The sequence below is a fragment of the Rhodococcus koreensis genome (assembly GCF_900105905.1).
In the GTDB taxonomy this organism is placed as follows: Bacteria; Actinomycetota; Actinomycetes; order Mycobacteriales; family Mycobacteriaceae; genus Rhodococcus_F; species Rhodococcus_F koreensis.
Genome location: NZ_FNSV01000005.1, coordinates 1940781 through 1998451, shown reverse-complemented (window position 1 = coordinate 1998451; position 57671 = coordinate 1940781). Strand labels below are relative to the sequence as shown.

Genomic DNA, 57671 nt, shown 5'->3' with positions numbered 1-57671 from the left:
CGCCCTATCCGACTGGATGGTTTTCGACGACTTCTCAACTTTCGTACCCTCCCGAGCTGTCATTCTGCACTCGATGCCATTACAGTGGTGAGGCGAGTCACAGGAATGGTCACCTATGACGGGGAACATCCCTCCGGCTCGCGCCGTATCACCGAACAGTAGGAGGAAATCATGTCGGATCGCGACAACAACGTGCTGGAAAACGACTTGGTCGAGGAATCCCTGGTGGAAGAGGTCTCGATCGATGGCATGTGCGGCGTGTACTGATCATGTCCGCTCCAGCATCTGCTTCAGTGACCGGCAACGCCGGTATCGATCTCGATGTGGGCTGGAAGCTTCATCCGCAGGTGGCGCTGCGTCCCGAACCTTTCGGGGCGCTGCTCTACCACTTCGGGACGCGCAAACTGTCGTTCCTGAAGAACCGCACGATCGTCGCGGTGGTCGAATCGCTTCCCTCACACGCCGACGCCCGGTCCGCACTGCGGGCGCAGGGTATCGGGGACGACGCGGCCGCGCAGTACGCGCGAGCGCTCGGCACGTTGGCCGAGTCGCACATGATCGTCCCCGCCTGACCAGCTCTCTTCACCCCGTACCAGAGGACACAGCCCATGACCTCCATGCTCGAAAGGCCTTCCGCGGTGACAGCCCCCGTCGCTCCGGTCGGCCGCCTCGTCGACCAGTTCGAACTCGGTCTCGACGCCCCGATCTGCCTGACCTGGGAGTTGACCTACGCGTGCAACCTGTCGTGCGTGCACTGTCTGTCCTCGTCGGGCCGGCGTGACCCGCGGGAGCTGAGCACCGAGCAGTGCAAGTCGATCATCGACGAACTGCAGCGCATGCAGGTGTTCTACGTGAACATCGGTGGCGGTGAGCCGACGGTTCGTTCGGACTTCTGGGAGCTGGTCGACTACGCGACCGCCCACCAGGTCGGGGTGAAGTTCTCCACGAACGGGGTGAAGATCGACAAGAAGGTCGCCGCCCGGCTCGCCGCCAGCGACTACGTCGACGTGCAGATCTCCCTCGACGGTGCGACGGCCGAGGTCAACGACGCCGTCCGTGGTCCGGGTTCGTTCGCGATGGCGGTGCGGGCGCTCGAGAATCTCTCCGAGGCCGGGTTCAAGGACGCCAAGATCTCCGTGGTGGTCACCCGGCACAACGTGTCCCAGCTCGACGACTTCAAGGCGCTGGCCGACAAGTACGGCGCCACCCTGCGCATCACCCGGCTGCGACCGTCGGGGCGCGGCGCGGACGTGTGGGACGAACTGCATCCGACGCAGGCGCAGCAGCGCGAGCTGTACAACTGGCTGGTCGCCAACGGCGAGGGCGTGCTCACCGGTGACTCCTTCTTCCACCTGTCCGCCTACGGCGACGCGTTGCCCGGCCTGAACTTGTGTGGTGCCGGCCGGGTGGTGTGCCTGATCGACCCGATCGGCGACGTCTACGCGTGCCCGTTCGCGATCCACGACCAGTTCCTCGCCGGAAACATCGTGGCGGACGGCGGTTTCCAGCAGGTGTGGCAGACGTCGGAGCTGTTCCAGGAGCTGCGGTCCCCGCAGACCGGCGGCGCGTGCAGTAAGTGCAACCACTACGACTCCTGCCGCGGCGGATGCATGGCCGCGAAATTCTTCACCGGGCTGCCGATGGACGGCCCGGACCCCGAATGTGTGATCGGCAACGGCGAACTGGCGTTGGCTGCCGCGGGGGAGATCCCGAAATCCAGTGTCGACCACTCCCGCACCGGCCAGCGCCGGACTCCGCGGGCGCCGGTTCCGTTGACGCTGATGGTGCGTCCGCCGGCCAAGATTTGTGACGAGAACCCGCTTGCGGGCATGGACCAGACGTAAGTCGTCTGCCAGGTACGAGAGGTATTGCCATGGGTAAGAATCCGTTCTTCGAAACGGTGGCCGAGGCTCAGCGTCGCGCGAAGAAGCGCCTGCCGAAGTCGGTGTACGCGGCGCTGATCGCCGGTTCCGAGCGGGGCGTGACGGTCGACGACAACATCGCGGCGTTCGGTGAACTGGGGTTTGCTCCGCACGTCGTGGGGCTGTCCGACAAGCGTGAGCTGTCCACGACCGTGATGGGGCAGTCGATTTCGCTGCCCGTCATCATCTCCCCGACCGGTGTGCAGGCGGTGCATCCCGACGGCGAGGTCGCTGTCGCGCGTGCGGCGGCGGCACGCGGCACGGCGATCGGTCTGAGTTCGTTCGCGAGCAAGTCGGTCGAGGAAGTCACGGCCGCCAACCCTCAGACGTTCTTCCAGATGTACTGGGTCGGCAGCCGGGAGGTGCTGATCCAGCGGATGGAACGCGCCCGCGCCGCCGGGGCGACCGGACTGATCATCACCACCGACTGGTCGTTCTCGTACGGTCGTGACTGGGGTAGCCCGGCCATCCCCGAGAAGATGGACCTGAAGGCGATGCTGCAGTTCGCGCCGGAGGGAATCACCCGGCCGAAGTGGTTGTACGAGTTCGCGAAGACCCGCAAGATCCCGGATCTGACCACCCCGAACCTGGCGCAGCCCGGTCAGGAACCGCCGACGTTCTTCGGCGCCTACGGCGAGTGGATGCAGACGCCGCTGCCGACGTGGGACGACATCGCATGGCTGCGTGAGCAGTGGGGCGGGCCGTTCATGCTCAAGGGCGTCATGCGGGTCGACGACGCCAAGCGGGCCGTCGATGCCGGCGTCACCGCGATCTCCGTGTCGAATCACGGTGGCAACAACCTCGACGGCACCCCGGCGCCGATCCGCGCGCTGCCCGCCATCGCGGAGGCCGTGGGCGATCAGGTCGAGGTGCTCCTCGACGGCGGTATCCGCCGCGGTAGCGACGTCGTGAAGGCCGTCGCGCTCGGCGCGCGGGCGGTGATGATCGGCCGCGCGTACCTGTGGGGTCTCTCGGCGAACGGTCAGGCCGGCGTCGAAAACGTCCTCGACGTCCTGCGCGGCGGTATCGATTCGGCGCTGCTCGGGCTGGGCCACTCGAACATCCACGACCTCACCCCGTCCGACATCGTGATCCCGCCCGGATTCGCTCGCGTACTCGGCGCCGAATCCTGAACCACGAACGGCGTAGATGTCTGCGCAACTGACAGACCCGATCACCCTGGCCGGACGCCACGCCCGGTCCAGGGTGCTTCTGGGTCCGCACCCCACCAATCTCGGTGCGGGAAGGACGCTGTCGCCGCGTCATGTCGCGTACTACGAGCGCCGGGCGCGGGGCGGTGCGGGGATCGTCGTCACCGAGGTGGCGTCGGTCCATGCCTCCGACTGGCCGTACGAACGGGCTCCGCTGGCGTCCGACTGCGTCGCCGGGTGGCGGGACATTGTCGCGGCCTGCCGCCCGCACGGCACACTGGTGCTGGCCGGGTTGGGGCACGCCGGACTGCAGGGGTCGAGCGCCTACTCGCAGTCGGTGCTGTGGGGACCGTCGGGGGTCGCCGACGTGATCTCCCGCGAGATGCCGATGCAGATGGAGCAGGCGGAGATCGACAGCCTCGTCGAGGGCTTCCGGGCCGGGGCCGCCGCGGCAGTCGCGGCGGACGCGGACGGCGTCGAGCTCGACGCCGGGCCGAGAGCGCTCCTGCGGCAGTTCCTTTCGAACCTCACCAACGTACGCGAAGACGAGTACGGCACCGACCCGCTGCGGCTCGTCCGCGAGGTCCTCGCCGCCGTCCGCAAAGAGCTGGGCCCCGGCCGGATATTGTCCCTGCGCCTGAGCTGCGACGAGGAGACGTCCTGGGCGGGGATCACACCGTCGATCGCCGCCGGACACGGACGGGCCCTGGCCGACGCACTCGATCTGCTCGTGGTGGTCCGGGGCGGGCCGCTGTCGCCGAACGCCTACCGCCCCGACTTCCACCGGCCACCCGCGTTCAACACCGAACTCTGCCGCGGCATCCGCACGGCGGTCGCCGGCGCGGTCCCGGTCGTTCTCCAGGGCAGCGTCGTCGATCCGGCCGATGCCCGGTGGGCGCTCGACGACGGAGTCGCCGACGTCGTCGAGATGACGCGTGCCCAGATCGCCGATCCCGATCTCGTCGTCAAGATCCGGCGCGGTGCGGTGCCGCGGCCGTGCGTCCTGTGCAACCAGACGTGCCAGGTGCTCGACCCCCGCAACCCGGTCGTCACATGCGTCGGCAATCCCACTGCCGGGCACGAGACCGTCGATCCCACCGAGGACGCCGCTGTGGTCGCAGGCACGGCACTGGTGGTCGGTGGTGGCCCGGCCGGTCTCGAGGCGGCGCGGGTGCTTGCGCTGCGGGGTCACCGGGTCGCCGTGGCGGAGGCATCGGCTCGGCTCGGCGGGATGGTGCGGGCCGCGGCCGGGGCGCCGCACCTCAGGGCGCTGACCGACTGGCTGGAGAACGAATGCCGCTGTCTCGGAGTCGAATTCCGTCTCGGCGCCACGGTCTCCGAAGCCGAACTCGACGCCGCGGAACGAGACGGTGTGACGGTGATCCTCGCGACCGGCAGCACGCCCCGGCCGCTTCCGTTCCCCGTCGGGGGAAGTGTCCGGTGTCTCGGCGCCGCGGATCTGCGGGACGGTGACGTGCCTGCGGAGGGGCCCCACATCGTCTTCGACCCGGTCGGCGGACCGGTCGGCGTGGCGGTCGCCGAATGGCTCGCGGCGCGGGGCCGCGACGTGAGCATCGTGACCCAGGACTCCGTGGCCGGCTCGCGACTCGGCATGACCGGCGACCTCGCCGACGCCAACACCCGCCTGCAACGGGCCGGGGTGACGCGTCACCTCGACAGCCGCATCGTGTCGATCGACGGCGACGGAATGCGGTTGCGCAACCGGTACACCGCCGAAGAGTCGGTGGTGCCGTGCACCGTGTTGATCGACTGCTCGCATCGTCTCCCCGAGGACACGCTCGGCTCGACCCGCCCGGACACGGTGCGGGCCGGCGACTGCGTGGCCCCCCGCACACTGCTCGAGGCGGTCCGCGAGGGCCGCACCGAGGCGCTGACCGCGACCGCCCACCGGCGGTCCGAGTTCGATCACCATCCGTTCACCCTCGTCACCGAGAGATAGGACATTTCATGGGACAGTTCGACGACAAGGTCGCGTTCATCACCGGGGCTGCCCGTGGGCAGGGGCGAACGCATGCGGTGCGGTTGGCGCGCGAAGGTGCGGCGATCATCGCCGTCGACATCTGCGGGCCGGTGTCGGAGTACAACAGCTACGAACCGGCGACGGCGGACGACCTCGCCGAGACGGTGCGGCTCGTGGAATCCCAGGGCGGCAAGATCCTCGCCGAACAGGCGGACGTGCGGGACAGCGCGCAACTGAAGGCTGTCGTGGACCGGGGAGTCGAACAGTTCGGCCGTCTCGACATCGTGATCGCGAACGCCGGGATCTGCAACTGGAACCGCTTCTGGGAGATGCCCGACGAGCAGTGGGAGACTCTGATCGACGTCAATCTCACCGGCGCCTGGAAGACGCTGAAGGCTGCGGTCCCGGCACTGATCGAGGGTGGCCGCGGGGGATCGATCATCGTGATCAGCTCCGTCGCCGGGATCAAGCCGCTCCCGGGGCAGGCCAATTACGCCGCCTCCAAGTTCGGGCTCGTGGGACTCACCCAGACCGCGGCCAAGGAACTGGGCGAGTACGACATCCGGGTCAATTCGATCCACCCCTACGGAGTGAAGACCCCGATGGGCACCGACCCGGGCAGCCTCGTGATTCTCGAGAAGCACCCGCACTACCTGTCGAGCTTCGGCACCATCCTCACCGAACACCCGCTGGCCGACACCGACGACATCACCGACGCCGTGCTGTGGCTGGCCGGTGACGGTTCGCGGCGGGTCACGGGCAGTCAGGTCGCCGTCGACATGGGCAACACCAAGGTGTGAGCACCTCCGCGTACCGCCACCTGTTCACCCCGTTGCGCCTGGGACCGCTGACGCTGCGCAATCGGGTGGTCTTCTCGGCGCACCTCACGGGGTACGCCGTCGACGGTCTCCCCACCGCCCAGCACGCCGCCTACTATGCGGCGCGCGCGAAGGGCGGTGCGGGCCTGATCATCTCCGAAGAGCACGCCACCCATCCGGGTGACTGGCCGTACGAGAAGGTGATCGCCGGCTACCGGCCGGAGGTCGTCCCGGGATACCGGCGGATCACCGACGCGGTCCACGCACACGGAGTTCCGATCCTCGCTCAGGTCAACCACAACGGCGGCCAGGGATCGAGCATGTATTCGCGGCGGCCACTGTGGGCGCCGAGCGCCGTCCCCGACCCACTGTTCCGCGAAGTTCCCAAGGCGGTCGATCAGCGCGAGATCCGGGCCCTCGTCGACGGTTACGCGCGCGTCGCCGAGCACTGTGTCCGAGGCGGATTCGACGGCATCGAACTGCAGTGCTCGCACTCGTCGCTGGTGCGCAGTTTCCTCGCCCCCGCCACGAACCAGCGCACGGACCGGTACGGAGGGTCGTTGGAGAACCGTGCCCGGTTCCTCCTCGAGGTCGTCGAAGCCGTGCGAACGGCGATCGGCCCGGACCGCGCACTCGGGGTGAGGCTCGCGGGGGAGGACCTGTTCGACGGTGGCGTACACCTCGACGAGGCGGTGGAGGTGGCCGCCCTGCTGGAGGCGGACGGGCGGGTCGACTACCTCAACACGTCCATCGGGATGGCCACCGAGACGCTGCACATGATCGAGGCGTCCATGGCCGTCCCCCGCGGGTATGCGCTGTTCGTCCCCAATGCGATCCGGCGGCGGGTCGGACTTCCGGTGGTCGGTGTCGGCCGGTTCTCGGATCCGCATCAGGCCGACCGGGCTCTCGACGAGGGGCACTGCGACCTGATCGGGGTGGTGCGCGGCCAGATCGCGGACCCGGACTTCGCGGCCAAGGCACTCGCCGGTGAAGAGGACGCCATCCGATCGTGCCTGGCGTGCAATCAGGAATGCATCGGACGCATGGGGCTGGGCCGGTGGCTCGGCTGCGTCGTGAACCCGCGCGCGGGCAGGGAATCGATTCTGCTGCCCGAACCCACCGTCCGCGGCAGGCGGGTCGTGGTGGTCGGCGGCGGACCTGCCGGGCTGAAGGCCGCCGCCACCGCCGCGCAGCGGGGGCACCACGTGACGCTCTTCGAACGCAACACCGTCCTCGGTGGTCAGGTCCGGACGGCCGCCGTCGTCCCTGGGCGCCGCGAGGTCCTCGGCCTCGTCGTCGACCTGGAAGCGGAATGCGTTCGGCGCGGCGTGGACGTGCGGACCGGCACCGAGGCGACCGCCGAGGCGCTCGCGCAGGGACGTCCCGACGTGGTCGTGCTCGCCACCGGAGCGCGTCCGAGCCGTCCGCGCTGGGCGGGTGCGTCGGATCGGGTGGTGGATGTGCGGGACGTGCTGGAGGGCCGCGCGGATCCGTCCGGGACGGTGCTGGTGGTCGACGAACTGGGATTCCATCAGGGCACGTCCGTCGCCGAATTCGTCGCCGACGCCGGGTGTGCCGTCACGATCTGCACGCCGGGGATGATCGTCGGCCAGGATCTCGGGATCACACTGGACCTCGAGGGATGGAATCGGCGGGCGCACGGCAAGGGCATCACCCAGGTGACGGACGTGGTGCCGACCGGGTGCGACGACGCCGGCGGGGGCCGGATCGCGGTCACGCTCCTGCACCACCCGACCGGCGCGTCCCGCCGGCTCACCGTCGACTGGGTGGTGTCGTCCGCGCACCAGCAACCGGAGGACGAGCTCTGGAAACTACTGGCCGACAGCGGCATCGAGGTCCATCGCATCGGCGACGCCCTGGCCCCGCGCCGCGCGCATTCCGCCGTCATCGAGGGGGAGCGGATCGCGCTCGCGCTCTGACGCAGGCAGTCACGGCCCGGGTCGAATCCGCGGTCGCCTAGCATCGGAGGATGCCCCATTCCGGACACCTCGACGACGCGGTGTGGCCCGACCTCGTGTCCCACGTGTCGACGGTCGTGGTCCCGGTCGGCTCCCTCGAGCAGCACGGACCGCATCTGCCGCTCGACACCGACACCACCATCGCCGACGCCGTGTCCCGCGCGCTGCCGCACGTGCTCGTCGCACCCCCGATCGCGTACGGCGCGAGCGGTGAGCACGAGGGGTTTCCCGGGACCGTCTCGCTGGGGGCGGAGGCCCTCGAGACCGTGCTGGTCGAATACGGCAGGTCCGCGTGCCGGTGGGCGGACCGCGTGCTGTTCGTCAACGGGCACGGAGGAAACGGACCCGCATTGGTCAAGGCTGTCGCCTTGCTTCGATACGAGGCCCGTGACGTGGCCTGGGTGCCGTGCGCGGTCCCCGGTGCCGACGCCCATGCCGGACGTACGGAAACGTCCTTGTTGCTACACCTTTCACCTGGTCGAGTGAGGTTGTCCAGGGCCGAGCCCGGTAATACGGAACCTATCGCGAGGTTGATGCCAAGACTGCGAGAAGGCGGTATGGTCGCCGTGTCGGCCAATGGGGTGCTCGGTGACCCGACGGGCGCAACGGCCGCGGAGGGGGCGCAGATCTTCGGCGTGCTCGTCCACACAGTCACCAAGGCACTGGCCCGGTGGAAACCGGGCCCCGATGGACGGCTCCGGTGCGAACCGGGCGCCGATGGGAGGCTCCAATGACCCGCACGGGCGCCCTCGAGTTGCCGAGGGCGGATTTTCGGCACATCCTTGCGGCTGATTTCCGGCATGCCCTGCCGGCGCTGTCCGATCCGCATACGATCGACTGATGCGCCAAGCTCGACTTCCCGATGGATTCGGGATCCGAATCGACCCCAAGGTTCGCGCATATTCCGGAGGCCGAGTGCTCATCGGCGGTTCGCCGACCCGGATGCTGAAGCTGGCGCCCACCGCGGCGGCCATGATCGGAGACGGCTACCTCGAGGTCGTCGATCCGCAGTCCGCCGTCGTCGCACGCCGCCTCCTCGACTCGGGGGTCGCCAACCCGCGCCCCATGAGCACACCGTCCCCGCAGGACGTCACCGTCGTCATTCCGGTGAAGAACAACGCGCCCGGGCTGCACCGCGTGCTGGCCGCGCTCCGCGGACTCGAGGTGGTCGTCGTCGACGACGGCTCCGACGTCCCGATCGTCGCCCCCGCGCTGCAGAACGGGTGCGGCGGCCGCGTCACCGTGCTGCGCCACGAGACGGCAAAGGGGCCCGCCGCGGCCCGCAACACCGGTCTGCGTTACGCCGCAACTCCGTTCGTGGCGTTCCTCGACTCCGACGTCCTGCCGCGCACCGGGTGGATCGAGGTCATGCTCGGCCACTTCAGCGACCCCGCGGTCGCGCTGGTCGCCCCGAGGATCGTCGCGCTCGAACCCGAGGCGAGCACGCTCGCGCGGTACGAGCACGCCCGATCCTCCCTCGACCTCGGACGGAAGGAATCCGCGGTCCAGTCCGGCGGCCCGGTGTCGTACGTCCCGAGCGCCGCGATGATCGCCCGGCGTGAGGTGCTCGACGAGTTCGGCGGCTTCGACGAGTCCATGCACGTGGCGGAGGACGTCGACCTGTGCTGGCGACTCCAGGAGTCCGGCTGGCGACTGCGGTACGAGCCCGTGGCCCACGTCGCGCACGACCATCGCGTGACGTTCGGAAAGTGGTTCGACCGCAAGCTGTTCTACGGCACCGGTGCGGCGCCCCTGGCGGCGAGGCATTCGGGCATGGTCCCACCGCTGTCGATGTCGCCGTGGACGTTCTTCGCGTGCATCGCCGCGGCCACCTGCACCCGGCTGGGTCTGCTCGGCGCCGTCGCCACGCTCGCGATGATGCTGGTGCGCCTGCGCCGCATGTTCACGGGACTCGATCAGCCGACCCGCATCGCCGCCATCCTCGCCGCCCAGGGCTTCGCCGGTGGCGCCTGGCAGCTGGCGTCCGCGATGTGCCGCCACTATTGGCCCGTCACGCTGCTGGCGGTAGTGCTCTCGAAACGGATTCGCCGGATCGCGCTCGCGATCGCCGTCGCCGAGGGGGTCGCCGACTGGGTCACCCACCGGGAGCCCGGAGGGCTGGGACCGGTGCGGCACACGGTGTTCAAGCGGCTCGACGACATCGCGTACGGTGCCGGGCTCTGGAAGGGCGCCGTCGCCGCTCGCGACTTCGACGCATTGAAGCCCCGGTTGAAGTCGTAGTGACCGATCCGATTCGCGCCGCCGACGTCGTGGTCGTCGGCGGCGGTTCGAGTGGATGCGTGGTGGCCACGCGGCTCAGCGAGGATCCGGGACGATCGGTCCTCCTCCTCGAGTCCGGACCCGGTTACCGGTCGGCCCTCGACTGTCCCGTCCTCGATTACCGGACGCTGCCGGTCGGCCCGGGCAGCGCATACGCGCAGACGTACGGCGTGGAGTTGGCGCCGAGCGTGCCCTCGGCCATGGTGCGCGGCCGCGTTCTCGGCGGGTCGGGCGCCGTCAACGGCGCCTACTTCGTCCGCGGGACGGAAGCGGACTTTCGGCACTGGCCCGCGTCGTGGTCGTACGAGAACGTGCTGCCCGCCTTCCGGGCACTCGAGCGTGACGCCGACTTCGACGACTCCCGGCACGGCACCGCCGGCCCGATGCCCGTGCGCAGGCAGCCCGCGGAACAGCTGAGCGAGATCAGCGCGGCGTTCCGCGCCGCGGCCCTCGGCGCGGGACATTCCGAGGAACCCGACAAGAACGGAGCAGGCGGTGGCGGGATCGGCCCGGTGCCGCTCAACGTCGACGGTGGCCGCCGGGTCAGCACCGCCGTCGCGTATCTGCTGCCGGCGTCGGAGCGGCCCAACCTGACGGTCGAGGCGAACTCCGACGTCGTGCGAATTCTGTTCTCCGGTAACGAGACGGTGGGGGTCGAGGTCGAGTCGGGCGGCACCCGCCGCACGGTCCACGCCGGCCGGGTCGTACTGGCGGCGGGACCCGTCGAAACCCCGGTGCTGCTGATGCTTTCGGGAATCGGACCGGCAGAACATCTGAGGGGCAACGACATCGACGTCGTCCTCGACGTGCCCGGTGTCGGTACCGATTTCAGTGATCACCCCGAAGTGGCTCTGCCGTACCGTGTCCGGGACACACTCCGCCGCAGTGACACGAGTCCGGTCGTCGAAACGGTACTGAACGTCGACGACCTCGAGATCCGTCCGTACACGGCGCCGTTCGACGTGCTCGTCCCCGGATCCGGGCAACCCGACCCGGTCCTCGGAATCGGGCTCATGGTGGCGGAGAGCCGGGGCGACATCCGGCTCACGTCGGGACACCGCAGGGACCGTCCCCGGATCGAGTACCGGTACGCGCAATCGGCCGCCGACCGCCGGGCGCTGCGCGAGGGACAGGCCATCGCGCTGGACCTGCTGCGCTCGCCGGAGCTTGGCCCGTTGGTCCGGCCGCTGTCCGAGGAGGTGTCCGACCGCTCGGTGCTCGCGCACCTGGGGACGTCTCTGCACCTGTGCGGCAGTTGCCGGATGGGCGGACACACAGACGTGGGTGCGGTGGTGGACGAGCGGTGCAACGTCCGCGGAATACAGGGTCTGACCATAGCGGACACCTCGGTGTTCCCGGTGGTCCCGAGCCGTGGGCCGCACGCCACCGCGGTCATGGTCGCCGAGCGGGTCAGTACCTTCCTGAGGGAGTGACGGAGGGCGGAACCCGGCCCCGTGTGACCCGGGTTACAGTAGGCAGAGACGCCGTGGAGGAGTTCGATGCAAAGTCAACCGCCCACAGGGGGCAATCCGTGGGTCGCCGTGCGCCCGGGAGACGACGTCGCGATGCTGGCGCGCAGGGTGTCGTCGGCGCATCAGTTGTTCGTCGAGCGTCACGCCCCCGCAGGCCGAGACCAGGCAGGCGACGGAAATTCGGTGCGGTCCGTCATCCTCGATTCGTGGATGCGCAGCACGAGCAAGGGCGTGAGCCCGGACGGGTCCGCCCGCGCGGTCGATCTGGCGGCCGCGGATCTCGCCGCGTACCGGGCGTCGCACCCGATGTCGATCATCCGGCCCGTGGTCCGCAAACTCCTCGTCGAGGATGCCGCCGACACCGGACTGCTCGTGGCCATCACGGACGAGAAGGGCCAGTTGCTGTGGGTCGAGGGCGATTCGTCCGCCAAGGACCGCGCACTGGAGATGAACTTCGTCGAGGGCGCCGACTGGAGCGAGGACACCGTCGGCACCAACGCCCCGGGCACCGCGCTGGCGCTCGACCACTGCGTGCAGATCTTCGGAGCGGAGCACTTCAGCAGGTCGGTGCACGACTGGAGTTGTTCGGCGGCGCCCGTCCACGACCCGGCGACGGGGCTGATCGTCGGCGCCATCGACATCACCGGTGGCCCACGGGTCGCGGTACCCGAGGTGCTGTCGCTGATCCGGGCCACCGTCGCGGCCGCCGAGGCGGAACTGCGCCTGCACCTGCTGCGCTCGCCGCAGCCGCTGGTCGAGACGGTGCTGCGGTTGGAGGTGCTGGGGTCGGGACGACCGACTCTGGTGCGCGGGGCCGAACGCATCCCGCTCTCGCAGCGACACGCGGAAATCCTGCTGCTCCTGGCGGAGCATCCGGAGGGCCTGAGCTCCGACCGGCTCGCGGTGCTACTCGACGAGAACGAACTCGACGCCGTCACCATTCGTGCCGAGATGTCGCGCCTGCGCAAGGTTTTCGGTCCCGCGAACCTCGGTTCGCGGCCGTACCGGCTGCTCACCGAATTGACGTCGGACGTCCGGCAGGTGCGTGGGGCCCTGGACCGCGGAGAGCTGGCCGCCGCCCTCGACGTCTACTCGGGTCCGGTGCTACCCGGGTCGGAGGCGCCCGGCGTCGAGGACCTGCGCGGCGAACTGCGTGCCCGCGTCCAGGCGGCATTGCTGCGGGAGGGCGATCAGCGGTTGCTCGCCAAGTGGACCACGTCCGTCCACGGCCGTGAGGACGTCGCCGCGTGGGAGGCGTACCTCGCGGGCCTCGATCCGCGTTCCCCGTTGTATTCCCAGGTCAAGTCGAGGATCGATCTGTTCGATCAGCAGTACGCAACGTAGTTGCAACGGTACGGTCCCTAGTGTTGTGAGTCACACCGAGAAAGTTCCACCGAGTTTCACGACACCAGGGAGTTATCGATGACCGTGTATGCCCGCCCGGGTTCGCCCGACGCCGTCATGTCCTTCCAATCGCGTTACGACAACTGGATCGGCGGCCAGTGGGTTGCGCCCGTCAAGGGCCAGTACTTCGAGAATCCGACCCCCGTCACCGGGCAGCCGTTCTGTGAGGTCGCGCGGTCGACGTCCGAGGACATCGAACTCGCCCTCGACGCCGCACACGCCGCGGCTCCGGCCTGGGGCAAGACGTCGGTGGCCGAGCGCGCCATCATCCTGAACAAGATCGCGGATCGCATCGAGGAGAACCTCGAGTCCATCGCGCTCGCCGAGTCCTGGGACAACGGCAAGCCGATCCGTGAGACCCTGAACGCCGACATTCCGTTGGCCATCGACCACTTCCGTTACTTCGCCGGTGCGATCCGCGCGCAGGAAGGCGCCTTGTCGGAGATCGACTCCGACACCGTCGCCTACCACTTCCACGAGCCGCTCGGCGTCGTCGGCCAGATCATCCCGTGGAACTTCCCGATCCTCATGGCCGTGTGGAAGCTTGCTCCCGCACTCGCCGCGGGAAACGCGGTCGTCCTCAAGCCCGCCGAGCAGACTCCGGCGTCGATCCTGCACCTGATCTCCGTCATCGGCGACCTGCTGCCCGCCGGTGTGATCAACATCGTCAACGGCTTCGGTGTCGAGGCGGGCAAGCCGCTCGCCTCGAGCCCGCGGATCCGGAAGATCGCGTTCACCGGTGAGACCACCACCGGCCGGCTCATCATGCAGTACGCGTCCCAGAACCTGATCCCCGTCACCCTCGAACTCGGCGGCAAGAGCCCCAACATCTTCTTCTCCGACGTGCTGTCGTCCAACGACGACTACCAGGACAAGGCGCTCGAGGGCTTCACGATGTTCGCCCTCAACCAGGGTGAGGTGTGCACCTGCCCGTCGCGGTCGCTGATCCAGGAGGACATCTTCGACGAGTTCCTCGCGATGGCGGCCATCCGCACCAAGGCCGTCCGCCAGGGCGACCCGCTCGACACCGACACGATGATCGGCGCGCAGGCCTCCAACGATCAGCTCGAGAAGATCCTGTCGTACATCGAGATCGGCAAGGGCGAGGGTGCGAAGGTGATCACCGGTGGTGAGCGCGCCGAACTCGGCGGCGACCTGTCCGGCGGCTACTACGTGCAGCCGACCATCTTCACCGGTCAGAACAAGATGCGGATCTTCCAGGAGGAGATCTTCGGTCCCGTCGTGTCGGTCACGTCATTCAAGGATTACGACCAGGCCATCGAGATCGCGAACGACACGCTGTACGGCCTCGGCGCCGGCGTGTGGTCCCGCGACGGCGGCGTCGCCTACCGGGCGGGCCGCGACATCCAGGCCGGCCGCGTGTGGACCAACACGTACCACCAGTACCCGGCGCACGCCGCGTTCGGTGGCTACAAGCAGTCCGGCATCGGCCGCGAGAACCACCTGATGATGCTCGAGCACTACCAGCAGACGAAGAACCTGCTGGTCAGCTACGCCCAGAAGGCTCAGGGCTTCTTCTGATGGACGCAGCCCGGGCGCCTCAGCGCCTGAAGGCAACCGCCGGGGCGGTGGAGCTTCTCCGCCGCCTCGGCGGTACCCACGGGGCGCTGATGATGCATCAATCCGGCGGATGCTGCGACGGGTCCGCGCCGATGTGTTACCCCGACGGCGAATTCATCGTCGGCGACCGCGACGTGCTGCTCGGTGTCCTCGACCTGCGTCTCGGGGTGGGGGAGACCCCGTCCACCCGGCCCGAGGGTGCCGATGCCCTGCCCGTGTGGATCTCCGGTTCGCAGTTCGAGGCGTGGAAGCACACCCAGCTGGTGCTCGACGTGGTGCCCGGTCGCGGTTCGGGCTTCAGCCTCGAAAGCCCGGAAGGCATGCGCTTCCTCAGCCGTGCGCGTGCCTTCACCCCGGAGGAGAACACCAGCCTCGCCGCGGAGGACGTCATCGTGGGCGAGCGGTGGGAGCAGGGCTGGAGACCCGCACCCTCACCCGAACCGCAAGTGGTCGCCGAAGCCGTCGACGCATGTCCCGTGCCCGCTCGCCGCCCGGGCCCCTAGCGCCCGAAGTTCACTGCGACCGCGGTTTTTACGTCGTGGTCACGTTTTGCTGACACGACGTGTACACAGCTCATTCACCATTGGCCTCGGCCGTTCGGCACCGCTCTCGCGCGGCGCCGGCGAGGCAACATTCGGATCGACGTAGGGGACGGAATGTCACTCGTAGAACCATCCAAGAATTCCGGAACCGGTAAACACCACGATGCTGCCGACTTCCACTCCGAAGACAACAGCTATCTGGAAAAACGCACGCTCCGAAAGGGTTCGGCGGGCTGGGTGCTGCTCGCAGGCCTCGGCGTCAGCTACGTGATCTCCGGCGACTACGCCGGATGGAACAACGGGCTGGCCGAGGGCGGATTCGGCGGACTGCTGATCGCCGGCGTCGTCATCGCGGGCATGTACCTGGCCATGGTGCTGGGGATGGCCGAGATGTCCTCCGCCCTGCCCGCCGCGGGCGGCGGTTACACGTTCGCCCGCCGGGCGCTCGGACCGTGGGGCGGATTCGCCACCGGCACCGCCATTCTCATCGAATACGCGATCGCGCCCGCCGCCATCGCGACGTTCATCGGCAGCTACGTCGAATCACTGAACCTGTTCGGCATCACCGACGGGTGGTGGGTGTACCTGGCGGTCTACGCGATCTTCATCGGAATCCACCTGACCGGCGCCGGCGAGGCGCTCAAAGCCATGTTCGTCATCACGGCGATCGCACTCGTCGGGCTCGTGATCTTCGCGGTCTCCGCGATCGGGCTGTTCGACGCGGGCAACCTCACCGACATCGCCCCGACCGATGCAGCGGGGGCATCGAGTTTCCTGCCGTTCGGCGCTTTCGGCATCTGGGCGGCCGTCCCGTTCGCCATCTGGTTCTTCCTCGCCGTCGAAGGCGTGCCGCTGGCCGCCGAAGAGGCACGCGAGCCGGAGAAGAACGTACCGCGCGGAATCATCATCAGCATGCTCATCCTCATCGTCACGGGGGCCACGGTCCTGTTCCTCGCGACGGGAGCACTGGGTGCCGAGAGCCTGTCGACGTCCGGGAATCCGCTGGTCGAGGCGCTCGGTGACGGAACCGCGGCGAAGGTCGTCAACTACATCGGCCTGGCCGGCCTCGTCGCCAGCTTCTTCTCGATCATGTACGCCTACTCGCGGCAGACGTTCGCGCTGTCCCGCGCCGGTTACCTGCCGACGAACCTGTCGGTCACCAACTCGCGGAAAGCGCCCACGCTCGCACTCATCGTCCCGGGTGTCATCGGGTTCGCACTCTCGCTCACCGGTGAAGGCGCGATGCTGCTGAACATGGCCGTGTTCGGCGCGGCCGTCAGCTACGTGCTGATGATGGTCAGCCACATCGTCCTCCGCAGGCGCGAGCCGGAGATGAAGCGGCCGTACCGCACACCCGGCGGCATCGTCACCACATCGTTCGCGCTGGTCATCGCGGCCGCCGCGGTGATCGCCACGTTCCTCGTCGATCCGGTCGCCGCACTGTGGACGCTGATCGCGTTCGCGGCCTTCATGGCGTACTTCGGCCTGTACAGCCGCCATCACCTCGTTGCCAATTCGCCCGACGAGGAGTTTGCTGTTCTTGCAAAGGCGGAGGAAGAACTCGAATGACCACCTACAGTCACGGAGTCGCAGGAACCGGGTACACGTTCGACGGTCTCGTCGACCTCATGGCCAAGGCGACACCGCTGCGCAGCGGGGACGAACTCGCCGGGTGCGCGGCGTCGTCCGACGCCGAACGCGCCGCCGCGCAGTGGGCGCTGGCCGATGTCCCGCTCGGCACGTTCCTGAACGAACTCGTGGTGCCTTACGAGGACGACGAGGTCACGAGGCTCATCATCGACTCGCACGACCGGGTCGCGTTCGGCGAGATCTCCCACCTCACCGTCGGCGGCCTGCGCGACTGGTTGCTGGACGTCGCGGCGCGGGACGGCGCGGCCGAGACGTTCCGCCGCGTCGCCCCGGGGCTGACACCGGAGATGGTCGCGGCAGTCAGCAAGATCATGCGCAACCAGGACCTCATCGCGGTCGCACGGGCCGTCACCGTCACCGCGGGGTTCCGCACGACGCTCGGCGTACCCGGGCACCTGGGAACCCGGTTGCAGCCCAACCATCCCACCGACGACCCCCGCGGGATCGCGGCCGCCACGCTCGACGGGCTGCTGCTCGGCTGCGGTGACGCCGTCATCGGCATCAACCCGGCCACCGATTCGCCGCACGCCACCGCGGAACTGCTGCACCTGCTCGACGACATCCGTCAGCGCTTCGACATTCCGGCGCAGTCGTGCGTGCTGTCGCATGTGACCACCACGATGGGCCTGATCGAGGACGGCGTACCCGTCGACCTGGTGTTCCAGTCGATCGCCGGAACACAGGGCGCCAATTCCAGTTTCGGCGTCGACATCTCGCTGCTGCGGCAGGCGAACGAGGCAGGCCGGTCGCTGAAACGCGGCACCGTCGGCGACAACGTGATGTATCTGGAAACGGGGCAGGGGTCGGCCCTGAGCGCCGGGGCGCACCTCGGCACGGGTGGCAGGCCCGTCGACCAGCAGACCCTGGAGACCAGGGCGTATGCGGTGGCCCGCGACCTCGAACCGCTGCTGATCAACACGGTGGTCGGGTTCATCGGACCCGAGTACCTGTACGACGGCAAGCAGATCATCAGGGCCGGACTCGAGGACCATTTCTGCGGGAAACTACTGGGCCTGCCGATGGGTGTCGACGTCTGTTACACCAATCACGCCGAGGCCGACCAGGACGACATGGACACGCTGCTCACCCTGCTCGGTGTGGCGGGCGCGGCCTTCGTCATCGCGGTGCCGGGCGCGGACGACGTCATGCTCGGCTATCAGAGTCTGTCGTTCCACGACGCGCTGTACGCGCGCCAAGTGCTCGGACTCAGGCCCGCACCGGAATTCGAGGACTGGATGCGCCGTCTCGGCATGGTCGACGACGCCGGTCGCGTGCTGCCGGTCGACGCCGCGGCGTCGCCGCTTCGAGCACTGACGGGGGCACGATGACCGATCCTGTCGCACAAGACTTCTGGGCGGAACTGCGAGCCACGACGCAGGCGCGTATCGGCCTCGGCCGCACCGGAGACGCGCTGCCGACGCAGCGCGTCCTCGAGTTCCGGTCGGCGCACGCCGCGGCCCGCGACGCCGTCCACCAGCCGCTCGACGCGCAGGCGCTGGCCGAACAGGTCGAGGCCGTGGGCCTGGGCAGACCGGTGGTCGTCACGAGCAAAGCGTCGGACCGGAGCGAATACCTGCGCCGGCCCGACCTGGGTCGCACGCCGGCAGATCTGTCCGGTGTGCCCGCGGGGAACGCCGAGGTGGGATTCGTCCTCGCCGACGGGTTGTCGCCCCGCGCGCTCACCGATCACGGGGTGTCCCTGCTGTCCGCGCTGGTCGACGAGTTCGGCGGCACGTACTCGCTGGCGCCGCCGGTGATCGCGACCCAGGCCCGGGTGGCGCTCGGCGACCACATCGCGCAGGCCCTGGGTGTGCAGACGCTCGTCCTGCTGATCGGTGAGCGGCCGGGACTGTCGGTGGCCGACAGCGTCGGCGTCTACCTCACGCACCTCCCGCGCCCCGGACGCACCGACGCCGACCGGAACTGCGTGTCCAACATCCACCCACCCGAGGGGCTCGGCTACGAACTCGCCGCCCGCGTCGTGGCGGGCCTGGTGTCCGGCGCCCGGAAACTGGGCCGGTCCGGAGTGGAGCTGAAGGACACTTCCCGCGCGGATGCGCTGGCAGCCCCCTCGGAGATCCTCGAACTGTAGTCGTGTTATCTAAAGGGCGGCAGGTCCGACCGGGCCTGCGGAGAACCGCCCTGGACGGGGTGTGACGAGGAGAGATCTATGGCCTTCGCTGGCAATGTGGACGAATTGGCCCTGCTGCAGGCGGTCCGGTTGAAAGAGCAGGTCAGCGCGGCGGTACTCGCCGAACATCTCGGTGTGAGCGCCGCGTCCGCGCAGGCCGCGTACGACGCGCTGCTGACCCAGGGCAAGGCGCAGGAGGCCTCGGACGGCCGGATCGCGCTCACCGGCGCCGGGCTGTCGGAGCTCGAGGACCAGCTCGACGCCGAGCGGGTGTCCATCGACGAGGATTCCATCGCCGAGGTGTACGAGAGCTTCGTGCCGTTCCACGAGGAGTTCGTCGGACTCATCGACACGGCCGACGCCGATCAGCTGGCGGACCTGGACCGTCGCGCGTCGGTCGTGTTCGACGACCTGTCGGCGTTCGTGCCCCGGTTGTCCCGCTACCAGGACCTGTTCGCCGATGCTCTCGCGAAAGTTGCTGCGGGGGAGACGAAGTGGATCTCGGAGCCCGTGATCGACTCCTACGCCACCGTGTGGACCGAGCTGCGCAGGGAGCTGATCGGCGCGTCCGGCGCCACCGAGTGACGTGAGCCGCGTCACCACCCCCCCATTCGGGGGTGGTGACGCAGTGAGCCGGATCACTACTTTTCCTCTCATCCGGGATACGCCCACCAGGGTGTTCCCCACGGACCACGGAGGAATCGAGTGACCACAGTCTCCAACTCGGGTGCGGGCGCCCCCCACGCCCCCACGCCGGTGCGACAGGGCGGTACCAGCGTCCGCAAGGTGGCCATTGCCAGTGGCATCGGCACGACCATCGAGTTCTACGACTTCTTCATCTACGGCACCGCCGCAGCACTGGTGTTCCCCACGGTGTTCTTTCCCGCACTCGGCTCCACCGCAGGCACCGTCGCCTCCTTCGCGACCTTCGCCGTGGCCTTCGTCGCCAGGCCGGTGGGTGCGATGCTGTTCGGCCATTACGGTGACCGGATCGGGCGGAAGAAGACCCTGATCTCCACGCTCATCCTGATGGGCGTCTCGACCTTCCTCATCGGCCTGCTGCCCGGCGCCGCGACGATCGGCGTCGCGGCCCCGATTCTGTTGGTGCTGCTGCGTTTCGGGCAGGGATTCGCCGTCGGCGGCGAGTGGGCGGGCGCCACGCTGCTGACGGCGGAGTACGCACCGCCGGGCAAACGCGGCCTCTACGCGATGTTCCCGCAACTCGGGCCCGCGGTGGCCTTCATCCTCTCCAGCGCCACGTTCCTCGTCACCGGCAGCCTGCTGGGCGACACCAACGAGGTCTTCCTCGACTACGGGTGGCGGATTCCGTTCCTGTTCAGTGCCGTCCTGGTCGGCATCGGTCTCTACATGCGCCTGGCGATCGAGGAGACGCCGGTGTTCCGCGCCGCTCAGCAGGCAGACCGTGCGGATGCGGCCCCGCGGACCCTCCCGCTGATGGACGCCTGGCGGTTCCAGACCAAGGAGATCCTCCTCTCGGCCGGCGCGCTGGCCACCCTGTTCGCGTTCTTCTACATGGGGACGGCGTTTCTCACCAGCTACGGCACCAAGACCCTCGGGTTCAGCCGCCCGTTCGTGCTGACGGTCGGGATCGCCTCGGCGGTGGTCTTCGGATTCACCATCGTCGTCTCGGCGCTGTACTCGGACCGGATCGGACGTCGACGGGTCATCATGATCTCCTGCGGCCTGGCCGTCGTGTGGGCGCTCGCGCTGTTCTCGCTGCTGGACACCGGTTCGCCCGTCGCGTTCACGATCGGCGTGATGGTCACGCTCGCCATCTTCGGGATCGCCTACGGTCCCTGCGGCGCCCTGCTTCCGGAAATGTTCCAGACGCGGTACCGCTACACCGGCGCGGGCCTCGGCTACAACCTCGCCGGCGTGCTCGGCGGCGCGGTGCCGCCGCTGATCGCCGCGCCCCTGGCGTCCGCGTACGGCAGTGCCGCGATCGGCGTGTTGCTCGCCGTCCTCGGTGTGGTGAGCCTGCTGTGCACGAAGGCCCTGGTGGAAACGAAAGACGACGCGCTCTGACCCCGCAGGCGAGGGGTGTCCGGACTTCGCACAGTTACCGGCACCCCTCGCCGTGCAGTATGCCCTGGATCACAACAACCAAGAGTAAGTTCGACCGCGGAAGGGCCTTCCGGTCTGCCCGTCCCGTAGGCGCCCGAACGGGTTCCTGGAGAGGAAGAGTGATGACAACCCCGCTTCCCAGCTACACCCACGGCGTGTGGGACGCCCCGATGCTCGGCGACACCATCGGAGACAACTTCGACCGGACCGTGGCGGCCCACGCCGATCGTGACGCCCTGGTCGACCGGCCGTCGGGGCGGCGGTGGACGTACGCCGAACTGAAGCGGGACGTCGACGCCGTGGCGGCGGGGTTGCTGAAGCGGGGCATCGCGAAGGGCGACCGGGTCGGGATCTGGGCGCCGAACTGCCCGGAATGGACGCTGATCCAGTACGCGACCGCGAAGATCGGCGCGATCCTCGTCAACATCAACCCCGCCTACCGGGCGCACGAATTGAAGTACGTGCTCGACCAGGCTGGTGTCCGGCTGCTCGTGTCGGCTCCGCAGTTCAAGTCATCGGACTACGCGGCGATGATCGAGGAGGTCCGGCCCGAGTGCGGCGATCTCGAGGTGGTCGTGCTGCTCGGGAGTGCCGAGTGGAGCAGGCTGGCGTCGGACGGCATGGCCGCGCATGCCGCGGATCCGGCCCGGCTGCGCGCGGCGCAGGCCGCGCTGTCACCCGACGACCCGATCAACATCCAATACACCTCGGGGACAACCGGGTTCCCGAAGGGGGCGACGCTCAGCCACCACAACATCCTCAACAACGGGTACTTCGTCGGCGAGCTGTGCCACTACACCGAGAACGACCGCGTCTGCATCCCGGTGCCGTTCTACCACTGCTTCGGCATGGTCATGGGCAACCTCGCGTGCACGAGTCACGGCGCGACCATGGTGATTCCGGGTCCCTCGTTCGATCCGAAGGCGACGCTGCAGGCCGTCGAGGCGGAGAAGTGCACGTCGCTGTACGGGGTGCCGACGATGTTCATCGCCGAACTCGCCGAGCACGACTTCGAGTCCTTCGACCTGTCCAGTCTGCGGACCGGAATCATGGCCGGATCGCCCTGCCCGGTCGAGGTGATGAAGCACGTCATCGAACTGATGGGGATGGCCGAGGTCTCCATCTGCTACGGGATGACCGAGACGTCGCCGGTGTCGCTGCAGACGCGGTCGGACGACACCATCGACCAGAAGGTCTCCACCGTCGGCCGGGTCGGCCCACATCTCGAGGTCAAGATCGTCGATCCGGCAACAGGATTGACCGTTCCGCGGGGCGAGCCGGGGGAGCTGTGCACTCGCGGGTACTCGGTGATGCTCGGGTACTGGAACAACCCGGAGAAGACTGCGGAAGCGATCGACGCCGGACGGTGGATGCACACCGGCGACATCGGTGTGATGGACTCCGACGGGTACGTCGCGATCACCGGGCGGATCAAGGACATGGTGATCCGCGGCGGCGAGAACGTCTACCCCCGGGAGATCGAGGAGTTCCTGTACACCCACCCCGACATCCTCGACGCGCAGGTGATCGGCGTGCCGGACGCCAAGTACGGCGAGGAACTGATGGTGTGGGTGCGGATGAAGGAAGACACCGAACCTCTGGACGCGGCGAAGGTGCGCGAATTCTGCACCGGCAAGCTTGCCCACTACAAGATCCCGAAGTACGTGCACGTCGTCGACGAGTTTCCGATGACCGTGACGGGCAAGGTGCGCAAGGTCGAGATGCGTGAGCAGTCCCTCGACCTGATCGGGCACACCTGACCCGCCCCCGGTCACCCGGTCCGCAGCAGCGCCGCGACGGCATCCTGCCCGCGTCGCTCCGCGTGCTGCAGTGCCGTCCGGCCGTCGGCATCCTCGATGGCCGGATCGGCGCCCGCGTCGAGGAGCAGTCGGACGACGTCCTGGTAGCGGGCGGAGCCGTCGCCGTAGACCACGGCCTCGAGCAGTGCCGTCCAGCCCGGATCGTTGACATGGTTCACCGGAACACCCGCGTCGATCAGCATCCGCACGGTCTCGACGTGGCCGTGCTCGGCCGCCGGGATCAGCGCGGTTCCGCCGAACCGGTTAATGCTGGTCACGTCGGCGCCGTGGTCGAGGGTGAGCGCGAGAATCTCGTTCAGCCCCTCCGCGCCCGCGTACAGGAACGCCGAGTCCTCGCGGGTGTTCTTCGCGTTCACGTCGGCTCCGGCGTCGAGCAGTGCTCGCACCGCCGACGCGTCGTCACGGGCGACGGCGTCGAACAGTGCACGCTCGAGTTCGGGAGTCGACACGGGAGCGGCTCTTCAACCCAGGGCGCCGGCGATCGCGTCGAGACCGGCGGCCGCGCAGGCCTGATCCTGCATTCCGTCGGGGGCGCCGCCGACGCCGATACCCGCGATCGACCCGCTCGCCGATTTCACACTCACGCCGCCCGCCAGGAACAACGTGCCGGGAAGGTCGGCGACCGTCGCGCCGTCGCCCTTGGCCCGTTCGCTCAGGTCGCTGGTGTTCGCGCCGAACGCGGCGGCGGTGTACGCCTTCTGCCGGGCCGCCTCCACGGTGTGCTGCGCGGCGTTGTCCCCCCGCAGCATGGCCTGCACGTTGCCGTTGCGGTCGACCACCGACACGGTGACGAAGCCCAGTCCGTCGGCCTGGCACTTCGCGAGCGCCGCCTGCGCAGCGGTCTGCGCCGCCCCGACACCGAGACGGTTCTGGCTGACCAGGCCGTCCGCGCCGTCGACCGGGGCGGGTGCGGCGGCCGTCGCGACCGGAGTGGACGCCGCCGTCGCCTCGTCCGTCGTGGAAGCGCCGCACGCGGCGGTCGCGACGATCGCGGCCAGCGGGACGGTGATCGCCAGAATGCGGGGCAGTCGGTGGAAGGTGCGCATCGGAAGGCCTTTCAAGGGAGTGACGAGCTGACGTGACCAGCCTGGCCCGCAAGCGCCGGTGACCGCATCGGGCCGACGGCGCTCCCGGGCTCATCCGTCCGGCGAGGGTAGATCATCCGAACGGTGGATCCGCGACCTGCCGCACGTCCGTAGGATCCACAGACGTGACTGGACCCGTGGACGGAGTGGACAGGTCGGCCGGCGAGAGTCTGCGCGGCCCGCTCGGTACGGCCATCCATGTCTCCTTCTACGTTCTCCTCGCGACGTCGACGGCGCGGTACCTCACGTACCACGGTGTCAGCGGGCAGTTCGTCGTCGTGGTCGCGTTGATCGCGGCGCTCGCCGCGTTGTACACGTCGACCGTGGTGGTGGCGCGGCGGGGCGGCGCGTGGGAACCGTGGGTGTGGCCGGTGCTGACGACGTGGGCGGTACTCGTCTGGCTCGCGCCGAGTTTCGCGTGGTGCGCGTTTCCCATGTTCTTCCTCTGCACGAGGGCCTACCCGAGCCGTATCGCGTATCCCGTCGTCGGTGTTCTCGCCGTCCTCACGTCGCTGGCGTTCTTCGCGTTCTCCGGGCGCACCGAGTGGGCGGTGCTGGTGGGACCGCTGTGCACCGGCGCGCTGATCGTCATGGCGTACAGCCAGATCGAGCGGGACGGCCGGGAACGGGTGCGGCTGCTCCGTCAGGTCGCGGAGACGCGGTCCCGGCTCGCGGAGACCGAGCGGGAGGCGGGGGTCCTCGCCGAACGCGAACGACTGGCCCGCGAGATCCACGACACCGTGACGCAGGGACTGACGAGCAGTCTCCTCCGGCTCGAGGCCGCCGAGCAGATCTGGGCGCAGGCAGATCCGCGGGCGGAGGCGCGGGCCCGCGAGGACGTCCGTGTGGCGACCGGAACGCTGCGCGAGAACCTGGCGGAAACCCGCAGTCTCGTGCACCATCTCGCGGCGCCCAACCTGGAATCCCAGCCGCTCGACGCGGCGCTGCTCGCCGCCGCGCGTGCGCACCACCCGCGGGCGGAACTCCGGATCGTGGGCACTCCGATCGCGATTCCTGCGGAGGTGGCGCACGCGCTGCTGCGGATCACCCAGAGCGCCGTCTCCAACATCACCCGGCACGCACGGGCCGACACCGTCGGTGTCACCCTGACGTATCTTCCGGACGCCGTCGCACTCGACATCTACGACGACGGCGCCGGTTTCGACCCCGCACCCAGCGGATCTCCCTCGGACCGCGGCGGATACGGCCTGCGTGCGATGCGCAGCCGCGTCGAGCAACTGGGCGGCACGTTCACCGTCGAGAGCGCACCGGGCGAGGGCACCGTGGTGGCCGCACAGATACCGTGCGCGAGAGGAACCTCGGCATGACGACCGTGACCGTGCTGCTGGTCGATGATCACGCGGTCGTGCGCGCCGGACTGCGGGCGCTGCTCGACTCCCAGCCCGACATCGAGGTGATCGCCGAGGCGGGCACGGGCGAGGAGGCGGTCGACGCCGTGACCACCCGCCGGCCGCGGCTCGTGACGATGGATCTGGCCCTCGGATCCGGCATCGACGGGGTGGAGGCCATCCGCCGGATCCGGCAGGTCGACCGGGACCTGCCGGTGCTGGTGTTCACGACGTACGACACGGACGCCGACGTCGTCCGCGCCATCGACGCCGGTGCCATCGGGTACCTCCTGAAGGATTCGACGCCCCAGGAGATCTTCGCCGCCGTCCGCGGCGCGGCGGCCGGCCAGAGTGTGCTGTCGCCGCCCGTCGCGTCGCGCCTGCTGCAGCAGATGCAGCGCCCCGAGGAGGCTCTCACGCCGCGGGAGGCCGAATTGCTGACCCTGCTGGCCAAGGGGATGACCAACAAGGAACTCGGCAAAGCCCTGTTCATCAGCGAGGCGACGGTCAAGACGCACCTCGCGCACATCTACTCGAAGCTCGGTGTCGACACCCGGGCCGCGGCCGTGTCCGTGGCGCTGCGACGGCAGGGCATCCGCTGAACCGGGGGATTCGCGGTGGTACACCGCGTGAACCTTTTGGCAACGATTTGCCGAAGCCCTGTCGAACAGCTGTCCAGGTGGTTATGTTCGAAATGAGCGGTGACCTTCCGCTCGCACCATGAATTGCGTGTTGAGAGGACAAGGGCCATGGTCGGCAACATCATCGGCACCATCATCTTCGGTGCGGTCATCGGCGTTCTGGCGCGTCTCGTGATTCCGGGAAAGCAGGCGATGGGGTGGGTCATCACCGTCGTCCTCGGCATCATCGGTGCGCTGATCGGGTACTGGGTGTGGGAGGGGCTCCTCGGCAAGGGGAACACCGGAGGGATCGACTGGATCCGGTGGATCATCAGCATTGCCGCAGCGGCCGTGCTGTCGCTCGGATACACCGCGATGACGAGCAAGAACAGGGTGTAACCACCCGACAGTGCCTTGCGGCCCGTGAGTACTGCTCAACCGCCCGCGGTTAAGAAGTACTCACGGGCCGCAGGCATGAGAACGTCATGTCGCGCAGCACTTTCCGGGTGCGCGACGGTGTGGCGGGGTCGGCGCTGTGTGGGGTCGAGTTGATGAGCCCGAACGTGGCGTGCGCCTTGGTGCGGGCATCTGTCTCGTCCAGCGACGAATCCACCTGCAGAAGCACCTTCACCCAGATCTCCACGTAACGCCGCTGCGTCAGCCGGACCTCCCGGCGCGCGTCGGCGGGCAGGCTCTCCAGGTCTCGGTCCTGGATGCGAATGAGGTCGGGTTCCCCGAGTGCGAAGTCGAGATGGAAATCGATCAGACCTTCCAGCGCCGCGTCCGGGGATGTTGCCTCCGCGGCGACGAGCGACCCGCCTTCGAACAGCCGGGTGCTGATCCCGACGAGCAGTTCGACGAGGACGGCGTCCTTGTTGGGGAAGTGCCGGTACACGGCGGGGCCGCTGATTCCCGCCGCGGAGCCGAGGTCCTCGAGGCGGACTCCGAGGAAGCCCCGTTCGGCGATGAGGCGGGCGGCGGCGTCGAGCAGCTGGCGGCGGCGATCCGCCTTCATCTGCTCGCGGCGCGTGATCGGGGCACCGTCGATGGTCGGGGTCGTCGCTTCGGTGTCGTCGACGTCTGCAGTCATCGCCTTGCTCTTTCCGGGGTGCGGTCTGGACAACTCAGTTAATCACAGTTATCTTAGTTTCAGTTATCGATCATTAACTCACTCGGCACGGGCGTCAAGAAAAGAAGGCGGCAGGATGGCACTGGGCGGAATCACTGCACGGGAGGGCTACCGGGCAGAGCACACGAAATTGGTCGACGAGCTGAAGTCGCGGCTGGCCGTGGCCGCGCTCGGCGGCAGCGAGAAGTCGCGCGAGCGGCACGTGAGCCGAGGCAAGCTGCTGCCCCGCGATCGGGTGGACACGCTGCTCGATCCCGGCAGCCCGTTCCTGGAGATCTCGCCGCTGGCGGCGAACGGCCTGTACGACGACGAGTGCCCCGGTGCGGGCGTCATCGCCGGCATCGGCCGGGTGTCCGGCCGGGAATGCGTGATCGTCGCCAACGACGCGACCGTCAAGGGCGGCACCTACTACCCGATGACGGTGAAGAAGCACCTGCGGGCGCAGGAGATCGCGCTGCAGAACCAGCTTCCCTGCATCTACCTCGTCGACTCCGGCGGCGCGTTCCTGCCCAGGCAGGACGAGGTGTTCCCCGACCGCGAGCACTTCGGGCGCATCTTCTACAACCAGGCCACGATGAGCGCGCAGGGTATCCCGCAGATCGCGGCGGTCCTCGGCTCCTGCACCGCGGGCGGCGCCTACGTGCCAGCGATGAGCGACGAGGCGGTCATCGTCCGCAACCAGGGCACCATCTTCCTGGGCGGCCCGCCGCTGGTGAAGGCGGCGACCGGTGAGGTCGTGACGGCCGAGGAACTCGGCGGCGGCGACCTGCACTCGAAGGTTTCCGGTGTCACCGACCACCTCGCGGAGGACGACCAGGACGCGTTGCGGATCGTGCGGAACATCGTCGCGACCCTCGGCCCGCGCGCCGAGCGTCCGTGGGACGTGATCAGCGCCGTCCCCGCGACGGCGCCGCAGACCGACCTGTACGACGTGGTCCCCACCGACCCGCGCACCCCCTACGACGTCCACGAGGTCATCGACCGCATCGTCGACGGCAGTGAATTCCAGGAGTTCAAGGCCGAGTACGGCAAGACCCTGGTCACCGGTTTCGCGCACATCGAGGGCCACCCGGTCGGCATTATCGCCAACAACGGTGTGCTGTTCGCCGAGTCCGCGATGAAGGGTGCGCATTTCATCGAGCTGTGCGACAAGCGCAAGATTCCGCTGCTGTTCCTGCAGAACATTGCCGGTTTCATGGTCGGTCGCGACTACGAGGCCGGCGGCATCGCCAAGCACGGCGCGAAGATGGTGACCGCGGTGGCGTGTGCGCGGGTGCCGAAACTGACCGTCGTGATCGGCGGCTCCTACGGGGCGGGCAACTACTCGATGTGCGGGCGGGCGTACTCGCCGCGGTTCCTGTGGATGTGGCCGAACGCCCGGATCTCCGTGATGGGCGGGGAGCAGGCGGCGTCGGTGCTCTCGACGGTGCGCAGCGAACAACTCGACAGCGCGGGCAACCCCTGGCCGGCCGAGGACGAGGAGGCGTTCAAGGCGCCGATCCGCGAGCAGTACGAGGCGCAGGGCAACCCGTACTACTCGACCGCGCGGCTGTGGGACGACGGCATCATCGACCCCGCCGATACCAGAACTGTTCTCGGACTGGCGCTTTCGGTGTGTGCGAACGCACCGGTCGAGCCGGTCTCCTACGGCGTTTTCCGGATGTGAGTGGAATGACTGAAATGACTCGGATCGATACCGTCCTGGTGGCCAACCGCGGCGAGATCGCGGTGCGCGTGATCCGCACGCTGCGGGCCATGGGCATCCGTTCCGTCGCCGTCTTCAGCGAGGCGGACCGGGACGCGCGGCACGTCCGCGAGGCCGACACCGCGGTGTTGCTCGGCCCGGCCGCGGCGCGGGAGAGTTACCTCGTCATCGAGAAGGTGATCGAGGCGGCCCGCGCCACCGGCGCGCAGGGCATCCATCCCGGGTACGGGTTCCTGTCGGAGAACTCCAAGTTCGCCGGGGCGTGCGCGGATGCGGGGATCGCGTTCCTCGGCCCGTCCGCTCACGCCATCGAGGTGATGGGCGACAAGATCACCGCCAAGAACGCGGTGGCGAAGTTCGACGTTCCGGTCGTCCCCGGCATCGCCCGGCCCGGCCTGTCCGACGACGAACTGATCGCGGCCGCAGGCGACATCGGATACCCGGTGCTCGTCAAGCCCTCGGCGGGCGGCGGCGGCAAGGGCATGCGCCTGGTGGAGGAGCCGGGCGCGCTGGCCGAGGCGCTGCGCAGCGCGCGGCGTGAGGCGGCGTCGGCGTTCGGCGACGACACCCTCTTCCTCGAGCGATTCGTGCTGCGCCCCCGGCACATCGAGGTGCAGATCCTCGCGGACGGGCACGGCAACGTCGTCCACCTCGGGGAGCGCGAATGCAGTCTGCAGCGCAGGCACCAGAAGGTCATCGAGGAGGCGCCGTCGCCGCTGCTGGACGAGGCGACCCGCGCCCGGATCGGCGAGGCCGCCTGCAACACCGCGCGCAGCGTCGACTACTCCGGTGCGGGAACGGTCGAGTTCATCGTCTCCGCCGACAAGCCCGACGAGTTCTTCTTCATGGAGATGAATACCCGGTTGCAGGTCGAGCACCCGGTCACCGAACTCGTGACGGGCCTCGACCTCGTCGAGTGGCAGGTGCGGGTCGCCGCCGGTGAGCCGCTCGGGTTCACCCAGGACGACGTCACCCTCACCGGTCACGCCATCGAGGCCCGCGTCTACGCCGAGGACCCGAGCCGCGGCTTCCTGCCCACCGGTGGACTCGTCGCCGACGTGGTCGAACCCGCAGGCCCCGGTGTCCGCGTCGATTCCGGGTTGCAGCCGGGCACGGTGGTGGGCAGCGATTACGACCCGATGCTGGCGAAGGTCATCGCCCATGCCGACGACCGCGCCGCCGCGCTGCGGAAACTGGACCGCGCGCTGGCCGGCACGGGTGTGCTGGGAGTGGTCACCAACATCGAGTTCGCGCGCTTCCTGCTCGCCGACCCGGACGTGGTGGCGGGCGATCTCGACACCGGTCTGCTCGATCGGCGGCTCGAGGACTTCGTCGCCGCGGAGGCCACCGACGGCGCCCTGATCGCCGCCGCGGCGTTCCGGTGGTTGCAGCGCTGGCCCGTGGGGGCGCAGGCCGACCCGTGGGACGTTCCGAGCGGCTGGCGGGTCGGGACGCCCGCACCCACCAGCATCCGGTTGTCCTCGCCCACCCGCACCGACCACGTGCGAATCACGGGCAGCCCGTCCGAGGCCACCGCACAGGTCGAGGACGGCGACACCCTGTCGCTGACCGCGGCGCTCGACGGGTCCACGCTCTCGGTGGTGATCGACGGCAGGCGCGAGACCTACCGGGTCGCCCAGACCGACGGGCACATCTGGCTCGCCGGGTCGGACGGCACGACGATGCTGCGTGAGGTCCGCGAACTCAGTGTCCGCACCGGCGACGTCCACGCAGGCGAGGCGGAGATCACCAGCCCCATGCCCGGATCCGTCATCGCCGTCGGCGCCGAGGCCGGCGCCCACGTCACCGCCGGCCAGAGCCTCGTCGTGGTCGAGGCGATGAAGATGGAACATTCGCTCACCGCGCCCGTCGACGGCGTCGTCGACATCCTCGTCGTGCCCGGTGACCAGGTGATGGTCGACCAACTGCTCGCCCGAGTCACCCCGCACACCGACCCCACCGACACGAAAGAAGACGCGTCATGACCGAATTCCTTGCCACCGGCCAGCTTCCGGACGAGTACCAGCAGTTGGCGAAGACCGTCGCAGACTTCGCCAAGAACGTGGTGGCACCGGTCGCGGCGGAACACGACGCCAACCACACCTTCCCGTACGAGGTGGTGTCGGGGATGGCCGACATGGGCCTGTTCGGCCTGCCGTTCCCCGAGGAGTACGGCGGAATGGGCGGCGACTACTTCGCCCTGTGCCTGGCGCTCGAAGAACTCGGCAAGGTCGACCAGAGTGTCGCGATCACCCTGGAAGCCGGCGTGTCGCTGGGTGCGATGCCGATCTACCGGTTCGGCAACGAGGAGCAGAAGCAGGAGTGGCTGCCGCAGCTGACGAGCGGCAAGAGCCTGGCCGCGTTCGGGCTTACCGAGCCGGGTGCCGGAAGCGACGCGGGCGGCACGAAGACCACCGCGAAGTTCGACAGCGGTGAATGGATCATCAACGGCAACAAGCAGTTCATCACCAACTCCGGAACCGACATCACCAAGCTCGTCACCGTCACCGCGGTGACCGGGACGAAGGACGGCAAGAAGGAGATCTCCACCATCCTCGTGCCGACGTCGACACCCGGCTTCACCGCCGAACCGGCGTACAACAAGGTCGGCTGGAACGCCTCCGACACCCACCCGCTCACGTTCGCGGACGTGCGCGTCCCGGAGGAGAACCTGCTCGGCGAGCGTGGCCGCGGGTACGCGAACTTCCTGCGGATCCTCGACGAGGGGCGCATCGCCATCGCCGCGCTCAGCGTCGGCGCCGCCCAGGGATGCGTCGACGAGTCGGTCAAGTACGCCAAGGAACGGGAGGCGTTCGGGCGGCCGATCGGGCACAACCAGGCCATCGCCTTCAAGATCGCCCGCATGGAGGCGCGCGCCCACACCGCGCGCACGGCGTACTACGACGCCGCCGCCCGGATGCTGTCCGGCAAGCCGTTCAAGAAGCAGGCCGCCATCGCCAAGCTCGTCGCCTCCGAGGCGGCGATGGACAACGCCCGCGACGCCACCCAGATCCACGGCGGCTACGGGTTCATGAACGAGTACACCGTGGCGCGGCACTACCGGGACAGCAAGATCCTGGAGATCGGCGAGGGCACCACCGAGGTGCAGTTGATGCTGATCGCGCGGGAGGCGGGACTGTGACCTCCGCGGAGAGCACCACGGATACCGAACCGAGGCGAATCGTCCAGCGTGGCCTGTGGTTCGAGGAGTTCGAGCTGGGCGCGGTGTACGAGCACCGCCCCGGCCGGACCGTCACCGAGGCCGACAACGTCCTGTTCACGACGCAGACGATGAACACCCAGGCCCTGCACCTGGACGCGGCGTACAGCGAGGGCACCCAGTTCGGCGAGCGCCTCGTCAACTCGATGTTCACCCTCTCCACACTGGTCGGACTGTCGGTGGCGCAGCTGACGCAGGGGACCATCGTCGCGAACCTGGGGTTCTCGGAGATCAGTTTCCCGAAGCCGTTGTTCCACGGGGACACGCTGTACGCGGAGACGAAGATCGCGGACAAGCGCGAATCGAAGAGCCGTCCCGGCGAGGGCATCGTCACGCTCGAGCACACCGGCCGCAACCAGAACGGCGACGTGGTGGCGATCGCGGTCCGCAAGACCCTCGTCCAGAAGAAGCCGTCGTGAGCTGGGAACTGCCCGGTCCCGCCTGGTTGTTCTGCCCGGCGGACCGGCCCGAACGGTACGCGAAGGCGGCCGCGGCGGCCGACGTCGTGATCCTCGACCTCGAGGACGGGGTGGCGGCCGGCGACAAGGAAGCGGCCCGGGTCGCCCTCATCGACACCCCGCTCGATCCCGATCGCACCGTCGTGCGGGTCAACCCGGTCGGCACCGAAGACCACGAACGCGACCTGCTGGCGCTCGACGGCACCCGCTACACCCGGCTCATGCTCGCCAAGTGCGAGTCGGCCGACCAGGTGCTGTCGCTGGCTCCGCGCGAGGTGATCGCCCTGGTCGAGTCGCCGCTCGGTGCGCTCGCGGTCACCGAGATCGCGTTGGCGGCCAGCACCATCGGTGTGATGTGGGGGGCCGAAGACCTCGTCGCCGCGATGGGCGGCAACTCCAGCCGCCGCGACGACGGCAGCTACCGCGACGTCGCCACCCAGGTGCGGTCGTCGACGCTGCTGGCTGCCAAGGGTTATCACCGGCTCGCGCTGGACTCCGTCTATCTCGACATCAAGGACCTGGGTGGGCTCCGCGCCGAAGCACTCGATGCCGTCGCCGTCGGATTCGACGTCAAGGTCGCCATCCACCCGAGTCAGGTCGCGGTGATCCGCGAGGCGTATGCGCCGTCCGAAGAGGACGTCGACTGGGCGACGCGGGTTCTCGCCGCCGTCGCCGATCAGCGCGGGGTGTTCGCGTTCGAGGGAAAGATGGTGGACGCGCCGGTCCTGCGTCACGCCGAGGCGATCCTGCGCCGCTCACAGGTCGGTTCGGCGCGGGACACGCCGGCCTGAGGTCGGCGGTAGGCGGCGAAAGAGCGCGGAACGGCCGCGCTCTCGGGGAAGATGGTGCCCATGGCTGCCGATCCGCAATGGGTTCCCACCGAAGCCGACGTGCGCGACGCGGTGATCACCGATTTCGCCGCGTTCGTCGCGCGGCGCCACAGTGTCACGGTCGACGACTACCGGTCGCTGTGGCGCTGGTCGGTGGCGGCGCCGGGGGAGTTCTGGCAGGGCGTGTGGGACTACTTCGAGTTCCGGTCCGCCACCGACCCCGGGCCCGCCCTCGCCGACGCCGCGATGCCGGGCGCCGTCTGGTTTCCGGGGGCCACGCTCAACTATGTCGACCACGTCTTCCGGAATGCCCGCCCCGGCTGTCCGGCGATCCTGTACGCGGGTGAGGGCTGCGCCGACGTCTCGATCGGGTGGGACGAGTTGCGGTCCGCGGTGGCGGGACTCGCCGCGACGCTTCGCGAGCACGGGGTCGGGGTCGGGGATCGCGTGGTCGGCTACCTTCCGAACATCCCCGAGGCCGTGGTCGCATTCCTCGCCACGGCGTCGCTCGGCGCCGTGTGGGCGGCGTGCGGGCAGGACTACTCCGCGCCGGCCGCGCTCGATCGGCTGGGTCAACTGGAGCCGGCAGCGCTGATCACCGCGGACGGGTACCGGTTCGGGGGCAAGGAGCACGACCGTCTGGGGGCGGTGGCCGAGCTGCGCGCCGGGTTGTCGCCGGCCCTCACCGTGGTGGTGCCCCACCTCGATGCGGACGCCGCCGTCGACGGCGGCGTCACCTGGGCGGAGGCCACCGCCGGGGGCCGCGCACTCGAGCCCGTTCCCGTCCCGTTCGACCACCCGTTGTGGGTGGTGTTCTCCTCGGGGACCACCGGCCTGCCGAAGGGCATCGTGCACGGTCACGGAGGTGTTCTCCTCGAACACGTGAAGTCGCTGGCGCTCCAGCTCGACATCGGCCGCGAGGACAAATTTTTCTGGTACACCAGTCCCAGTTGGATGATGTGGAACTTCCAGACGGCGGGCCTGCTGGTGGGAGCCACGATCGTCTGTTACGACGGAAGCCCGTCGCATCCGACTCCGGATGCGTTGTGGGCCTTGGTGTCACGACTGGGTGTCACGGTGGCCGGCACCAGTCCCGGCTACGTTCTCGCGTGCGACAAGGCGGGGGTGATCCCCGTCCGCGACCACGATCTGAGCGCGCTGCGCACGGTGGGAGTCACCGGATCGACGCTGCCTGCGGCGTCGTCGCTGTGGCTGTCGGAGAACGTCGGTCGCCGCGTTCCCGTCGTGTCGATCACCGGTGGGACCGACGTGGTGTCGGCGTTCATCGGGGGAGCGCGCACCGTCCCGGTCTGGCCTGGCGAGCTGTCCGCCCCCTGCCTCGGGGTCGCCGTCGAGGCGTTCGACGAGTCGGGCCGGCCGGTGCGAGACGAGGTGGGCGAACTCGTCGTCACCGCGCCGATGCCGTCCATGCCGGTGTCGTTCTGGAACGATCCGGACGGAAAGCGTTACCGCGAAGCTTATTTCGAAGTGTTCCCCGGAGTGTGGCGGCACGGTGACTGGATCACGATCACCGATCGCGGGACCGTCCTCATGCACGGAAGGTCCGATTCCACGTTGAACCGCAATGGAATCCGGATGGGTAGCGCCGACATCTACCAGGTGGTGGAGAAGCTCCCGGAGGTTGCCGAGGCGCTCGTCGTCGGGGTCGACCAGGCGGACGGCGGATACTGGATGCCGCTGTTCGTGGTCCTCTCGGAGGGTGCGGAACTCGACGACGCGCTGAAGCAGCGGATCCGCGGAGCTATCCGGGAGCAGGCATCGCCGCGGCACGTGCCCGACGACATCATCGAGGCGCCGGGCATCCCGCACACCCGCACCGGCAAGAAACTCGAGGTGCCGCTCAAGCGAATCTTCCAGGGTGCGGACGCGGGGCGGACGGTGGACCGCAGTGCCGTCGACGACCCCGGCCTGCTCGACTGGTTCGCGCGGCACGGACGCTGAGCAGCGACTCCGCCGATCTCAGTGTCGTTGGGCGCCAACAATTAGGTTAGGTTTACCTTTGTTACTGGCTGAGAGAGATCGACCTGCCGACGGCCGGGTATCCGCGAATGTGAGATATCTCCCGCCCGCCTCCGATTGGTCGCGCCGCAGCAAATGCGACTAATCGGACACCCGGGGTGCAGCGTTTCGGGAGCGCGTTCCAGATGCTGGGATGCGGCCGCGATCTCGCTGGTTCGCCCGTCCTCGCCGCGGTAGTGCCTGCGCTTCTCCGTGGCAGGTCAGCGGGCGATCTGCCCCGACCTGGATGCGCACAGCGCAGTGGTCGGGCGTCCAGTAGTCCGCTCGATATGGACGGGCGACGGACCTGGTCGGTTATTCCCCGCGCGCAACCTCGGGTGCTCGTCGTTTTGAGACCTGCTCGGGGCTTTGGTAGACACGGTGGTTGGCAAAAACTGCGGTCGCGGGGGGCAGTGGGTGTTCAACGCCGCGGTCGATCACCTGATCGGCTGCACCGTGCATGGAGGACAGTCGGGAGGCGGAACATGAAACTGGATACGACAGTTGTACACCTAGCGAAATTCCGACTCTCGGTACGGTATCCGCGTTCCGGTTGGACACGGCGCCCGGAATGTGGTTCTGCCTGTTGAATATGAGCGCGTCGAAGATCGAATTCAGGCCTGGTTCTGGAAGTATCGAGGGTTGGGTACGTCACAGCAGCGCCGGTAACGGTACTGGATCTGACACCGATGTAATTCCCGGCGTTGCCGCGGAACCGTACGAACCGAAAATGTCACCACCGAGCGAGAGGAGGCCGGAGCGATGATCGCGACGATGTTTCGTTCCTTCACCAGGGCCGTAGACTCGGCTCTCGACTCGGAGGATGACGAGCACCGATTGGGTGGCCGCTTGTTGGATCGATGAGAGAACGGAGCCACGTATGAACCCGCTCACCGCAAGTAGGTCGGGATGTAAGGGCCTTGGAGTGTTCGGCGTCGCAGGCAATCGGGTTTCGGACGATCGTCTGACATCGACTCCGAGTGTGGTGGAACTCTTCGATCAGTGCAGGTCCTCCCGCGCTCGGCACGTCCCTGTTCCGCGAGATGCTTCGAACCGGCAAGGCCCGTTCATGTGATGGCGTTCATCGGAAGACCGGCCCACGGCGCAGTCCGTGGGACCGAGAGCTACGAATCACCAAAGACACAGGCGGCAGTCGCCACGCGTTCGAGAACGGAGTAACCCTTGGGGTCGGGACATGCAGCGGGTAGTAGCGGTGCTCCGGAAGGAGCGTTTCCGCTGTCGGCCGCGCAGCGTGGCATCTGGTTCGCGCAACACGCGATGGGCGACGTTCCCCTCACTATCGCCCAGTACATCGAGCTTCGCGGCGACATCGACCTCGACCTCCTGACCGAGGCCAGCAAGCGCACCGGCCGGGAGTTCGGCTCCGGCTTCCTCCGCCTCGTCGAGATCGACGGCGTTCCGTACCAGTACGTCGACAAGGCGCTCGACGACGCCATCACTTATGTCGACCTGCGGGGCGAGGACGATTCCGTCGACGCCGCCGAGAAGTGGATGCGGGCCAACTACAGCGCCCCCGTCGACCTTCTCGAGGACCGCCTCGTCGTGGTCTACCTGCTCCACGTCGGCGAGAACCACTACTTCTGGTTCTGCCGCATTCACCACATCGCGCTCGACGGCTTCGGCGCGATGGCGCTGATCGCGCGCATCGCCGAGATCTACACCGCACTGGTCGAGGGCGCCGAGCCGCCGGCCTGCCGCGCCGAGGACCTGGTCCGGATCGTCGAGGACGAGCAGCGGTACCGCAATTCCGACCGCTTCGCGAAGGATCGCGAATACTGGGCCGAACGCACCGCGCACCTGCCCGAGGCCCCGAGCCTGGCCGGTCGTGCCGCGATGGTCGGCAAGTTCGCGCGACTCTCCTCCGAAGCACTGCCCGAGTCCACCGCCACCCTTCTCGACGAGGCGCTGGGCGGCAGTAACGCCAGTTCCGCGCCCATCGTGGTGGCCGCGTTCGCCGCGTACCTGGCCCACATGACCGACCGGACGGACGTCGTCCTCAGCCTGCCGGTGTCGGCCCGCACCACCGCCACGTTGCGCCGCTCCGGTGGAATGGTGTCCAACATCGTTCCGCTCCGCCTCCAGATCACCCCGGAGATGACCGTCCCCGAGCTGGTCAAGAGCGTGCAGATCGAACTCACCGGGGCCCTGCGCCGCCAGCGCTACCGGCACGAGGACATCCGCCGCGACGCCGGCGCGCCCCAGGGGCAGCGCGGCTTCTTCGGGCCCTCGATCAACATCATGATGTTCCACAGCGAGATCAAGCTGGGAACGGTCACCGGGCACCAGAACGTCCTCACCACCGGACCGGTCGAGGACCTCTCGCTCAACATCTACCAGGGTGTGGCAGGCAGCAAGATCCACATCGACTTCGAGGCCAACCCCAACCTGTACTCGGCGGACGAGCTGGACCGTCACCACAGCCGATTCTTCGACTTCTTCGAGCGCTTCCTCGGCGCCGGCGACGACGCCTCGGTGTCCGACCTGGCCACGATGAGCGGTGAGGAGTACGAGCAGGTCGTGACGCGGTGGAACGGCGACGTCGTGGCCCCGCCTGCGGGCACCGTCGTCGACCTGTTCGACGCCCAGGTCGCGCGCACGCCCGACGCGACGGCACTCGTCTTCGAGAGCGAGGAACTCACCTACGCCGAGTTCGACGCGCGGGTGAACCGCCTCGCCCGGACGCTGATCGGCCGTGGCGTGGGTCCGGAGACCAAGGTCGCCCTCGCGATCCGCCGCTCACTCGACTCCATGGTCGCGATGTACGCCGTCGTCAAGGCAGGCGCCGCATACGTGCCCCTCGACCCCGACCACCCCGCCGAGCGCACCGCGTACGTGCTCGACAGCGCCCGCCCGCTGTGCATCCTCACGGTCGCGCGGGACGGTCTCGTCTTCCCCGCCGATCACGACGTCGTGGAGATCGACGCCGTGGATCCGAGCGGCGTCCCGGCGGGCCCGATCCGCGACGAGGAGCGGACTGCGGGCCTGCAGGCCGCCAACCCGGCGTACGTCATCTACACGTCCGGGTCCACCGGGCGTCCGAAGGGTGTGGCGGTGAGCCACGCTGCCGTCCTGAACCAGGTCACATGGATCGCGTCGCGCTACGGCCTCGACGCGCACGACGTCGTGCTGCAGAAGACGCCGACGACGTTCGACGTGTCGGTGTGGGAACTGTTCGCCGCACTCGCCTCCGGGTCGCGCGTGGTGATCGCCGCACCCGAGGGGCATCGCGACCCCGCCTATCTCGCCGACGTGATCGCGCGCGAGAACGTCACGGCGACGTCGTTTGTCCCGTCGATGCTGTCGGTGTTCGTCTCCGAGGCCGACCGCGAACAACTCGTCAGCCTGCGCGTCGTTCTCGTTGCGGGAGAAGCATTTCCGCCTGCCGTCGCAGCAGCGTTCCGGGCGAAGTCCGGCGCCGAGTTGCACAACCTGTACGGCCCCACCGAGTTCACCGTGCACGCCACCGCCGGCGAGGTGGATCGGGAGTCGGTCCACACGATCCCCATCGGCACCCCGGTGTGGAACACCGAGGCGTACGTGCTCGACGGCCACCTCCGGCCCGCGCCCATCGGATCCGCGGGAGAGCTCTATCTCGCGGGCGCCCAGGTGGCCCGCGGCTACGAGGGCAGGCCGGAACTCACCGCAGAACGCTTCGTGGCCAATCCTTTCGACGCCACGGGTACCCGCCTGTACCGCACCGGCGACCTCGTCAAGTGGCGCGTCGACGGCAGCATCGAGTACCTCGGCCGCACCGACTTCCAGGTGAAGGTGCGCGGACTGCGGATCGAGCTGGGCGAGATCGAGTCCGCGATGTCCTCGTATCCTCATGTGGCGCAGTCGGTTGTGGTCGTGCACGACAGTTCCCTCGGGCAGCGGCTCGTCGGTTACGTCGTTCCCGAGGCCGGTTCCGCGGTGGACGTCGACGATCTGACGGTCCACGTCGGCCGCGCGGTGCCCTCGTACATGGTTCCCGACGCCGTCATGGTGCTCGCCGAGATGCCGGTCGGCGCGAGCGGCAAGCTCGACCGGAAGGCGCTGCCCGAACCCACGTTCGCGGCGGAGTCCAGCGAGTACGTGGCTCCCCGCAGCACCATGGAGGAGTCGATCGCCGGCCTGTTCGCCGAGGTCCTCGGTCTGCCGCGCGTCAGTGTCGGCGACTCGTTCTTCGCGCTCGGCGGCGACAGCATCGTCTCGATCCAGCTGGTGTCCCGCGCGAAGGAAGCCGGCGTCCTGTTCACAGCCCGGGACGTCTTCGAGCGCAAGACCGTTGCCTCGCTCGCCGAGGTCGCGAAGTCCGCATCCGAGTCGGCGACGGTGCACGTCCTCGAGGAGTTGCCGGGCGCCGGTATCGGCACCATGCCGCTGACCCCGGTCGTGCACTGGATGACGGAGCTGGGTGGCGACTTCCACCGGTACTCCCAGTCCATTCTCCTCGCGCTGCCGCCGAAGGTGGAGCGCGAGCGCCTGGTGCGCACGCTGGCGGCCGTCGTCGATCGCCACGACGCCCTGCGTTCGTCGTTGCGGCGCAACGACTCTCCGTCCGGGTGGTCGCTGGAGGTCGCTCCGATCGGCTCGGTCGACGTCGACCGCCTCGTCGATCGCGTCGAATTCACCGAGGGTCCCGGCACCGGCACGTTCGAGTCGCTGGCAGCGCACGCCCTCGAGCGCACCGTGGACAGGCTGGACCCGGCGACCGGCGGTGTGGTGCGTTTCGTCTGGTTCGCGCCCGCCGAGGACTCCGCCGAACCCGCACCTCGGGACGCCGCGGACGGCGACACCGCGGAGGCGGAGAGCGCCCCGCGAACGGGACGCCTGCTCGTGGTGATCCACCACCTCGCGGTGGACGGCGTGTCCTGGCGAGTGCTGGTGCCCGACTTCGCGTCCGCCTGGGGGCAGATCGCCGCCGGGGCCGACCCGCTGCTCCCGGCCGTCGGGACCTCGGTCCGCCGCTGGGCGCACGGCCTCGCCGACAACGCGCGCAGTGCCCGGCGCGTGGGCGAACTGGACTACTGGCGCACCACGCTGGACGGTGCGGACCCGCTGATCGGTTCGCGCGCCCTCGACGGCCGCGACACGGTCTCGACCACCGGGCGGGTCCGCCTGGAGGTCCCGGCGGACGTCACCGACGGTCTGCTGACCGACGTGCCGCGCGCCTTCCACGGTGGCGTGAACGACGGTCTTCTCACCGCCCTCGCGCTTGCCGTCGCGGCGTGGCGCGCGGAACGCGGGATCACCGAGTCCACCGAGTCCTCCACGCTCGTGCACCTCGAAGGCCACGGCCGCGAGGAGACGGTGCTCCCCGGCGCCGACCTGTCCCGCACGGTGGGCTGGTTCACCAGCATGTTCCCGGTCCGGTTGTCGGCGCCCGGAGTCGACGTCCGTGACGCCCTCGCCGGCGGTGCGGCCGCAGGTCAGGCCGTCAAGTCGGTGAAGGAACAACTCGCGCGCGTACCCGAGCACGGCATCGGTTACGGAATGCTGCGGTTCCTCAACGCCGAGACCCGCGCGGTTCTCGCGGCGCTGCCGAGCCCCCAGATCAGCTTCAACTATCTGGGCCGCGTGTCGGTCGGCGAGATTCCCGCCGCGTTCCGGGCTGCAGGCTGGGTCCCCGACACCGACACGATGGAGCTGACCGGCACCCGCAACAGCGAGATGCCGGTGCACTTCGCCCTCGACATCAACGCGATGATCGTGGACGTCGAAGGCGAACAACGACTTTCGGCCACCGTCGACTTCCCGCAGGGTGTCCTCACGGACGCCGAGGTGGGGGAGCTCACCGGCCTGTGGACGCGCGCGCTCGAAGGGCTCGTCGAGCACACGAAGCGGCCGGGAGCCGGCGGCCGAACGCCGTCGGACCTCGACCTCGTTCCGCTGAGCCAGAGCCGGATCGACACCCTCGAGAGCGACTACCCCGCGCTCGCCGACGTCTGGTCGCTGGCCCCGCTGCAGGTGGGCCTGCTGTTCCACGCGTCGCTGGCCGGTGCCACCACCGACGTGTACACCACCCAGCTGGTCATGGACCTGGGCGGATCCGTCGACACCGGCCGACTCCGCCGCGCCGCGGAATCGCTCGTCGCCCGGCACCCCAACCTGCGCACCGCTTTCGTCGCGGGCGACGACGGCACCGGCATGCAGGTGGTCGTCGACCGGGTGGACGTGCCGTGGACGCACGTCGACCTGTCGGCCTCGTCCGAGCACGACCGGGACGCCGAACTCGATGCGCTGATGCTCGCGAACCGGACGGACCGGTTCGACATGACGGCCCCGCCTCTGGTGCGATTCCTGCTGGTCGAGACGGGTGCGGACCGCTACCGGTTCGCCGTCACCAACCACCACATCCTGCTGGACGGCTGGTCGCTGCCGATCCTCATCCAGGATCTGCTGACCCTGTACGCGGTGGACGGCGACGCGCTGGCGCTGCCGCAGCCGCGTCCGTACCGCAGCTACCTCGAGTGGCTGGCGGCACAGGATCCGCAGGTGTCGGTGGACGCGTGGGCGAAGGCCCTCGACGGTGTCGAGGAGCCCACCCTCCTCGCGCCTGCACACACGGAGACGGCCCCGGCGCTCACCCCCGGTGAGCTCGTCATCGATCTGCCGGACGACCTGCTCGCCGACATGACCGCGCGCTCGCGCGAACTCGGCGTCACCATGAACACACTGGTCCAGGCCGCGTGGGGAATCGTGCTGGGCAGGCTGACCGGACGGGACGACGTGGTGTTCGGCACCACCGTCTCGGGCCGTCCGCCGCAGGTGCCCGGCATCGAGTCGATGCTCGGGCTCTTCATCAACACCCTGCCGGTCCGGGTCCGCGTGCAGGCAGGCGACGCCGTGCGCACCCTGCTCGACCGCATCCAGCACGAGCAGACCGAGTTGCTCGACCACCATCACGTCGGGCTCACCGACATCCAGCAGGGGCTCGGACTCGGAGCGCTGTTCGACACCCTGATGGTCTACGAGTCCTACCCGCTCGACCGTGAAGCCCTCACGAAGAACAGCGACATCGAGGGACTCCGCGTTCTCGACGTGACGTCCAACGACGCCACGCACTACCCGCTGGCGATCGTCGCGATGACCGACCCGCGGCTGCACCTGACCGCCAAGTTCCTTCCCGAGCTGTTCGAGGCCGCCGAGGTCGAGGAGATCATGGCGCGGGTCGTCCGCGTGCTCGGGGCGTTGTCCGGGGACGTAGACACGCGCATCGCGGACATCGACATCCTCGCTCCCGACGAGCGCGCGTCGCTGCTCGCGGCGCACGGCACCGACGCCGCCGCACCGCTGTCGCTGCCGGAGATCCTCGCTGCGGCCGCGGCGGAGAACGGCGAGCGCATCGCGCTCGTCGCGGACGGCGAGTCGATGACTTACGCGGAACTGGACGCGCGCTCGAGCCGTCTCGCGCGCGTGCTCATCGACCGCGGAGTCGGACCGGAAACGTCTGTGGCGCTCGGGATGACGCGCTCGCAGCACTCGGTGATCGGAACGTGGGCCGTGGCCAAGGCCGGCGGCACGTTCGTGCCCGTCGACCCCCGCTACCCGTCCGAGCGCATCGCGCACATGGTCGCCGACTCCGGCGCGATCCTCGGCCTCACCGTGTCCGCTCAGCGGGACGACCTTCCGTCGGGTGTCGACTGGCTCGCGCTGGACTCGTCCGAGTGCGAGTCGCTGTGCGCCCCGAAGTCGCCGGAGCCGGTGACGGATTCCGAGCGGACCGTGCCGGTCCGGCTCGAGGACGCGGCCTACATGATCTACACGTCCGGCACCACAGGTCTGCCCAAGGGCGTCGTCGTCACCCACACGGGTCTGGCCAACTTCTCCGCCGAACAGCGCACCCATTACGGGGTGAGCCCCTCGGCGCGGACCCTGCACTTCGCGTCCCCGAGTTTCGACGCGTCCGTCCTCGAACTGCTGCTCGCGTTCGGTTGCGGCGCGACGATGGTCGTGGCCCCCGCCGACCTGTACGGCGGCGAGGAACTGCGACACTTCCTCGCGGACAACGACGTCACCCACGCCTTCGTCACGCCCGCCGCGCTCGCGTCGGTGGAGCCGGCCGGACTCGATCGGCTCGAGGTCGTCGTCGTCGGCGGCGAGGCGTGCCCGCCGGAACTGGTGGAACGCTGGGCGCCGGGCCGCCGGATGTACAACGGCTACGGTCCCACCGAGGCCACGGTCATGAGCAACGTCAGCAACATGCTGGTGCCCGGGAACCGGATCGAGATCGGCGGTCCCGTCTGTGCCGTCACCGTCTACGTCCTCGACGCACTCCTGCGCCCGGTACCCGTCGGCGTGGCAGGGGAGCTGTACATCGCGGGCCCCGGTCTCGCCCGCGGATACCACGACCGTCTCGGCCTCACCTCCGAACGATTCGTCGCCAACCCGTTCGGTGAGAACGGCAGCCGGATGTACCGCACGGGCGACATCGTCCGGTTCGTCGCCGACCCCGGGCACCGCGCCGGTTACGGGGTGGAGTACGTGGGCCGCAGCGACTTCCAGGTGAAGGTCCGCGGCTTCCGCATCGAACTCGGCGAGATCGACGCGGCGCTGGTGGCGCACCCGAACCTCGAATTCGCGGCCACCCTCGGCACGTCGCTGCCGTCGGGATCGACGGCCCTCGTGTCGTACGTGCTGCCGACCGCGGGTGCCACGGTCGACGTCGCCGAGGTGACGCACTTCGTCGGCGACACACTGCCGGCGCACATGGTGCCGAGCGCGATCGTCGTCCTCGACGAAATCCCGCTCACCACGGCAGGCAAACTCGACCGGAAGGCTCTGCCCGAGCCCGATTTCGACGCCCTGCAGGGCGAGATGGTCGAACCGCGCACACCCACCGAGGAACTGGTCGCCGGTGTCCTCGCGGACGTGCTCGGGCTTCCGAAGATCAGCGTCGCCGAGTCGTTCTTCGACCTCGGCGGCAACTCGCTCGTCGCGACGAAGGCAGTTGCGCGGCTCAACGCCGCCGCAGGCACCCGACTGGGCGTGCGCGAGTTGTTCGAGGCGCCGACCGTGGAGCGGCTCGCCGCCAAGGTCGCCGAGCAGGCAGGCACCGGCTCGGACCGCCCGGCGCTCGTCGCGCGGCCGCGCCCCGAGCGCGTTCCGTTGTCGATGGCGCAGCAGAGCATGTGGCTGATGAACCGGTTCGACACGGCGTCCTCGGCGTACAACATCCCGCTCGCCGTTCGGCTGTCCGGTGCACTCGACATCGACGCGATGTCGTCGGCCGTCTCCGACGTACTCGCGCGGCACGAGTCGCTGCGGACGGTGTTCCCGGACTCCGCCGACGGGCCGTACCAGCAGGTCGTCGACGTCACCCAGGTTCCGTTCGACCTCACGCCCGTGCGGGTGCCCGAGGCCGGGCTCCACACGGCCCTCACCGAATTCGCCACCAAGGGATTCGACGTCACGGTCGCGCCCCCGCTGCGGATCCGGCTGTTCGCCACGAGCGAGAGCGAATTCCTGCTCGTCCTCGTGGTGCACCACATCTGCGCCGACGGCGCGTCGATGGCGCCGCTCGCGCGGGACGTCATGGTCGCCTACAGCGCGCGCACCGCGGGCGCGGCCCCGCTGTGGCAGCCGCTGCCGGTGCAGTACCCCGACTTCGCGCTCTGGCAGCGTGACGTCCTCGGCGACCCCGCCGACATGCGGTCGCTCGCGGGCAAGCAGATCGCCCACTGGGCGGACACCCTTGCCGGGGCACCCGAGCTGATCGACCTGCCGCTGGACCACGTACGCCCGGCCAGGCAGTCGATGCTGGGCGACTCGATCGACTTCGCGATCACCCCGGAGTTGCGGCGCGGCCTCGAAGCGGTCGGCAAGGACCACGGAGCGTCCCTCTTCATGGTGACGCACGCCGCACTGACGACGCTGCTGTCGCGGCTGAGCAACAGCGACGACATCACCGTCGGCACCCCGCTCGCCGCACGCGGCGACCAGGCGCTCGACGACCTCGTCGGCATGTTCGTCAACACCCTCGTCCTGCGTACCCACGTGCGGCCGGGAGATTCGTTCTCCGGTCTCGTCGACCGGGTCCGCGAGGGTGACCTGGCGGCATTCGGCAATTCCGACGTGCCGTTCGAGAAGATCGTGGAGGCGCTGCGGATCCGGCGCTCGGCGGCCTATTCGCCGCTGTTCCAGGTGATGCTGTCGTTCCAGAACAACCGGATGGACGCGCTCGAACTGCCCGGGCTGACCGTGCGCGTGATCGACGATATGGCGCAGGGCGCCAAGTACGACCTCACGTTGACGATCACCGAGAAGGCCGACGAGTCGGGTCGGCCTGCGGGTCTGGGCGGGCGGTTCACGTTCGCCACCGACCTGTTCGAGCGCGGCACCGCCGAACGTATCGCGGAACGGTTCGTCAGGATCCTCGAGGCCGTCGTCACCGATCCCGGTGTCGCTGTAGGCGACATCGACATTCTCACCGAACACGAGAGAGCAAAGTTGAGCCAAGCGCGACCTGCCCGCACGATGACAGTTCGCGAGCTGCCGCAGCTTCTGGCTGCTGCGGTCGACGTCGCCCCCGACGCCGTGGCCGTCGCCCACGACGGCATGCAGGTGACGTACCGCGAGTTCGACGAGCGCCTGCGCTTGATGTCGGCTCCGCTGTCCGAGCGGGGCATGGGCCCCGACGCGATCGTGTCCGTCGTGCTGTCCGGCCTGGTTCCCACCATCATGATGGCCCCGCCGTCGGAGGACGGGAAGGACGGCTTCGGCACGATCCTCGACCAGGTCATCGCGGACGCGCACGCCCTGGTCGGCGACATCGAGATCGTGGCGCCCGCACCGGAGATCGTCGCCGGACCCGAGGCGGAGACCGCGGAGACGGAGGGCTGGCCGCTCGAACTCTTCGTCACCCGCTGGCAGGAGTGGGTCGAGCGCGACCCGCAGGCTCCCGCCGTCGTCGCCGGGGGTGTCTCGACCACCCGCGGCGAAGTGAACCGTCGCGCCAACCAACTCGCCCGCGAACTGGTGTCGCGGGGGGTTCGCCCCGACGACGTCGTCGCACTCCTCACCCCCCGATCCCTGGAATGGGTGATCGGGATGATCGCCGCCTGGAAGGTCGGCGCGGCCTACTCGCCGTTCGACCAGAAGTGGGGGATCGAGCGGATCACGGGACTGGTCGACGACAGCGGAACGCGGGCCGTGGTGGCCACCCGGTCCTGGAGCGGGCTCACCGGCGCACCCATCGGCAACGCGGCGCTCGACGACCCGATCGTGCTCGACGATCCCGAGACGGTGCGTCACCTCGCCTCACTCGACGACACCGATTTCCCGCACGATCCGTGGTCCGACGAGCACGCAGGCAAGCGCCTGGGGCACGTCATCTCGACGTCGGGCTCGACCGGACGGCCCAAGCCGACGATGGTCCCGATGCTGGGTCTGTCCAACAACTACCAGTCGTACCAGGGCGACCTCCGGGTGAAGGACGGCACCGGACTGCTGATCGCGAACTCGCCGCTGTTCGACCAGACGCAGAAGAACATCTGGGTGGGACTCGCGTACGGCGGCGTGCTCCACCTCGCCGACGACGGCTTCGATCCGGGACCGATTCTCCGCATGATCGGCACCGGCGACGTCCAGATCACCAACCTCGCGCCGAGTGCGTTCGAGGTCCTCACCGAACTGGACACCGAGGGTGTCCTGCCCAACCTGAAGGTGATTCTCCTCGGCGGCGAGATGCTGCGGCCGGCGGCGTGCACGGCGCTGATCGGCACGGACTCGCGCCTGCTCAACAATTACGGTCCGACCGAGGCCTCGGTCACGTGCTCCTCGTACGAACTGGACCTCTCCACCGCGGACGCCGAGAAGTGGCCGGTCCCGTTCGGCACCGCGTTCCGCGGTGTCCGGTACCACGTGCTCGACGGCCGGATGCGCCCCGTGCCGCCGGGAGTGACCGGTGACCTGTACATCGGCGGCCAGGTCCTGGCCCGCGGTTACGGCAACATGTTCGGCACCACCGCGTCGCGGTTCGTGGCGAACCCGTTCGAGGGGCCCGGCGCCCGCATGTACCGGACCGGCGACCGCGTCCGCGAACTCGACCACGGTGGGCTCGTGTTCGTGGGCCGCAGCGACTTCCAGGTCAAGATCCGCGGTCTCCGGATCGAACTCGGCGAGATCGAGGCCGCCCTCACCGCGAACAGCGCGGTGCAGAAGTCGGTGGTGGTCGTGCACGACAGCGAGCAGGGTCCCCGGCTCGTCGCGTACGTCACCGCGACCGCGGGCACCGAACTGGACGTCGACGCGACCGTGGACGCACTGCGGGACGTGCTGCCGTCGCACATGATCCCGGACACGGTGATGGTCCTCGACGAGATGCCACTCAACGCGAATCTCAAGGTCGACCGCAAGGCTCTTCCGGAACCGGTCTTCACCACCGGCACCGCCGAATTCGTCGCCCCGCGCACGCCGCTCGAGGAGATCGTCGCCGGCATCTTCGGTGACGTGATCTCCGCGCCGCGGGTGGGCGTCGACGAGTCGTTCTTCGACCTGGGCGGCAACTCGCTCAGCGCCACCCGGGTGGCCGCCCGAGTCACGTCCGCGACCGGCACCGAGGTCGGGATCCGTGACCTGTTCGAGGCGCCCACGGTCGCGACCCTCGCGAAGCTCGTCGAGGACCGGGCCCACACCGGCACCCGCCGCCCCGCGCTCGTCGCGGGACGGCGCCCCCGGGCGCTGCCGCTGTCGCTCGCGCAGCAGCGGATGTGGTTCCTCAACCGTTTCGATCCGTCCTCACCCGCGTACAACGTTCCGCTCACCGTACGACTGCGCGGCGAACTGGACGTCGACGCCCTGGCCGCGGCGCTGTCCGACGTCGTCGCGCGGCACGAGGTGCTGCGGACCGTGTTCCCGGACTCCGATTCCGGTGCGCACCAGGTGATCCTGCCCGCCACCGACGCCGACCTCGCTCTCGAACCGGTCGACGTCCGCGAGGAGGACCTGCGGGACCGGATGTTCGAGTTCGGGTCCACCGGCTTCGACGTCACCGACACGATCCCGGTCCGGACCCGCCTGTTCCGGCTCGGCGCGAACGACCACGTCCTCGTGCTCGTCATGCACCACATCGCGTCCGACGGCGCCTCCACGCTGCCGCTGGCCCGCGACGTCATGACGGCGTACGCGGCCCGCCGGGAGGGCACGGAGCCCGCCTGGCCGGTGCTGCCCGTCCAGTACGCCGACTACGCGCTGTGGCAGCGGGACGTGCTCGGGTCCGAGGACGACCCCGATTCTCTGGCCGCCGCGCAGATCGACTTCTGGTCGAACACCCTCGCGGGTGTTCCCGACGTCCTGGCTCTCCCCATCGACCGCCCCCGCCCGACGGTGCGGTCGATGGCAGGCGCCTCCGTCGGCTTCTCCGTCGACGAGGACGTGCACCGTCGTCTCGGCGAGGTCGCGCGGGCGCACAACGTGTCTGTGTTCATGGTGCTGCACGCCTCACTGTCCGTGCTGCTGGCGCGGCTCAGTTCGAGCACCGACATCGCCATCGGCGCCGCGGTGGCCGGTCGCGGCGACGAGGCGCTCGAGAACCTCGTCGGCATGTTCGTCAACACGCTGGTGCTGCGGACCGAGGTCGAGCCCGGAACCTCCTTCGGCGAACTGCTCGAGCAGGTCCGCACCCAGGACCTCGCCGCATTCAGCAACCAGGACGTTCCGTTCGAGCAGTTGGTGGACGCCCTGAATCCGACCCGGTCCACGGCGTACTCGCCGCTGTTCCAGGTCGTGCTGACCCATCAGGTCAACGGCATCCCGTCGCTCGAATTCGCCGGACTCGAGGCGACACCCGGTGCCGTGGACGTCGAGTTCAGCAAGTTCGACCTCACCGTCGACCTGCGCGAACTGTGGTCGGACGAGGGTGCGCCCACCGGGATCACCGGTGTTCTCGGGTACGCCACCGAGATCTTCGACGCGGACACCGTGCAGGGCTTCGCGGACCGCTTCGTGCGGATCCTCACCGCCGTCGCGGGCGGCGGAACCGACGTCGCGGTGGGGGACATCCCCATTCTCGACGCCGCGGAGACCGAGGAACTGACACCGGTCCGCGGTATCGAGGGCGTCGCGCCCACCACGCTAGTCGAACTGCTCGAGGCTGCGGTCGCCGCGAACCCGGACGGGGACGCGATCGTGTCGGGCGGCGACAGCATCACCTACCGCGAACTGGACGAGCGCTCGAACCGGGTGGCGCGCATTCTGATCGAACGCGGGGTCGGCGCGGAAACGTTCGTCGGGCTCGGCATCACCCGCTCGATCCCGTCCATCGTCGGCATCTGGGCCGTCGCCAAGAGTGGCGGCGCGTACGTGCCGATCGACCCCGGGTACCCGGACGAGCGCATCGCCCACATGGTCACCGATTCCGGTGTGACACTGGGCCTTTCCGTGAGCTCCGAGGTCGGCAGGCTTCCGCGGGATGTCGACTGGCTGGTCCTCGACAGCGACGACTTCGTGGACGCCTCGGCGCGCTACTCCACGGCTCCCGTCGCGGAGGCGGAGCGCCGGACGGCGGTCACACCGGCCAACAGCGCCTACGTGATCTACACGTCCGGCACCACCGGGCAGCCCAAGGGCGTCGTCGTCACGCACCGGGGTCTGGCCAACTTCGCCGCCGAACAGCGTGAGCGCTACTCGGTGACGACCGACTCGCGGACGCTGCACTTCGCGTCGCCGAGTTTCGACGCGTCCGTTCTGGAACTGCTGCTCGCGGTCGGCGCCGGCGCCACCATGGTGATCGCTCCCACCGACGTGTACGGCGGACCCGAGTTCGCGAAGTTCCTGCGCGAGCACCGCGTCACGCACGGCTTCGTCACGCCGTCGGCGCTGGCCTCCGTGGACCCGTCCGGGCTGGACGACTTCCAGTTCGTCGTCGCCGGCGGCGAGGCCGTCCCGGCGGAACTCGCGGCCCGCTGGGCTCCCGGACGCTCGCTGTTCAACGGCTACGGTCCCACCGAGACCACGATCATGACCAACATCAGCGACCCGATGGCCGCCGACGGCCCGGTCACGATCGGTGGTCCGATCCGCGGCACCAGCGCGCTGGTCCTCGACGATCGGCTCCGACCCGTCCCGGTCGGTATCGCAGGTGACCTCTATCTGTCGGGCCTCGGACTGGCCCGTGGCTACCACCGGCGCACGCCGCTGACCGCGGGACGCTTCGTGGCGAACCCCTACGGTGAACCGGGCGACCGGATGTACCGCACCGGCGACGTCGTCCGCTGGACGAAGGACGCGGACGGCGCGCTGACCGTCGACTACGTGGGCCGCTCGGACCAGCAGGTGAAGGTTCGCGGGTTCCGCATCGAACTCGGCGAGATCGACGCGGTGCTGGCCAAGCATCCCGCCGTCGACTTCGCGACGACGTCGGTGTTGCCCGGGCCGTCCGGGGATTCGGTCCTCGTGTCGTACGTGCTGCCGGCGCCGGGAGCCGAGGTGGACGTCGCCGCGATACTGGACTTCGTGGGCGAGTTCGTCCCCACGTACATGGTGCCGTCGACGATCGTGACGCTCGACGCGATCCCGCTCACCCCGGTGGGCAAACTCGACCGCCGGGCGCTGCCCGAGCCCGAGTTCCTGGCGGAGGACCGCGAGTTCCGTGCCGCGGGAACCGCTCTCGAACAGCGGGTCGCCGCGGTGTTCGCGGAGGTGCTCGGTGTCGACCAGGTCGGCGCCGACGACTCCTTCTTCACGCTCGGCGGCAACTCGCTCGCCGCCACCCGCGTGATGGCGCGGATCAACGAGGCCGTCGGAATCGACGCGCCGGTCCGCGAGATCTTCGAGGCCCCCACGGTGGCGCAGCTGGCCCGCAGGCTGGAAGCGCTCGGCGTGGACGGCGGCGCCCGTCCGCCCGTCACCGCCGGACCGCGCCCGGACCGTCTGCCGCTGTCGCTGGCGCAGCAGCGGATGTGGTACGCCAACCGATTCGACCCCGAATCGGCCGAGTACAACATCCCGTTGGCGCTCCGGCTCACCGGCGCACTGGACGTCGACGCGCTGCGGACGGCGATCGCCGACGTCGTGGCCCGGCACGAATCGCTGCGCACGGTGTACCCGGATTCCGTCGACGGCCCCTACCAGGTCGTCCTGTCCGCGTCCGACACGCAGTCCGAACTCGACGTGGTCCGCGTGGCCGGCGAGCAGGAACTTCGGGAGCGGGTCGTCACGCTGGCGTCGGCAGGCTTCGACGTCACCGCCGACGTCCCGGTGCGCGCCGCCCTGTTCGCGCTCGGGGAACGCGACCACGTCCTCGTGGTCGTCGTCCACCACATCTCGGCGGACGGTTCGTCGATGGCCCCGCTCGCGCGGGACCTGTTCGGCGCGTACGGCGCACGCGTGCAGGGGGAGGAGCCCGGCTTCTCGCCGCTGCCCGTGCAGTACCCCGACTTCGCCCTGTGGCAGCGCAACCTCCTCGGCTCCGAGGACGATCCGGAGTCGCTCGCGGGCAAGCAGATCGCGTACTGGACGCACGCCCTCGGCGATGCGCCGGAGGTCCTCGACCTCCCGGCCGACCGGCCGCGCCCGGCGGTCCGCAACCCGCAGGGCGGGCTGATCGAGTTCGAGATCGGGCAGGACGTGCACCGGTCCCTGAACGAACTCGCGCAGACCCACCAGGCGTCGCTGTTCATGGTGGTGCACACCGCGCTCGCGGTGCTGCTCGGACGACTGAGCAGCACCAGCGACATCTCGGTCAGCACCCCGGTCGCGGGCCGCGGTGACCGCGCGCTCGACGACCTCGTAGGGATGTTCGTCAACACTCTGGTGCTGCGCACCGACGTCGACCAGAACGCCCGCTTCAGCACGCTGCTCACGCAGGCCCGTGAGGTCGATCTCAACGCATTCGCCAATGCCGATGTGCCGTTCGAGCAGATCGTCGAGGTGCTCCGGCCGTCGCGCACCGCCGCGTACGCGCCGCTCGCGCAGGTGATGCTGAGCTTCCAGAACCTCGAGAGGCCGAAGCTCGAACTCGCCGGGCTGACCGTCGAGGTCCTCGAGAGCGGTCTCACCACGAGCAAGACCGATCTCGGTGTCGCCGTCGAGGAACGGTTCGACGAGGGATCGGTCGCGAACGGCATGCGGGGCTGGTTCTCCTACGCCACCGATCTCTTCGACGAGGCGACGGTCCGCGGTTTCGCCGATCGTTTCGTCCGTGTGCTGGAGGCCGTCACGGCCGACGCGGACGCCGTCGTCGGCGACATCGACATCCTGACCGAGGACGAGAAGGCCGGGCTCGCCGTACCGGACGAGGGCGGACAGTCCCTGTTGTCGCACTCGATCTCGCAGGAGCTGGCAGCCACCAAGTCGCTGCCCGAACTCCTCGACGGTGCCGCGTCGATCAACCCGGACGGAATCGCGCTGTCGCACAACGGGACCGACGTCACGTACGTGCAGTTACGGGACAAGTCCGCCGAACTCGCGCGCACGCTCGCCGGTGTGGGCGTCGGCCCGGAGGCCGCGGTCACGGTGGCCCTGTCCACCCTGCTGCCCGGACTGCTCGACGGATCGTCGGGCGAAGGTTTCGCCGACACGTTCGCCGGTGTCCTCGCCGGCGTGATCGCCGACGCGACGTCGGCGACCTCCGCGACCGAAGCGGAGGAGCAGACCGTCGTCGACCTGTTCGACGAGCAGGTCGCGCGGACGCCGGACGCCGTGGCCCTGGTGTCCGGCGACGAGTCGCTGACCTACGCCGAGTTCGACAAGCGTGTCAACACACTCGCGCGCACCCTGATCGAGATGGGTGTCGGGCCGGAGGTCCGGGTCGCACTCGCGATCCGGCGGTCGATCGACTCGATGGTCGCGATGTACGCGATCGTGAAGGCGGGTGGGGCGTATGTTCCGCTCGACCCCGACCATCCGGCCGAGCGCACGTCCTACGTCCTCGACAGCGCCTCGCCGCTCTGCATCCTGACGGTTGCGCGAGATGCTCTCGACCTTCCCGCCGGGCACAACGTGGTGGAGATCGACCGGCTGTCCGTCGACGTGCCGGCCGAGCCGCTGCGCGACGAGGAGCGCCGGGGGACTCTCCGGCCGTCGAACCCCGCCTACGTCATCTACACGTCCGGTTCGACGGGTCGGCCGAAGGGCGTCGCGGTGAGCCACGCGGCGGTCCTGAACCAGATCTCGTGGATCGTCGACGAGTACGGACTCGGCGCGCACGATGTCGTGCTGCAGAAGACCCCGGCGACGTTCGACGTGTCGGTCTGGGAGTTGTTCGGCACGCTCGTCTCGGGTGCCCGCCTGGTGATCGCGACGCCCGACGGTCACGGTGACCCCGAGTATCTCGCGGCGCTGATCGCGCGCGAGGGCGTCACGGCGACCTCGTTCGTGCCGTCGATGCTGTCGGTGTTCGTCGGCGAGGCCGAACGGCACGACCTTCTCAGCCTTCGAATCGTGCTCGTCGCGGGCGAGGCGTTCCCGCCCGCGACCGCCGAGGCGTTCCGCGGACTGTCGGATGCCGTAGTGCACAACCTGTACGGTCCGACGGAATTCACCGTGCACGCGACCGCCGGGCAGGTCGACCACGATGTCCGCGGTACCGTTCCCATCGGTAGTGCGGTGCGGAACACGGATCTCCACGTGCTGGATTCACGGCTTCGCCCGGTGCCGGTCGGGGTTCCCGGCGAGCTGTACCTCGCGGGGACGCAGTTGGCCCGCGGATACGTCGGACGCAGCGATCTGACCTCCGATCGGTTCGTCGCCAACCCGTTCGGCGGGTCCGGGCAGCGGATGTACCGTACGGGCGACGTCGTTCGCCGGCGCGCCGACGGGAACCTCGAATACATCGGACGCAGCGACTTCCAGGTCAAGCTGCGTGGATTGCGGATCGAACTCGGCGAGGTCGAGGCCGCGTTGCTGACGCACGAATCCTTGGCGCAGGCAGCGGTGACGATCCATCGAAGCGAGTCGACCGGCGAGAATCTCGTGGCCTATGTGGTGCCGCGGTCCGGCGCCCGGGTCGACACGAAGTCGGTGCAGGACGCGGCGGCGCAGGTGCTGCCCGCGTACATGGTGCCCGCACGCGTCGTCGTCCTGGACAGTTTCCCTCTCGGTGCCAGCGGGAAGCTGGACCGGAAGGCCTTGCCGGAGCCCGAGTTCGCCACCGTAGCGGTGGAGTACGTGGCCCCGCGCACGCCGATGGAGACCGTCGTGGCGGGCGTGTTCGCCGATGTTCTCGGCGCCGAACGGGTCGGGTCCGCCGACTCGTTCTTCGACCTCGGTGGAAACTCGATCAGCGCGACGAGGCTCACCGCCCGCCTCAGGGCGGCGGTCGGCGCGCACCTCTCGGTGCGGGAGTGCTTCGAAAATCCGACCGTCGCGGAACTCGCGGCGCTGCTCGAGGCGACGTCGGGTACCGCAGAGCAGCGTCCTGCGCTCGTCGCCCGACCGCGGCCCGACCGGATCCCGCTGTCGCTGGCCCAGCAGCGGATGTGGTTCGTCAACCAGTTCGATCCGACCTCCCCGGCGTACAACCTGCCGTTGGCGGTGCGGTTGACCGGCTCGATCGACGCGGCGGCGCTGAATGCGGCGTGGGCGGACGTCGTCGAGCGGCACGAGTCGCTGCGCACGGTCTTCCCGGTCGGCGACGAGGACGCGCACCAGGTCGTGCTGCCCGCAGCGGACGTGGTGTCCGACCTGACCCCGACCCCGGTCGCGGACGAGCAGGACCTGTTCGCGCGTCTGCGTGAACTCGGTGCCACCGGATTCGACGTCACCGAGACGGTCCCCGTGCGGGTCGCCTGCTTCGAGGTGAACCCCACCGACCACATCCTGATGATGGTCGTGCACCACATCTCGGCCGATGGTGCGTCGCTGGCGCCGCTGTTCACGGACGTGATGACCGCCTACGCGGCGCGTGCCGCCGGCAGTGCCCCCGGCTGGGAACCGCTGCCCGTCCAGTACGCCGATTACGCTCTGTGGCAGCGTGAGTCGCTCGGCGACGAGTCGGACCCCGACTCGCTGGCCGCCCGCCAGCTCGGTTACTGGCAGCAGGCGCTCGGCGGGCTCCCCGAAGTGCTCGAATTGCCGACCGACCGGCCCCGGCCGCCCGTGCAGTCGCTGCGCGGCGCGTCGGCGCGGTTCACGATCGACGCGCAGACCCACCGCGGGCTGCTCGCGATCGCCCAGGATACGAACACGACCCTGTTCATGGTCGTGCACGCCGCGCTCGCGGTGCTGCTCGAGCGGCTGTCTTCGCAGACGGACGTCGCGATCGGCACGCCGGTCGCCGGCCGCGGCGAGCAGGAACTCGACAGGCTCGTCGGCATGTTCGTCAACACCCTCGTGCTCCGCGCGTCGGTGCGCCCCGACGACACCTTCGCCGACCTGCTGGCACAGGTGCGCGCCACCGATCTGAATGCGTTCAGCCACAGCGACGTTCCGTTCGAGCGCCTCGTCGAGGTCCTCGACGTCCCGCGGTCGACGGCGCACCAGCCGCTGTTCCAGGTGGCGTTGTCGTTCGACAACAACGAGTCGGTCCGGATGGAGTTCCCGGGCCTCGGGATCTCCGCGCTCGACGCCCCGCTCGAGGTCGCCAAGTTCGACCTCCAGCTCAGCGTCGGGGAGCGCTACGCCGACGGGGCCGCCGCGGGGATCGCCGCGACGTTCAACTATTCGACCGACATCTTCGACGAGCAAACCGTCCTGAGCTTCGCGGACCGGTTCGTCCGGATCCTCGGCGCCGTGTCGTCCGACCGCAACGTGGTCCTCGGCGACATCGAGATCCTCGACGCCGCGGAGAAGGCCGCGATCGCCCCGGTCCGCGGGCCGCAGTCGGTCGAGCCGAGCACGCTGCCGGACCTGCTGCGTTCGGGCGTCGAGATCTCGCCGGAGTCGGTCGCGGTGTCCTTCGAGGGTCGTGAGCTCACGTACCGCGAACTCGACGAGCAGTCGAACCGGCTGGCGCGCGTCCTGATCGATCGGGGTGTGGGGCCGGAGGACTATGTCGCGCTGGCGATCACGCGCTCCGTCGAATCCATCCTCGGGATCTGGTCGATCGCGAAGGCCGGCGGCGCCTACCTGCCCGTCGACCCGAAGCTTCCGTTCGAGCGGATCGGCGAGATGCTGTCCGATTCGGGAGCGGTCCTCGGACTGACGGTCGCCCGCCATCACACCGACCTGCCCGGCACGGTGCCGTGGATCGTCCTCGACGAGACGGCAGCCGCCGAGGAGATCACTGCCCGCAGTGCGGCCGCGGTGGAGTACGCCGATCTGCGCCGCGCGCTGACGGTCGATCATCCCGCGTACCTCATCTACACCTCGGGTTCGACGGGCAAGCCGAAGGGCGTGGTGGTCACCCACCGCGGTCTGGCCAACCTCACCCGCGAGGTGCGCGAGCACTACGTCGTGTCGCCGGAGTCCCGGTTCCTGCACGTGGCGTCGCCGAGCTTCGACACGTCGGTCGGGGAGATGCTCGCCGCGTTCAGTGCGGGCGCCACCCTGGTGATCTCGCCCGCGGACGTCTACGGCGGCGACGAACTCGCCGACCTGATCCGCCGCGAACAGGTCACCAACGTGGTCATGACGCCGACTGCGCTGATGACGGTCGATCCCGACGGCCTCGACTCCGTCACGTCCGTCGTGGTCGGCGGCGACACCTGCACGCCGGAACTCGTGGCGCGGTGGGCTCCCGGCCGCGAGATGCGCAATGCGTACGGTCCCACCGAGACCACGGTCATCGTCACCATTACCGAACCGATGGTGGCCGGTGAACGCGTCACGATCGGTTCGCCGCTGCGTGGCGTCGAATCGCTCATCCTCGATTCGCGGTTGCGTCCGGTGCCGGAGGGCGTGCCCGGGGAGCTGTACATCTGCGGTCCGTCGGTAACCCGCGGCTACCACAACCGTCCGTCTGTCACGGCGGAACGGTTCGTGGCCAACCCGTTCGGCGAGCCCGGCGCCCGCATGTACCGCACCGGCGACGTCGTGCGCTGGGCGGACGGACATCGGGTGGAGTACGTCGGCCGGTCCGACTTCCAGGTGAAGGTCCGTGGGTTCCGCGTCGAACTCGGTGAGATCGACGCCGCCCTGACCGCGCAGCCGGACATCGAGTTCGCGGTGACCGTGGGTCGCGAGAACCCCGCCGGACTGATGACCCTCGTGTCGTACGTCCTGCCCGCCGACGGCGCGACGGTCGATCCGGAATCGCTGAAGACGGTTGTCGGCGACACACTTCCGCCGTACATGGTGCCGTCCGTCGTGATCCTCCTCGACGAGATCCCGCTGACCGGCATCGGCAAGCTGGACCGGGCGCGGCTGCCCGAACCCGAGTTCGTGTCCGCGGGTGCGGAGTTCCGTGCCCCGACGACACCCGCCGAAGAGACGATCGCGGGCATCTTCGCGGACGTGCTCGGACTCGAGCAGGTCAGCGTCGACGACAGCTTCTTCGATCTCGGCGGAAACTCGCTGAGCGCCACCCGGGTCGTGTCGCGGGCCGGACAGGTCTTCGGC

The 57671-nt window shown here is 69.0% G+C and carries 33 protein-coding genes (2 of these 33 cut by a window edge); 29 read left to right on the top strand and 4 right to left on the bottom strand.

Annotated features, from left to right (window positions below; translation table 11 throughout):
• A protein-coding gene (mftR, locus tag BLV94_RS14030) for a mycofactocin system transcriptional regulator (protein WP_072945581.1) crosses the window boundary here: on the bottom strand, window positions 1–38 show its beginning. Its footprint begins 586 nt before the window's first position; the window shows 38 of its 624 coding nt (coding positions 1–38); its start codon is at window positions 36–38; the stop codon falls past the left edge of the window.
• A 133-nt stretch (window positions 39–171) separates the two neighbouring features.
• Between mftR and mftA the strand changes: the two genes are divergently transcribed.
• From mftA to BLV94_RS13935, 19 genes are all read left to right on the top strand, one after another.
• Window positions 172–267, top strand: a complete 96-nt coding sequence (gene mftA, locus BLV94_RS14025) for a mycofactocin precursor MftA (RefSeq protein ID WP_005573048.1) — start codon at window positions 172–174, stop codon at window positions 265–267.
• 2 nt (window positions 268–269) lie between these two features.
• A complete protein-coding gene (gene mftB, locus BLV94_RS14020) occupies window positions 270–572 on the top strand; it encodes a mycofactocin biosynthesis chaperone MftB (protein WP_167372162.1) in 303 nt (100 codons plus the stop codon).
• A 36-nt stretch (window positions 573–608) separates the two neighbouring features.
• Window positions 609–1844 (top strand): mycofactocin radical SAM maturase, encoded by a 1236-nt coding sequence (mftC, locus tag BLV94_RS14015; protein ID WP_072945585.1) that lies wholly within the window; start codon window positions 609–611, stop codon window positions 1842–1844.
• Window positions 1845–1873: 29 nt separating this feature from the next.
• Complete coding sequence (gene mftD / locus BLV94_RS14010; RefSeq protein WP_072945587.1) at window positions 1874–3055, top strand: pre-mycofactocin synthase MftD; 1182 nt, start codon at window positions 1874–1876, stop codon at window positions 3053–3055.
• 16 nt (window positions 3056–3071) lie between these two features.
• Window positions 3072–5033, top strand: a complete 1962-nt coding sequence (locus BLV94_RS14005; RefSeq protein WP_072945589.1) for a mycofactocin system FadH/OYE family oxidoreductase 1 — start codon at window positions 3072–3074, stop codon at window positions 5031–5033.
• 8 nt (window positions 5034–5041) lie between these two features.
• Window positions 5042–5854 (top strand): mycofactocin-coupled SDR family oxidoreductase, encoded by an 813-nt coding sequence (locus BLV94_RS14000; RefSeq protein WP_072945591.1) that lies wholly within the window; start codon window positions 5042–5044, stop codon window positions 5852–5854.
• Window positions 5851–7812, top strand: coding sequence for a mycofactocin system FadH/OYE family oxidoreductase 2 (locus BLV94_RS13995; RefSeq protein ID WP_072945594.1), 1962 nt, complete (start codon window positions 5851–5853; stop codon window positions 7810–7812). The genes BLV94_RS14000 and BLV94_RS13995 overlap by 4 nt, the downstream gene beginning before the upstream one ends.
• Window positions 7813–7862: 50 nt before the next feature.
• A complete protein-coding gene (gene mftE, locus BLV94_RS13990) occupies window positions 7863–8585 on the top strand; it encodes a mycofactocin biosynthesis peptidyl-dipeptidase MftE (protein WP_072945597.1) in 723 nt (240 codons plus the stop codon).
• Between the two features lie 106 nt (window positions 8586–8691).
• The gene (mftF, locus tag BLV94_RS13985; protein ID WP_072945600.1) at window positions 8692–10092 is read left to right on the top strand and encodes a mycofactocin biosynthesis glycosyltransferase MftF; all 1401 of its coding nucleotides are present in this window, start codon (window positions 8692–8694) and stop codon (window positions 10090–10092) included.
• The gene (gene mftG / locus BLV94_RS13980) at window positions 10092–11564 is read left to right on the top strand and encodes a mycofactocin dehydrogenase MftG (protein WP_072945602.1); all 1473 of its coding nucleotides are present in this window, start codon (window positions 10092–10094) and stop codon (window positions 11562–11564) included. The genes mftF and mftG overlap by 1 nt, the downstream gene beginning before the upstream one ends.
• Before the next feature lie 66 nt (window positions 11565–11630).
• The gene (locus tag BLV94_RS13975; RefSeq protein ID WP_072945604.1) at window positions 11631–12947 is read left to right on the top strand and encodes a sigma-54-dependent transcriptional regulator family protein; all 1317 of its coding nucleotides are present in this window, start codon (window positions 11631–11633) and stop codon (window positions 12945–12947) included.
• Window positions 12948–13025: 78 nt separating this feature from the next.
• On the top strand, window positions 13026–14549 hold the full coding sequence (adh, locus tag BLV94_RS13970; RefSeq protein WP_072945606.1) for an aldehyde dehydrogenase: 1524 nt from the start codon (window positions 13026–13028) through the stop codon (window positions 14547–14549).
• On the top strand, window positions 14549–15091 hold the full coding sequence (locus BLV94_RS13965; protein WP_072945608.1) for a DUF779 domain-containing protein: 543 nt from the start codon (window positions 14549–14551) through the stop codon (window positions 15089–15091). Before adh ends, BLV94_RS13965 begins: the two co-directional genes overlap by 1 nt.
• A gap of 153 nt (window positions 15092–15244) precedes the next feature.
• Window positions 15245–16699, top strand: a complete 1455-nt coding sequence (gene eat / locus BLV94_RS13960; RefSeq protein WP_072945610.1) for an ethanolamine permease — start codon at window positions 15245–15247, stop codon at window positions 16697–16699.
• Entirely contained in the window at window positions 16696–18108 is a 1413-nt protein-coding gene (locus BLV94_RS13955) for an ethanolamine ammonia-lyase subunit EutB (protein WP_072945612.1), read from the top strand. The genes eat and BLV94_RS13955 overlap by 4 nt, the downstream gene beginning before the upstream one ends.
• A complete protein-coding gene (eutC, locus tag BLV94_RS13950) occupies window positions 18105–18872 on the top strand; it encodes an ethanolamine ammonia-lyase subunit EutC (protein WP_072945615.1) in 768 nt (255 codons plus the stop codon). The genes BLV94_RS13955 and eutC overlap by 4 nt, the downstream gene beginning before the upstream one ends.
• Before the next feature lie 78 nt (window positions 18873–18950).
• Window positions 18951–19496 (top strand): hypothetical protein, encoded by a 546-nt coding sequence (locus BLV94_RS13945; protein ID WP_072945617.1) that lies wholly within the window; start codon window positions 18951–18953, stop codon window positions 19494–19496.
• A 120-nt stretch (window positions 19497–19616) separates the two neighbouring features.
• Complete coding sequence (locus tag BLV94_RS13940) at window positions 19617–20957, top strand: MFS transporter (protein ID WP_083395567.1); 1341 nt, start codon at window positions 19617–19619, stop codon at window positions 20955–20957.
• A gap of 161 nt (window positions 20958–21118) precedes the next feature.
• A complete protein-coding gene (locus tag BLV94_RS13935) occupies window positions 21119–22756 on the top strand; it encodes an AMP-binding protein (RefSeq protein ID WP_072945619.1) in 1638 nt (545 codons plus the stop codon).
• A gap of 11 nt (window positions 22757–22767) precedes the next feature.
• Here BLV94_RS13935 and BLV94_RS13930 read toward each other — a convergent pair whose 3' ends face one another.
• Complete coding sequence (locus BLV94_RS13930) at window positions 22768–23265, bottom strand: ankyrin repeat domain-containing protein (protein WP_072945621.1); 498 nt, start codon at window positions 23263–23265, stop codon at window positions 22768–22770.
• A 12-nt stretch (window positions 23266–23277) separates the two neighbouring features.
• Window positions 23278–23862 carry a GlcG/HbpS family heme-binding protein gene (locus tag BLV94_RS13925; RefSeq protein WP_072945624.1) on the bottom strand — a complete coding sequence of 195 codons (585 nt, stop codon included), beginning with the start codon at window positions 23860–23862 and terminating at the stop codon, window positions 23278–23280.
• A gap of 164 nt (window positions 23863–24026) precedes the next feature.
• On the opposite strand from BLV94_RS13925, the gene BLV94_RS13920 reads away from it, so the two are divergent.
• The 3 genes from BLV94_RS13920 to BLV94_RS13910 all read left to right on the top strand — a co-directional run bounded on the left by BLV94_RS13920 (window position 24027) and on the right by BLV94_RS13910 (window position 26269).
• Entirely contained in the window at window positions 24027–25229 is a 1203-nt protein-coding gene (locus BLV94_RS13920) for a sensor histidine kinase (protein WP_072945626.1), read from the top strand.
• Window positions 25226–25852 (top strand): response regulator, encoded by a 627-nt coding sequence (locus BLV94_RS13915; protein WP_072945628.1) that lies wholly within the window; start codon window positions 25226–25228, stop codon window positions 25850–25852. Before BLV94_RS13920 ends, BLV94_RS13915 begins: the two co-directional genes overlap by 4 nt.
• A 147-nt stretch (window positions 25853–25999) precedes the next feature.
• Window positions 26000–26269, top strand: a complete 270-nt coding sequence (locus BLV94_RS13910) for a GlsB/YeaQ/YmgE family stress response membrane protein (protein WP_072945630.1) — start codon at window positions 26000–26002, stop codon at window positions 26267–26269.
• A 49-nt stretch (window positions 26270–26318) separates the two neighbouring features.
• Here BLV94_RS13910 and BLV94_RS13905 read toward each other — a convergent pair whose 3' ends face one another.
• Window positions 26319–26960, bottom strand: coding sequence for an SACE_7040 family transcriptional regulator (locus tag BLV94_RS13905; protein ID WP_072945633.1), 642 nt, complete (start codon window positions 26958–26960; stop codon window positions 26319–26321).
• Between the two features lie 115 nt (window positions 26961–27075).
• Here BLV94_RS13905 and BLV94_RS13900 point away from each other — a divergent pair, with 115 nt between their 5' ends.
• The 7 genes from BLV94_RS13900 to BLV94_RS13865 all read left to right on the top strand — a co-directional run.
• Window positions 27076–28665, top strand: a complete 1590-nt coding sequence (locus BLV94_RS13900; RefSeq protein ID WP_072945635.1) for a carboxyl transferase domain-containing protein — start codon at window positions 27076–27078, stop codon at window positions 28663–28665.
• Between the two features lie 14 nt (window positions 28666–28679).
• Complete coding sequence (locus BLV94_RS13895) at window positions 28680–30689, top strand: acetyl/propionyl/methylcrotonyl-CoA carboxylase subunit alpha (protein ID WP_072945637.1); 2010 nt, start codon at window positions 28680–28682, stop codon at window positions 30687–30689.
• Window positions 30686–31846 carry an acyl-CoA dehydrogenase family protein gene (locus BLV94_RS13890; protein ID WP_072945639.1) on the top strand — a complete coding sequence of 387 codons (1161 nt, stop codon included), beginning with the start codon at window positions 30686–30688 and terminating at the stop codon, window positions 31844–31846. The genes BLV94_RS13895 and BLV94_RS13890 overlap by 4 nt, the downstream gene beginning before the upstream one ends.
• Entirely contained in the window at window positions 31843–32343 is a 501-nt protein-coding gene (locus tag BLV94_RS13885; RefSeq protein ID WP_072945641.1) for a MaoC family dehydratase, read from the top strand. The genes BLV94_RS13890 and BLV94_RS13885 overlap by 4 nt, the downstream gene beginning before the upstream one ends.
• Window positions 32340–33173: an HpcH/HpaI aldolase/citrate lyase family protein gene (locus BLV94_RS13880; RefSeq protein WP_072945643.1), complete on the top strand. Its 834-nt coding sequence runs from the start codon at window positions 32340–32342 to the stop codon at window positions 33171–33173. The genes BLV94_RS13885 and BLV94_RS13880 overlap by 4 nt, the downstream gene beginning before the upstream one ends.
• 60 nt (window positions 33174–33233) lie before the next feature.
• Window positions 33234–35174 carry an acetoacetate--CoA ligase gene (locus BLV94_RS13875; protein WP_072945645.1) on the top strand — a complete coding sequence of 647 codons (1941 nt, stop codon included), beginning with the start codon at window positions 33234–33236 and terminating at the stop codon, window positions 35172–35174.
• Between the two features lie 1335 nt (window positions 35175–36509).
• Window positions 36510–57671, top strand: partial view of a non-ribosomal peptide synthase/polyketide synthase gene (locus BLV94_RS13865; protein WP_371851570.1) — the 5' portion only. It continues 12597 nt past the right edge of the window; the window shows 21162 of its 33759 coding nt (coding positions 1–21162); the start codon lies at window positions 36510–36512; its stop codon lies off the right edge, out of view.

Excerpts from the sequence above, each read along its gene's own strand:
- mftA (WP_005573048.1), top strand. The coding sequence starts at position 172 with ATGTCGGATCGCGACAACAACGTGCTGGAAAACGACTTGGTCGAGGAA.
- mftB (WP_167372162.1), top strand. The coding sequence starts at position 270 with ATGTCCGCTCCAGCATCTGCTTCAGTGACCGGCAACGCCGGTATCGAT.
- mftC (WP_072945585.1), top strand. The coding sequence starts at position 609 with ATGACCTCCATGCTCGAAAGGCCTTCCGCGGTGACAGCCCCCGTCGCT.
- mftD (WP_072945587.1), top strand. The coding sequence starts at position 1,874 with ATGGGTAAGAATCCGTTCTTCGAAACGGTGGCCGAGGCTCAGCGTCGC.
- BLV94_RS14005 (WP_072945589.1), top strand. The coding sequence starts at position 3,072 with ATGTCTGCGCAACTGACAGACCCGATCACCCTGGCCGGACGCCACGCC.
- BLV94_RS14000 (WP_072945591.1), top strand. The coding sequence starts at position 5,042 with ATGGGACAGTTCGACGACAAGGTCGCGTTCATCACCGGGGCTGCCCGT.
- mftE (WP_072945597.1), top strand. The coding sequence starts at position 7,863 with ATGCCCCATTCCGGACACCTCGACGACGCGGTGTGGCCCGACCTCGTG.
- mftF (WP_072945600.1), top strand. The coding sequence starts at position 8,692 with ATGCGCCAAGCTCGACTTCCCGATGGATTCGGGATCCGAATCGACCCC.
- BLV94_RS13975 (WP_072945604.1), top strand. The coding sequence starts at position 11,631 with ATGCAAAGTCAACCGCCCACAGGGGGCAATCCGTGGGTCGCCGTGCGC.
- adh (WP_072945606.1), top strand. The coding sequence starts at position 13,026 with ATGACCGTGTATGCCCGCCCGGGTTCGCCCGACGCCGTCATGTCCTTC.
- BLV94_RS13965 (WP_072945608.1), top strand. The coding sequence starts at position 14,549 with ATGGACGCAGCCCGGGCGCCTCAGCGCCTGAAGGCAACCGCCGGGGCG.
- eat (WP_072945610.1), top strand. The coding sequence starts at position 15,245 with ATGTCACTCGTAGAACCATCCAAGAATTCCGGAACCGGTAAACACCAC.
- BLV94_RS13955 (WP_072945612.1), top strand. The coding sequence starts at position 16,696 with ATGACCACCTACAGTCACGGAGTCGCAGGAACCGGGTACACGTTCGAC.
- eutC (WP_072945615.1), top strand. The coding sequence starts at position 18,105 with ATGACCGATCCTGTCGCACAAGACTTCTGGGCGGAACTGCGAGCCACG.
- BLV94_RS13945 (WP_072945617.1), top strand. The coding sequence starts at position 18,951 with ATGGCCTTCGCTGGCAATGTGGACGAATTGGCCCTGCTGCAGGCGGTC.
- BLV94_RS13935 (WP_072945619.1), top strand. The coding sequence starts at position 21,119 with ATGACAACCCCGCTTCCCAGCTACACCCACGGCGTGTGGGACGCCCCG.
- BLV94_RS13925 (WP_072945624.1), bottom strand. The coding sequence starts at position 23,862 with ATGCGCACCTTCCACCGACTGCCCCGCATTCTGGCGATCACCGTCCCG.
- BLV94_RS13915 (WP_072945628.1), top strand. The coding sequence starts at position 25,226 with ATGACGACCGTGACCGTGCTGCTGGTCGATGATCACGCGGTCGTGCGC.
- BLV94_RS13910 (WP_072945630.1), top strand. The coding sequence starts at position 26,000 with ATGGTCGGCAACATCATCGGCACCATCATCTTCGGTGCGGTCATCGGC.
- BLV94_RS13905 (WP_072945633.1), bottom strand. The coding sequence starts at position 26,960 with ATGACTGCAGACGTCGACGACACCGAAGCGACGACCCCGACCATCGAC.
- BLV94_RS13900 (WP_072945635.1), top strand. The coding sequence starts at position 27,076 with ATGGCACTGGGCGGAATCACTGCACGGGAGGGCTACCGGGCAGAGCAC.
- BLV94_RS13895 (WP_072945637.1), top strand. The coding sequence starts at position 28,680 with ATGACTCGGATCGATACCGTCCTGGTGGCCAACCGCGGCGAGATCGCG.
- BLV94_RS13890 (WP_072945639.1), top strand. The coding sequence starts at position 30,686 with ATGACCGAATTCCTTGCCACCGGCCAGCTTCCGGACGAGTACCAGCAG.
- BLV94_RS13875 (WP_072945645.1), top strand. The coding sequence starts at position 33,234 with ATGGCTGCCGATCCGCAATGGGTTCCCACCGAAGCCGACGTGCGCGAC.